The sequence below is a fragment of the Arthrobacter sp. ISL-48 genome (assembly GCF_018613805.1).
In the GTDB taxonomy this organism is placed as follows: Bacteria; Actinomycetota; Actinomycetes; order Actinomycetales; family Micrococcaceae; genus Arthrobacter.
Genome location: NZ_JAGGPL010000001.1, coordinates 1 through 56,905 on the forward strand (window position 1 = coordinate 1; position 56,905 = coordinate 56,905).

The 56,905-nt window shown below is 65.1% G+C and carries 52 protein-coding genes; 15 read left to right on the plus strand and 37 right to left on the minus strand.

The window, feature by feature from the left end:
* Positions 1-335: 335 nt before the first annotated feature.
* The 3 genes from tyrS to J7E83_RS00015 all read right to left on the minus strand — a co-directional run bounded on the left by tyrS (position 336) and on the right by J7E83_RS00015 (position 4,724).
* Positions 336-1,649, minus strand: coding sequence for a tyrosine--tRNA ligase (gene tyrS / locus J7E83_RS00005; protein WP_214958381.1), 1,314 nt, complete (start codon positions 1,647-1,649; stop codon positions 336-338).
* A 114-nt stretch (positions 1,650-1,763) separates the two neighbouring features.
* Entirely contained in the window at positions 1,764-3,992 is a 2,229-nt protein-coding gene (locus tag J7E83_RS00010) for an AAA family ATPase (RefSeq protein ID WP_214958382.1), read from the minus strand.
* 81 nt (positions 3,993-4,073) lie between these two features.
* A complete protein-coding gene (locus tag J7E83_RS00015; protein ID WP_214958383.1) occupies positions 4,074-4,724 on the minus strand; it encodes a DNA-3-methyladenine glycosylase in 651 nt (216 codons plus the stop codon).
* A 100-nt stretch (positions 4,725-4,824) separates the two neighbouring features.
* Between J7E83_RS00015 and J7E83_RS00020 the strand changes: the two genes are divergently transcribed.
* Both J7E83_RS00020 and J7E83_RS00025 read left to right on the plus strand, forming a co-directional pair.
* A complete protein-coding gene (locus J7E83_RS00020; RefSeq protein WP_214958384.1) occupies positions 4,825-6,321 on the plus strand; it encodes an AlkA N-terminal domain-containing protein in 1,497 nt (498 codons plus the stop codon).
* Positions 6,318-6,812 carry a methylated-DNA--[protein]-cysteine S-methyltransferase gene (locus J7E83_RS00025; RefSeq protein ID WP_214958385.1) on the plus strand — a complete coding sequence of 165 codons (495 nt, stop codon included), beginning with the start codon at positions 6,318-6,320 and terminating at the stop codon, positions 6,810-6,812. The genes J7E83_RS00020 and J7E83_RS00025 overlap by 4 nt, the downstream gene beginning before the upstream one ends.
* Positions 6,813-6,844: 32 nt before the next feature.
* Here J7E83_RS00025 and J7E83_RS00030 read toward each other — a convergent pair whose 3' ends face one another.
* The 9 genes from J7E83_RS00030 to argC all read right to left on the minus strand — a co-directional run bounded on the left by J7E83_RS00030 (position 6,845) and on the right by argC (position 16,595).
* Positions 6,845-7,615 (minus strand): maleylpyruvate isomerase family mycothiol-dependent enzyme, encoded by a 771-nt coding sequence (locus J7E83_RS00030; RefSeq protein WP_214958386.1) that lies wholly within the window; start codon positions 7,613-7,615, stop codon positions 6,845-6,847.
* Between the two features lie 187 nt (positions 7,616-7,802).
* A complete protein-coding gene (gene argH / locus J7E83_RS00035; protein ID WP_214958387.1) occupies positions 7,803-9,218 on the minus strand; it encodes an argininosuccinate lyase in 1,416 nt (471 codons plus the stop codon).
* Positions 9,219-10,424 carry an argininosuccinate synthase gene (locus J7E83_RS00040; protein ID WP_214958388.1) on the minus strand — a complete coding sequence of 402 codons (1,206 nt, stop codon included), beginning with the start codon at positions 10,422-10,424 and terminating at the stop codon, positions 9,219-9,221.
* Between the two features lie 109 nt (positions 10,425-10,533).
* Positions 10,534-11,067: an arginine repressor gene (locus J7E83_RS00045; protein WP_214958389.1), complete on the minus strand. Its 534-nt coding sequence runs from the start codon at positions 11,065-11,067 to the stop codon at positions 10,534-10,536.
* The gene (gene argF / locus J7E83_RS00050; protein WP_214958390.1) at positions 11,067-12,071 is read right to left on the minus strand and encodes an ornithine carbamoyltransferase; all 1,005 of its coding nucleotides are present in this window, start codon (positions 12,069-12,071) and stop codon (positions 11,067-11,069) included. Before argF ends, J7E83_RS00045 begins: the two co-directional genes overlap by 1 nt.
* On the minus strand, positions 12,068-13,363 hold the full coding sequence (locus J7E83_RS00055; RefSeq protein ID WP_214958391.1) for an acetylornithine transaminase: 1,296 nt from the start codon (positions 13,361-13,363) through the stop codon (positions 12,068-12,070). Before J7E83_RS00055 ends, argF begins: the two co-directional genes overlap by 4 nt.
* Positions 13,360-14,352 carry an acetylglutamate kinase gene (gene argB / locus J7E83_RS00060; protein ID WP_214958392.1) on the minus strand — a complete coding sequence of 331 codons (993 nt, stop codon included), beginning with the start codon at positions 14,350-14,352 and terminating at the stop codon, positions 13,360-13,362. The genes J7E83_RS00055 and argB overlap by 4 nt, the downstream gene beginning before the upstream one ends.
* Positions 14,353-14,388: 36 nt before the next feature.
* Positions 14,389-15,555, minus strand: a complete 1,167-nt coding sequence (argJ, locus tag J7E83_RS00065; RefSeq protein WP_214958393.1) for a bifunctional glutamate N-acetyltransferase/amino-acid acetyltransferase ArgJ — start codon at positions 15,553-15,555, stop codon at positions 14,389-14,391.
* Positions 15,552-16,595, minus strand: coding sequence for an N-acetyl-gamma-glutamyl-phosphate reductase (argC, locus tag J7E83_RS00070; protein ID WP_214958394.1), 1,044 nt, complete (start codon positions 16,593-16,595; stop codon positions 15,552-15,554). The genes argJ and argC overlap by 4 nt, the downstream gene beginning before the upstream one ends.
* Before the next feature lie 170 nt (positions 16,596-16,765).
* Here argC and J7E83_RS00075 point away from each other — a divergent pair, with 170 nt between their 5' ends.
* The 4 genes from J7E83_RS00075 (at position 16,766) to J7E83_RS00090 (ending at position 24,507) form a co-directional block, all read left to right on the plus strand.
* Positions 16,766-17,860 carry an acyl-CoA desaturase gene (locus J7E83_RS00075; RefSeq protein WP_214958395.1) on the plus strand — a complete coding sequence of 365 codons (1,095 nt, stop codon included), beginning with the start codon at positions 16,766-16,768 and terminating at the stop codon, positions 17,858-17,860.
* 84 nt (positions 17,861-17,944) lie between these two features.
* Positions 17,945-18,910, plus strand: a complete 966-nt coding sequence (locus J7E83_RS00080; protein WP_214958396.1) for a quinone oxidoreductase — start codon at positions 17,945-17,947, stop codon at positions 18,908-18,910.
* Positions 18,911-19,084: 174 nt separating this feature from the next.
* Entirely contained in the window at positions 19,085-23,035 is a 3,951-nt protein-coding gene (locus J7E83_RS00085; protein ID WP_214958397.1) for a Pls/PosA family non-ribosomal peptide synthetase, read from the plus strand.
* A gap of 92 nt (positions 23,036-23,127) precedes the next feature.
* Positions 23,128-24,507, plus strand: a complete 1,380-nt coding sequence (locus tag J7E83_RS00090; RefSeq protein WP_214958398.1) for a M1 family metallopeptidase — start codon at positions 23,128-23,130, stop codon at positions 24,505-24,507.
* A 9-nt stretch (positions 24,508-24,516) separates the two neighbouring features.
* Here the strand turns inward: J7E83_RS00090 and J7E83_RS00095 are convergent, their stop codons facing one another.
* The 3 genes from J7E83_RS00095 to pheS are packed head-to-tail and all read right to left on the minus strand — an operon-like array spanning position 24,517 to position 28,802.
* Positions 24,517-25,185: a 4'-phosphopantetheinyl transferase superfamily protein gene (locus J7E83_RS00095; RefSeq protein WP_214958399.1), complete on the minus strand. Its 669-nt coding sequence runs from the start codon at positions 25,183-25,185 to the stop codon at positions 24,517-24,519.
* Between the two features lie 9 nt (positions 25,186-25,194).
* Positions 25,195-27,738, minus strand: coding sequence for a phenylalanine--tRNA ligase subunit beta (gene pheT, locus J7E83_RS00100; protein WP_214958400.1), 2,544 nt, complete (start codon positions 27,736-27,738; stop codon positions 25,195-25,197).
* A 2-nt stretch (positions 27,739-27,740) separates the two neighbouring features.
* The gene (pheS, locus tag J7E83_RS00105; protein WP_214958401.1) at positions 27,741-28,802 is read right to left on the minus strand and encodes a phenylalanine--tRNA ligase subunit alpha; all 1,062 of its coding nucleotides are present in this window, start codon (positions 28,800-28,802) and stop codon (positions 27,741-27,743) included.
* Between the two features lie 211 nt (positions 28,803-29,013).
* Between pheS and J7E83_RS00110 the strand changes: the two genes are divergently transcribed.
* The 3 genes from J7E83_RS00110 (at position 29,014) to J7E83_RS00120 (ending at position 31,355) form a co-directional block, all read left to right on the plus strand.
* Complete coding sequence (locus tag J7E83_RS00110) at positions 29,014-29,496, plus strand: hypothetical protein (protein ID WP_251043256.1); 483 nt, start codon at positions 29,014-29,016, stop codon at positions 29,494-29,496.
* 2 nt (positions 29,497-29,498) lie between these two features.
* Positions 29,499-30,140: an SIMPL domain-containing protein gene (locus J7E83_RS00115; protein ID WP_214958402.1), complete on the plus strand. Its 642-nt coding sequence runs from the start codon at positions 29,499-29,501 to the stop codon at positions 30,138-30,140.
* A gap of 90 nt (positions 30,141-30,230) precedes the next feature.
* The gene (locus J7E83_RS00120) at positions 30,231-31,355 is read left to right on the plus strand and encodes an Rv2578c family radical SAM protein (protein ID WP_214958403.1); all 1,125 of its coding nucleotides are present in this window, start codon (positions 30,231-30,233) and stop codon (positions 31,353-31,355) included.
* Between the two features lie 28 nt (positions 31,356-31,383).
* Here J7E83_RS00120 and J7E83_RS00125 read toward each other — a convergent pair whose 3' ends face one another.
* Positions 31,384-31,863 (minus strand): (deoxy)nucleoside triphosphate pyrophosphohydrolase, encoded by a 480-nt coding sequence (locus J7E83_RS00125; protein ID WP_214958404.1) that lies wholly within the window; start codon positions 31,861-31,863, stop codon positions 31,384-31,386.
* A gap of 176 nt (positions 31,864-32,039) precedes the next feature.
* Between J7E83_RS00125 and J7E83_RS00130 the strand changes: the two genes are divergently transcribed.
* A complete protein-coding gene (locus J7E83_RS00130; RefSeq protein WP_214958405.1) occupies positions 32,040-33,248 on the plus strand; it encodes an MFS transporter in 1,209 nt (402 codons plus the stop codon).
* A 28-nt stretch (positions 33,249-33,276) separates the two neighbouring features.
* Here the strand turns inward: J7E83_RS00130 and J7E83_RS00135 are convergent, their stop codons facing one another.
* Positions 33,277-34,242: a cation diffusion facilitator family transporter gene (locus J7E83_RS00135; protein WP_214958406.1), complete on the minus strand. Its 966-nt coding sequence runs from the start codon at positions 34,240-34,242 to the stop codon at positions 33,277-33,279.
* Between the two features lie 201 nt (positions 34,243-34,443).
* Here J7E83_RS00135 and J7E83_RS00140 point away from each other — a divergent pair, with 201 nt between their 5' ends.
* The gene (locus tag J7E83_RS00140; RefSeq protein ID WP_214958407.1) at positions 34,444-34,722 is read left to right on the plus strand and encodes a GlsB/YeaQ/YmgE family stress response membrane protein; all 279 of its coding nucleotides are present in this window, start codon (positions 34,444-34,446) and stop codon (positions 34,720-34,722) included.
* Positions 34,723-34,897: 175 nt separating this feature from the next.
* Here J7E83_RS00140 and J7E83_RS00145 read toward each other — a convergent pair whose 3' ends face one another.
* The 4 genes from J7E83_RS00145 to infC form a co-directional block, all read right to left on the minus strand.
* Positions 34,898-35,809, minus strand: a complete 912-nt coding sequence (locus J7E83_RS00145) for an RNA methyltransferase (RefSeq protein WP_214958408.1) — start codon at positions 35,807-35,809, stop codon at positions 34,898-34,900.
* 66 nt (positions 35,810-35,875) lie between these two features.
* Positions 35,876-36,328, minus strand: a complete 453-nt coding sequence (rplT, locus tag J7E83_RS00150) for a 50S ribosomal protein L20 (RefSeq protein ID WP_214958409.1) — start codon at positions 36,326-36,328, stop codon at positions 35,876-35,878.
* Positions 36,329-36,446: 118 nt separating this feature from the next.
* The gene (rpmI, locus tag J7E83_RS00155; protein ID WP_009358635.1) at positions 36,447-36,641 is read right to left on the minus strand and encodes a 50S ribosomal protein L35; all 195 of its coding nucleotides are present in this window, start codon (positions 36,639-36,641) and stop codon (positions 36,447-36,449) included.
* A gap of 117 nt (positions 36,642-36,758) precedes the next feature.
* On the minus strand, positions 36,759-37,817 hold the full coding sequence (gene infC, locus J7E83_RS00160; protein WP_311379542.1) for a translation initiation factor IF-3: 1,059 nt from the start codon (positions 37,815-37,817) through the stop codon (positions 36,759-36,761).
* 385 nt (positions 37,818-38,202) lie between these two features.
* Here infC and J7E83_RS00165 point away from each other — a divergent pair, with 385 nt between their 5' ends.
* Complete coding sequence (locus J7E83_RS00165; RefSeq protein ID WP_214958410.1) at positions 38,203-38,589, plus strand: DUF1844 domain-containing protein; 387 nt, start codon at positions 38,203-38,205, stop codon at positions 38,587-38,589.
* Positions 38,590-38,631: 42 nt separating this feature from the next.
* On the opposite strand, the gene J7E83_RS00170 is transcribed toward J7E83_RS00165, so the two are convergent.
* From J7E83_RS00170 to J7E83_RS00205, 8 genes are all read right to left on the minus strand, one after another.
* Positions 38,632-39,939, minus strand: coding sequence for an MFS transporter (locus J7E83_RS00170; protein WP_214958411.1), 1,308 nt, complete (start codon positions 39,937-39,939; stop codon positions 38,632-38,634).
* 56 nt (positions 39,940-39,995) lie between these two features.
* A complete protein-coding gene (locus J7E83_RS00175) occupies positions 39,996-40,892 on the minus strand; it encodes an SseB family protein (RefSeq protein ID WP_214958412.1) in 897 nt (298 codons plus the stop codon).
* 9 nt (positions 40,893-40,901) lie between these two features.
* A complete protein-coding gene (gene priA / locus J7E83_RS00180; RefSeq protein WP_214958413.1) occupies positions 40,902-41,648 on the minus strand; it encodes a bifunctional 1-(5-phosphoribosyl)-5-((5-phosphoribosylamino)methylideneamino)imidazole-4-carboxamide isomerase/phosphoribosylanthranilate isomerase PriA in 747 nt (248 codons plus the stop codon).
* A gap of 54 nt (positions 41,649-41,702) precedes the next feature.
* Complete coding sequence (locus J7E83_RS00185) at positions 41,703-41,843, minus strand: hypothetical protein (RefSeq protein WP_214958816.1); 141 nt, start codon at positions 41,841-41,843, stop codon at positions 41,703-41,705.
* 18 nt (positions 41,844-41,861) lie between these two features.
* Positions 41,862-42,596: an imidazole glycerol phosphate synthase subunit HisH gene (gene hisH / locus J7E83_RS00190; RefSeq protein ID WP_214958414.1), complete on the minus strand. Its 735-nt coding sequence runs from the start codon at positions 42,594-42,596 to the stop codon at positions 41,862-41,864.
* Positions 42,593-43,219 (minus strand): imidazoleglycerol-phosphate dehydratase HisB, encoded by a 627-nt coding sequence (gene hisB, locus J7E83_RS00195; protein ID WP_214958415.1) that lies wholly within the window; start codon positions 43,217-43,219, stop codon positions 42,593-42,595. Before hisB ends, hisH begins: the two co-directional genes overlap by 4 nt.
* Positions 43,220-43,279: 60 nt before the next feature.
* On the minus strand, positions 43,280-44,398 hold the full coding sequence (locus J7E83_RS00200; RefSeq protein WP_214958416.1) for a histidinol-phosphate transaminase: 1,119 nt from the start codon (positions 44,396-44,398) through the stop codon (positions 43,280-43,282).
* 172 nt (positions 44,399-44,570) lie between these two features.
* Positions 44,571-44,987 carry a LysM peptidoglycan-binding domain-containing protein gene (locus J7E83_RS00205; protein WP_214958417.1) on the minus strand — a complete coding sequence of 139 codons (417 nt, stop codon included), beginning with the start codon at positions 44,985-44,987 and terminating at the stop codon, positions 44,571-44,573.
* A gap of 334 nt (positions 44,988-45,321) precedes the next feature.
* Here J7E83_RS00205 and lexA point away from each other — a divergent pair, with 334 nt between their 5' ends.
* Entirely contained in the window at positions 45,322-46,071 is a 750-nt protein-coding gene (gene lexA, locus J7E83_RS00210) for a transcriptional repressor LexA (protein ID WP_214958418.1), read from the plus strand.
* A gap of 26 nt (positions 46,072-46,097) precedes the next feature.
* Here lexA and J7E83_RS00215 read toward each other — a convergent pair whose 3' ends face one another.
* Entirely contained in the window at positions 46,098-48,155 is a 2,058-nt protein-coding gene (locus J7E83_RS00215; protein ID WP_214958419.1) for an ATP-dependent DNA helicase, read from the minus strand.
* Entirely contained in the window at positions 48,148-49,716 is a 1,569-nt protein-coding gene (gene hflX / locus J7E83_RS00220) for a GTPase HflX (protein ID WP_214958420.1), read from the minus strand. The genes J7E83_RS00215 and hflX overlap by 8 nt, the downstream gene beginning before the upstream one ends.
* 434 nt (positions 49,717-50,150) lie before the next feature.
* Between hflX and J7E83_RS00225 the strand changes: the two genes are divergently transcribed.
* Positions 50,151-50,765, plus strand: a complete 615-nt coding sequence (locus J7E83_RS00225) for a class I SAM-dependent methyltransferase (RefSeq protein ID WP_214958421.1) — start codon at positions 50,151-50,153, stop codon at positions 50,763-50,765.
* On the opposite strand, the gene dapF is transcribed toward J7E83_RS00225, so the two are convergent.
* The 6 genes from dapF to J7E83_RS00255 all read right to left on the minus strand — a co-directional run bounded on the left by dapF (position 50,746) and on the right by J7E83_RS00255 (position 56,261).
* Positions 50,746-51,690, minus strand: coding sequence for a diaminopimelate epimerase (gene dapF / locus J7E83_RS00230; RefSeq protein ID WP_214958422.1), 945 nt, complete (start codon positions 51,688-51,690; stop codon positions 50,746-50,748). The genes J7E83_RS00225 and dapF overlap by 20 nt on opposite strands.
* Positions 51,691-51,699: 9 nt before the next feature.
* Positions 51,700-52,596: a tRNA (adenosine(37)-N6)-dimethylallyltransferase MiaA gene (gene miaA / locus J7E83_RS00235; protein ID WP_214958423.1), complete on the minus strand. Its 897-nt coding sequence runs from the start codon at positions 52,594-52,596 to the stop codon at positions 51,700-51,702.
* 3 nt (positions 52,597-52,599) lie between these two features.
* Complete coding sequence (gene miaB / locus J7E83_RS00240) at positions 52,600-54,156, minus strand: tRNA (N6-isopentenyl adenosine(37)-C2)-methylthiotransferase MiaB (protein ID WP_214958424.1); 1,557 nt, start codon at positions 54,154-54,156, stop codon at positions 52,600-52,602.
* A 43-nt stretch (positions 54,157-54,199) separates the two neighbouring features.
* Complete coding sequence (locus tag J7E83_RS00245; protein ID WP_311379563.1) at positions 54,200-54,670, minus strand: regulatory protein RecX; 471 nt, start codon at positions 54,668-54,670, stop codon at positions 54,200-54,202.
* Between the two features lie 121 nt (positions 54,671-54,791).
* Complete coding sequence (recA, locus tag J7E83_RS00250) at positions 54,792-55,847, minus strand: recombinase RecA (RefSeq protein WP_214958426.1); 1,056 nt, start codon at positions 55,845-55,847, stop codon at positions 54,792-54,794.
* 189 nt (positions 55,848-56,036) lie between these two features.
* Complete coding sequence (locus J7E83_RS00255; protein ID WP_214958427.1) at positions 56,037-56,261, minus strand: DUF3046 domain-containing protein; 225 nt, start codon at positions 56,259-56,261, stop codon at positions 56,037-56,039.
* Positions 56,262-56,302: 41 nt separating this feature from the next.
* Here J7E83_RS00255 and J7E83_RS00260 point away from each other — a divergent pair, with 41 nt between their 5' ends.
* Positions 56,303-56,830, plus strand: a complete 528-nt coding sequence (locus tag J7E83_RS00260) for a MarR family winged helix-turn-helix transcriptional regulator (protein ID WP_214958428.1) — start codon at positions 56,303-56,305, stop codon at positions 56,828-56,830.
* The last annotated feature ends 75 nt before the right edge of the window (positions 56,831-56,905 follow it).

The following is a 56,905-nucleotide window of genomic DNA, read 5'->3' on the forward strand; positions in this document are numbered from 1 at the left end:
AGTTCTCAAACAACAGACACATTCGAATAATTCTCGAAACAATTCATTTCAATGAATTCTTTTGTTTCGTATTTCTTCGCTGCGATGTTTCTAGCTTATTTCATTCATATTCACTTTGCAAATCCGGGTTATTTTCCCGATATTCACTCTGTGGAACGATTCCGCCCATCAAAAAGTGAAGCAGTTCTTCAATTCCGTGCTGTGCACATGAAGAATTGCTTCTCAAGTGAGGGGGTTTGTCGCCACTCAGCGGCGGCGACTCAGAAAACATTACACGCTCCCCCTCGGCCGTGCAAATCGGCCGAGGAAGAGCGTGTAATCAGGTCTTAGGACCGCTACGGGACCAGGACTTCGACAGTTGCAAGGTTCTTTTTGCCCCGCCGCAGAAGCAGGTACTGGCCGTGCAGCAGCTCGGATTCGGAGATAACCGCTTCGGGGTCGGACACCTTTTCGTTGTTCACATAGGCTCCGCCTTCGCCGACGGTGCGCCGGGCGGCCGACTTGCTCTCCGAGAGGCCTGAGGCGACGAGCAAGTCAATAATCCCGAGGCCATCCACCTGGACGGTAGCTGATGGGAGCTCCGAGGTGGCCGCTTCAAGAGTCTGCTTGTCCAGGGCCGACAGGTCGCCGTATCCGAAGAGCGCTGCCGACGCGGCGATGACCTTCTCCGTTGCCTCCACACCATGGACGAGCGAGGTCACTTCGAAAGCGAGCTTCCGTTGCCCTTCCCGTACGAACGGACGCTCTGCCACAGCTGCACCAAATGCTTCGATCTCGGCGCGGCTCAGGAACGTAAAGACCTTGAGCCGGTCCACGACGTCGGCATCCGCGGTGTTGAGCCAGTACTGGTAGAAGGCGTAAGGGCTGCACATGCCGGCATCAAGCCAGACCGCGTTGCCTTCACTCTTGCCGAACTTGGTGCCATCAGAGTTGGTGATCAACGGTGTTCCCAGGGCATGGACGCTCTTACCCTCGACCTTGCGGATCAGCTCGGTGCCGCTCGTGAGATTGCCCCACTGGTCTGATCCGCCGGTCTGCAGGACACACCCGTAGTCGCGGAAAAGCTGGAGGTAGTCCAGGCCCTGCAGGATCTGGTAGCTGAACTCCGTGTAGCTGATGCCTTCCTCGGAGTTGAGCCGGGAGGCAACAGCATCCTTACGGAGCATGGTTCCTACCCGGTAGTGCTTTCCGATGTCACGGAGGAAATCGATGGCACTCAACGGTGCAGTCCAGTCGAGGTTGTTGACCAGCTGTGCGGCGTTGGCACCCTCGAAGCTCAGGAACCGTCGGACCTGCGCCTGCAGGTAACCCACCCACTCGGTCACAGTGTCCTTGGTGTTCAGGGTGCGCTCGGCCGTTGGTCGCGGGTCACCGATCAAGCCGGTGGAACCGCCTACCAAGCCCAGTGGCTTGTGCCCGGCAAGCTGCAGCCGCCGCATGAGCAGCAACTGAACGAGATTCCCCAAGTGCAGGCTGGGCGCCGTGGGGTCGAAGCCGCAGTAATAGGTGACCGGGTCGCCGGCGAGGAGCTTTTCCAGTTCCGCTTCGTCAGTGGAGACGTGGACCAGACCGCGCCATTTCAGCTCCTGCCAGACGTTGGCAAAGGAGGGGTCGTTCTGCTGGGATTCGAGATCGTTGAGTTCTGACACGACTTCTAAGTTAGCAGGATTGCCGGGACCCGGCGCCGAACTGTCGGCGTCGGGCACCGGATGGAGTGCAAGGCCAGGACGACGGCCCCGGCAAAGGGTCGCCCGCCCACCGGCTCAGCGTTCGATACCGGCCGGTACGCCCTCCGCCGCAATCAGCCGAAGCCGCTGCGTGGGACGGGTCATGGCGACGTACAGGTCCCCCACCCGGCCGTGCTCGTGGTTGAGCATCATGGACGGTTCCAGCACCACGACGCCGTCGAACTCCAGGCCCTTGGCTTCGCGGGGACTGATGACCACGATGTCTTGTTCATAGCTTCCGGCGCCGTTGCCAATTCGCCTGCCGTAGATGGCGCGCAGGGCTGCTGTGGCTTCGGGCAGCAGATAACCGTCGGCGATGACCGCAAGGAGGCCGCCGTCGAGCGCCTCCAGCTCCTCAGGCAGAACCTCAACCAGGCGGCTGACCACCTTGCCTGCATCAACCCTGTCGATAAAGGGCGACCAGCGCCCTTCCCTGACGGCCTTCGGCGCGGAAACCACCAGGCCGGCCGCATTCGCCATCCGTGCCGCAGCTTCGGCGATCTGGGAAGGCGTGCGGTAATTGACCGTCAGCTCCTCAAGCTGCCAGCGGTCGCCAAACATCGGGCCAAGTGCTCCTTGCCAGGAGTTGGCGCCGGCAACGGAGCTGGTCTGGGCGATGTCGCCCACGATGGTAAAGGACTTCAGCGGGCAGCGACGGACCAAAAGGCGCCACTGCATGGGTGAGAGCTCCTGAGCCTCATCCACCACGATGTGGCCGAAAGCCCAGGCCCTGTCGCTGGTGGCGCGCTCCGCGGCCGTCAGCCTCGCCTCGCGCTCCTGGTTCTGGTCCACCAGCTCCTCGGCGGACACCAGCACGTCCACGCCCGCCGTCTCCATGTTCACCAGCGTCTGCTTGGCGTTGGCGAGGTCGCGGGCGCGATCGTGTTCCTGCTGCGCGAGTCCACGGCCTGCAGCCGGGTCCAGCTCGCCAAGCAGTTCGGCCGCTTCGTCAAGCAGCGGCACATCAGACTCCGTCCAGGGCGCATCGGCGGGGCGAAGCAGCAAGGCACGTTCGGCGGCGGTCAAGTGCGGCGTGCAGGCTTCGAGCACGGCGGGCTTGCTCAGGAGTTCGGTGATCAGCTTCTCCGGAGTCATGGGCATCCAGCACAGGTTGAGCGCGATCCGCACGTCCCGGGCAGTGCGGACGTCCTCGGCCAGGTAGGAGCGGTCTGCGTTGTTTCCGATGCTGCCGGCTTCCACAAGGTCCGTCATCTGCTCCGTCAGTTCGCGCAGCAGGATCTTGACGAAGGTCAGGCGTGCCTCGTTGTGCGGCTTGCCCGTGGAACGGGCACGCTCGCGGGCCCGGCGGACCTGGCGAGGTGTCAGTACCAGCCTGCGGCCGTCAACTTCCAGGAAGCGGTCCTCGGCGGGAATCCGCTGCCGGTTTGCCACCGCGTTGGCCACCACCCCGGCCATGTCCAGCCTTCCCTTGATGGCTGCGACGTCAGCCTCGGGCTCGGCCACAGCGTTGATACCGGGCATGAGCCGTCCAAGGCTCGCCATCACCACTCCGGTTTCGCCGAGCGAGGGCAGGACACGCTCGATGTACTTCATGAACGACGACGACGGCCCCACCAGCAGTACCCCTGCGGTCTTGAGCCGGTCCCGGTGGGTATAAAGCAGGTAAGCGGCACGGTGGAGCGCTACGGCGGTTTTGCCCGTGCCTGGGCCGCCCTGAACCACTACGGCGCCGGAGATGGAGGACCGGATGATGCGGTCCTGTTCGGACTGGATGGTGCCGACGATGTCCGACATCCGGCCGGTCCGCTTGGAGTCCAATGCGGCGAGCAGTGCACCCTCGCCCTGCAGCGATGCGTTGTCCGCCAGCATCCCGGCATCCAGGACATCGTCCTCGATGGCCTTGACCTCTCGTCCCTGGAGAATCAGGTGCCGCCGGCGCCGCACGCCCTGCCGGTCGAACGCCGTTGCCTGGTAGAAGTGGCCGGCTTCAGGCGCGCGCCAGTCCACCATGAGCCGCTGCAGGTCCTCGGTGGTCAGGCCTATGCGGCCGATGTATTGGGCCTCGCCGGAATCAAGATCAAGCCGTCCGAAGACCAAACGGTCATCCACGGCATCAAGCTGCGCCAGGCGGTCCTCATAAAGCGCAGCAAAGGCATCGCGCTCGGAAACATTCTGCATGGTGCCCACGGCACCGGCCCGGCGGACCTGCGCCAACTGCTTGCGCTTTTCCTCGCGGAGCTCTTCAAGCCGCGCATACAGACCGGCAACATAGTCCCGTTCGTGGGCCAAATCGGCGTCGAGCATTTAAACGTTCCCCTATCGCAAAAGACAGACCGTCCATTCTACAACCATTTCGGTTAACGCACGTTGCTGTTGCCGCACCTGTTACCTCGTCCTTCGAGGTTTTGCTGCCTTGTACCGGGAAACGGTGGGATCTCCCGTGATCCAGAAACGCCATGCATACTGGTCCGACCCGCCGGCGCCGGAGACGCCGACCCGGGGCCCCGAGCTGATCCCCCCGGTCTGCTCCGGTGGCAGCATCAGGCTGAAGGGACCCGCAAGGGCGTCCCTGCCGCTGTCGGCAGTAGTCAGTCCTAACGCCTTGGCCAGCCGCGCCGGGCCGCTGGCCAGGTCCGTGTCGGCCTTCGACGTGGCCCGCCGGCGCCGGGCGAACTCGTGCCCAGCCGTCACTTCTCCAGCCCGCAGCAGGACCGCGGACGCTACGCCGTCGGGTCCGCAGACGATATTGGCGCAATGATGCATCCCGTAAGTGAAGTACACGTAAAGATGTCCGGCGGGTCCGAACATTGGCGCATTCCTGGCCGTGGGCCCACGGAACGTGTGCGAGCCCGGATCCGGGTGCAGCGAGTCTTCCGGCCCCAGATAGGCCTCGACCTCTGTGAGCCGGACGGATACGACACCGTCCCGGGACTCATGGGTCAGGACCGATCCCAGCAGCAGCGGCGCCACCTCGCGGGCGTCGCCGGACAGGATCTCCCGGAGCCTGGCCTCCCCCGGCAGCACGTTGGTGTTCATGTGCCGACTCTATCCAAGCTGCCCAGCAGTGTTCGGAAGCCGCCACGACCATGTCCGATTTCCGCTAGCAGGCACCTTCCCCGGCTGGCAGGATAGGGGGATGGACTTCTGGCAGCGCTACCGTGCAATCGACGCACGAGACACCCGCTTCGACGGGCAGTTCTACACCGCTGTCCGGACAACCGGCATCTACTGCCGCCCTTCTTGCCCGGCCAGGACCCCCAAAGCCGCCAACGTCACCTTCTACGAAACCTCCGCCGCCGCGCACGACGCCGGCTACCGGGCGTGCAAACGCTGCCTCCCCGAAGCGGTGCCCGGTACGCCTGCCTGGAACATCCGCCAGGACCTTGCCGGCCGGGCAATGCGCCTGATCAACGACGGCGTGGTCAACCGGGACGGTGTGGAGGGCCTCGCGGCACGGCTCGGGTATTCCGCCCGCCAGCTCAACCGCATCCTGAGCCATGAACTTGGCGCCGGTCCCCTGTCTCTTGCCCGCGCCAGCCGGGCCCAGACAGCCCGCACGCTGCTGGTGTCCACCTCCATGAAGCTGGCCGATATCGCCTTCGCCGCCGGATTCAGCAGTGTCCGGCAATTCAACGAGACCGTGGTGGAAGTCTTCGCACTGACCCCCACCGCGCTGCGTGCCACGGCGAAGCACCATAAACCTGCCACAGCCACAGCATTGACGCTGAGCCTGCCGTACCGCGAGCCGTTCGACCCTGGCATCTTTTCCTTCCTTGCTGTGAGGGCCATTCCCGGCATAGAGGCCGGAACGCCGGGGTCGTATGCCCGCACCCTCCGGCTCCCGCACGGTGACGCCCGCTTCAGCATCGACTACGACGCCGGCACCACGGGACGGCCCCTGACTCTCACCATCGGCGCGGTGGACCTGCGAGACCTGCCCGCACTGCTGAGCCGGGTGCGGCGCCTTTTTGACCTCGACGCCGATCCTGTGGCGATCGACAACGCACTGGCAGTGGATACCCGATTGGCTCCTTCTGTGGCCGCGACCCCAGGGATCAGGATGCCCGGCGCCCTCGATCCGCAGGAGTTGCTGGTGAGGGCCATGATCGGGCAACAGATCACGGTAGCGGCCGCACGGACGGCGTTGACGCAGCTCTCGGCCGCGGGAAGCGCCGCCCTGCTGCCAGGCGACGGCCTGGACAGGCTGTTTCCGACCGCGGCCGAAATTGCGGAAACCGGATATCTACTGCTCCGCGGCCCCCAGCGGAGAATTGACGCCCTCCGCTCCGTTGCCTCTGCCCTTGCAGCCGGAACGCTCGATTTTGGCTATGGCGATGACCTGCCAGGGCTGACGGCCAAACTGCTCCCGCTCCCGGGCGTAGGGCCCTGGACGGTGGGGTACGTGGCGATGCGTGTCCTCGGCGCCCCGGATGTTTTCCTCGCCAATGATGCCGCCGTGCGGAACGGAATCCGGGCGCTCGGCCTACCTCCGGATCGGGGAAGCGAAGCTACCGGACCCGACTTCCATGAAGTCAGTCCCTGGCGGTCCTACGCAACCATGCACCTTTGGCGCGCCGCCGCGCTGAGGGCCACCCGTTCTGAGAAAACTGTTCAAGAGAAAGTGATGCGATGAAAGCCCAGCTGTTACTGATGTCCACCCCGGATGGCCCGTTCACCATCCTTGCCCAGGACGGAGTAGTCCTGGCATCCGGCTGGACTGCCGATCCCTCAGAGTTGACCGGCCAGATCCACCCGGGGCTGCGGCCAGGTGAAGTTGAAGCGGTTACCGACCTTGGTCCCATTTCCCGGGCAGTGGAAGCCTTCTACGCAGGAGATCCCGGGCCTGCGATGAACGTTCCCGTGAGGCAGAAGTCCGGCCCGTTCCGCGCCCATGCCTGGGATATGCTGCGGACAGTCCAGCCCGGGTTCCCTGTCACCTACACCGAGTACGCCGACCTGTCGGGCAATCCGAAGGCAGTCAGGGCCGCCGCCAGTGCCTGTGCGTTCAACGCCGCCGCCCTGTTTGTGCCCTGCCACCGAGTCATCCGCACTGACGGCACACTGGGCGGCTTCCGCTGGGGAGTAGCCATCAAGGAGAGCCTGCTGGCCAGGGAGGCCGGCTGAGCCCTGGCTGGCTCGGCTCTTTCGAGGCTCCGCTATTTCGCAGAGGGGACCCCGGAGGGCCACGGCAGCAGCTCCGGGAGGTCCACATCGTCGGCAGCTGCTGAGGCCCGCAGGCTTCCGAGGGACGGTTCGCGGCCAGCCAGCCACGCCGCAATGTCCGTGATCATGCCGCTGACCACTATCGAACGGCCGCCGCTTCCTATGCTGACGGGAGGGAGGCCAAGAGGCTGCAGCACCAGCTTGTGGGCGCCGGGCACCCTTGCTGACAGGAAGTCGAACAGGTGCTCACAAAACTGCCTGTTCCAGGTCTCAGGTCCATGCCCGGCGCCCAGGTCTGAGGTATGGATCACGAGTTCGCGCCAGAGGGCCAGGCCGCCGTCGAGCACTACTCCCCCTCGGTAAGAGATGGGAGTCTGCCAGGTGGCACCTGCCCCTGATTCCGAGCCGGCGGTTACGGGGGCCTTCACGGAATCAAACGCCTTCAACACCCGGTCAAGGGCTGCCTGAAGGTCTCCCCGGTGCGTAGCAGCGTCATGGCCCGCCGCTGCGTCGATCGCCTTGTTGCGCCCTTCCTGGCCGCCGTCGTACAGCTCAACGGCCTCACCGCGGCCCGCGTACTCCAGCTGCCTGGCCATGGCGTTGCAAATCCCGGTGATGTGCGCCAGGACGTGACCGCGGCTCCAGCCGGGCAGGGCAGACGGTGCGGTGATATCCGCGTCGGTGAGCTTCACGGCGGTGGAAGCCGCGACGTCGGCGGCTTTGTGCAGTTCGGCCAGCAGGGAGTCCGGTGTAGGAGCTGTCATGGCGCTCATCCTAACGGAGTTGTCTCTCGGGGCGAGGCGTCGTCAAGGGCAGTCGGTAGGGTTTGGCGGCAAACGCCCAACGCTCTCTCACATATTGCACGAATATGGCCAACGCTCTCTCACATTCTTGAGGAAAGTGAGAGAGCGTTGGCCAAAATGATGCAAGAACTGAGAGAGCGTGCGGTTGTCAGCCGGCGTACTCCCGCACGCCCGCGAGCTCGCTTTCGAGGGCCAGCAGTTGGCGGTCGACGGCGGCCGGAGCGGTGCCGCCTTGGGAGTTGCGGCTGTTGAGCGAACCCTGAGTGCTGAGGACCGAGCGGACCTCCGGCGTCAGGTGCTCCGAGATGGCGGCAAATTCGCTGTCGGTCAGGTCCCAGAGTTCGACGCCGCGGCTTTCGGCCTGCTTGACCGCGGCACCGGAAAGCTCATGGGCCTCGCGGAACGGAACGCCCTGACGGACGAGCCATTCGGCGATATCCGTCGCCAGCGCGAACCCCTGGGGAGCCAGCGACTCCATCCGCTCGGTGTTGAACTTCAGGGTGGCGATCATGCCGGAAACGGCCGGGAGCAGCAGCTCCAGGGTGTCGGCGGCGTCGAAGACCGGTTCCTTGTCCTCCTGCAGGTCGCGGTTGTACGCGAGCGGCAGGCCCTTGAGCGTGGCCAGGAGCCCCGTGAGGTTTCCGATCAGGCGCCCTGCCTTTCCGCGTGCCAGTTCCGCCACGTCCGGGTTCTTCTTCTGGGGCATGATGGACGATCCTGTGGAGTAGGAATCGTGCAGGGTCACAAAGGAGAACTCCTTGGTGGCCCACAGGATGATCTCTTCGGAGACCCTGGACAGGTCCACCCCGATCATGGCCGTAACCCAGGCGAATTCGGCGAAGACATCGCGTGAGGCTGTGCCGTCGATCGAGTTGTGGGTTGCCGAGAAGAAGCCGAGGTCCGCCGCGACCGCCTCCGGGTCCAACCCCAGCGAAGAGCCTGCCAGTGCACCGGACCCGTAGGGCGAAACACCGGCGCGCTTGTCCCAGTCCTGGAGCCGCTGCACATCGCGCAGCAGCGGCCAGGCGTGGGCCAGGAGGTGGTGGCTCAGCAGGACCGGCTGGGCGTGCTGCAGGTGGGTCCGGCCGGGCATGGCCACGCCCTGGTGCGCCTTGGCCTGCTCCACGAGGGAATCGATGGTGGCCAGTACGCCGCGGGCAATGATCCGGGCGTGGTCGCGCAGGAACATGCGTCCGAGGGTTGCTATCTGGTCGTTGCGCGAGCGTCCAGCCCGGAGCTTGCCGCCCAACTGGGTCCCGGCGCGCTCGATGAGGCCGCGCTCCAGCGAACCGTGCACGTCCTCGTCGGACTCTGCGGCGGTGTAGGTGCCGGAGGCAACGTCCTGGTCCAGCTGCGCCAGGGCCGCGAGCATGCCCTCCAGCTCGCCGTCATCGAGCAGCCCGGCCTTGTGCAACACCCGGGCATGCGCCACGGAACCGGCGATGTCGTAGCGGGCCAGGCGCCAGTCGAAGTGCGTGGACTTGCTGAGGGCGGCGAGGGCATCTGCCGGGCCGCCGGCAAAGCGGGCGCCCCAGAGAGCCCCTTCGTTGGTTGCCGATACCACTTACTGACCTGCGACCCGGATGTCGCGGCCGGCGGCGACCTTGGCGGACATGCCCCACAGCTCGATGAAGCCCTTGGCCTGCGACTGGTCGAAGGTATCGCCGGTGTCGTAGGTGGCGAGGTCGAAGTCGTACAGCGAGGTGTCGGAACGGCGTCCGTTCACGATCGCCTGACCGCCGTGCAGCACCATGCGGATGTCGCCGGAGACGTACTTCTGGGTGTCCTCGATAAAGGCATCCAGGGAACGCTTGAGCGGAGAGAACCACTGGCCGTCGTAGACCAGTTCGGCCCAGCGCTGGCCGACGGTGGCCTTGAAGCGGGCCTGCTCGCGCTCGATGGTGATGTCCTCGAGGTGCTTGTGGGCGGTGATCAGTGCCATGGCGCCGGGGGCCTCGTAGATTTCGCGGGACTTGATGCCCACGAGCCGGTCTTCGACGACGTCAATCCGGCCCACGCCCTGGGCACCGGCACGGCGGTTGAGTTCCTTGATGGCCTGCAGCGGGGTGACCTTGACGCCGTCGATTGCTACCGGTACGCCGGCTTCGAAGGAGATGGTGACCTCGTCCGGTGCCGGCGGGAACTCCGGGGTGGCGGTGTAGTCGTAGATGTCCTTGGTGGGGCCGTTCCAGATGTCCTCGAGGTAGCCGGTTTCGACGGCGCGTCCCCAGACGTTCTGGTCGATCGAGTACGGGTTCTTCTTGGTGGTCTCGATCGGCAGTCCCTTTTCCTCGGCGAAGGCGATGGCCTTGTCACGGGTCAGGGCGAGGTCGCGGACCGGCGCGATGCACTTCAGGTCCGGGCCCAGGGTCTGGATGCCCACTTCAAAGCGGACCTGGTCGTTGCCCTTGCCGGTGCAGCCGTGGGCCACGGTGGTGGCGCCGAATTCGCGGGCTGCCTTGACCAGGTGCTTGACGATGACGGGGCGGGAGATGGCGGAAACCAGCGGGTAGTGCCCCTGGTAGAGGGCGTTGGCCTTCAGCGTGGGGACGCAGTACTCGTTGGCGAACTCATCGCTGGCATCAGCCACGTAGGCTTCAACGGCGCCGCAGCCAAGGGCGCGCTGGCGGATTGTCTCCAGCGACTCGCCGCCCTGCCCGACGTCGACGGCCACGGCGATGACCTCGGCGCCGGTTGCTTCACCGATCCACCCGATGGCTACGGAAGTATCCAGGCCACCGGAGTAGGCCAGAACAATACGCTCAGTCACGGAAATGCTCCTCTTGTTTTGGTTGGTACTTGTTTGTCTGGAAAATCCTTGACGAAAATTCCCACGGGAAACTCTTCTATAGAAAGCCTGTCACACACCGGCCGGACTTTTATTGGCCGCCGGCTTCTTCTGCCAACTGCAGGAACCGGGCGGCGAGGTCCTGCCCGCCCTGCGGATCGCGGGAGACCAGCAGCACGGTGTCGTCCCCGGCGATGGTACCCAGGATGGAGGGCATCACCGAGTGGTCGATGGCCAGCGCCAGGAAGTTGGCCGCTCCTGGCGGCGTCCGGAGCACAGCAATGTTGGCCGAGGCCTCCGCCGTGACCAGGAGTTCGCTGCACAGCCGGGCAAGCCTGGCGTCCAGGATTTCCTGGCTCACGCCGCTCTTGGCCGCACGTTCGCCGCCTTCACCCGGAACAGCGTAGACGAGGACGCCTTCCTTGCCGCGCACGCGGACGGCACCGAGTTCCACGAGGTCCCGCGATAGCGTCGCCTGGGTGACCAAGACGCCGTCGTCCGCCAGCAGAGCCGCAAGCTCCGCCTGGGAACGCACCGATTCCCCGGTCAGGATGGCGGTGATCCGCGCCTGGCGGGCTGTTTTGGTGGCCGGGGCTGACCCCGGCGACGCCGGCGAAACGGACACTAGAACGTGCTCTCCCCGGTGCCTTCGACGGGAGAAAGCCCGTCCACGAATGCCAGGCCGGAGCGGTGCATGAGCCAGGCCATGAGCGCCTTCTGGGCATGCAGCCGGTTCTCGGCCTCGTCCCAGACGATCGACTGCGGGCCGTCGATGACGCCGGCCGAAATCTCATAGCCCCGGTACGCGGGCAGGCAGTGAAGCACGACGGCGTCGTCCGCCGCGTGTGCCATTGCCGCCTCGTCGACGGAGTAGTCCCTGAAAAGCTGCATCCGGGCCTCCTTCTCCGATTCCTGGCCCATGGAAACCCAGGTGTCGGTGGCCACGACGTCGGCACCTTTGAGCGCCTCGGCCGCGTCCGTGGTGACCAGCACCGAGCCGCCGGTCAGGGCAGCGCGTTCCTCGGCGGCGGACACGATCTCGGCGGCCGGCAGGTAGCCTTCCGGGCCGGCGATGCGGACGTGCATTCCCGCGGTCACGCCCGCCAGGAGGTACGAGTTGGCCATGTTGTTGGCAGCATCTCCAAGGTAGGTCATGGTCAGGCCCTTGAGCTCGCCCTTGTGCTCCTTCACCGTCAGGAGGTCGGCGAGCAACTGGCACGGGTGGTAATCGTCGCACAGGGCGTTGATGACCGGTACCTTGGAGTTTTCCGCCATGGCCACCAGCCCCGAATGCGCTCCGGTACGCCACACAATGGTGGAGACCATGCGCTCCAGGACCTTCGCCGTGTCTTCGGCCGATTCCTTGTGGCCGATCTGGGCCTCGCCGGGGTTGATGATGAGGGCATTGCCACCCATGTCCGCCACGCCCGTAGCGAACGAAACCCGGGTGCGGGTGGACGTCTTGTCGAAGATCACGGCTACGGTCTTGCGGCCGTTCCCTTCAGCGGCGTACGGCTGGACGCTGTAAGGTGCGGCCTTCATGCGGACGGCGAGCTCCAGGACCTCGGCCTGCTCTGCGGGGCTGAGGTCTGTGTCCTTGAGGAAATGCCGGGTAGTTGCAGATGTCACTGGGCGTCCTTGGCTGTTTGGAGGATGGCCGGGAAGGCCGCGAGGAAGGTGTTGGCCTGGTCTTTGGTGAGGACCAGGGGCGGGGCGAGCCGGATCGTGCGCGGCCCGGGGCTGTTGACGATGAACCCCGCCTCAAGGCCGGCGGTTACTACGGCGGGAGCGACGTCGGCGTCCAGATCGAAGCCGATCAGCAGGCCCTCTCCCCGCACTTCCGTCACGCCTTCAATGCGGGCCAGGCCGGCGCGGAAATGTTCCCCCACAATTTCGACGTTTTCGAGCACGCGCTGGCTTTCGAGGGCGTGCAGCGTGGCCAGGGCGGCCGCCGTTGCAACCGGATTACCGCCGAAGGTGGTGCCGTGCTGGCCTGCACTCAGCAGCGACGACGTCTGCCCGCCGAAGGTGACCAGCGCGCCGATAGGGAATCCGCCGCCGAGGCCCTTGGCCAGGGTCACGGCGTCGGGAACGATCCCCGCGTCCTCACTGGCAAGCCATTTGCCGGTACGGCCGATTCCGGTCTGGACCTCATCGAGGATCAGCAGCGCACCCGCCTTGGTGGTCGCCTCACGCGCGGCCCTGAGATAACCCGCGGGCAACGGCCGGACCCCGGCTTCGCCCTGGATCGGCTCGAGGAACACTGCCGCCGTCGTGTCGTCGATCGCAGCCAGGAGGGCGTCGACGTCTCCGAACGGGACGTGCACAACACCGCCGGGCAGCGGTTCGAATGGCGCCCGGTAGGCTTCCTTGGCAGTCAATGCGAGGGCACCCATGGTCCTGCCATGGAAGGCGCCCTCCAACGCGACGATCTTCGTCCGCTGTTTCGCGTCGGCTTCGGACGCCCCGGAGTTTCGCCGGGCGAGCTTGAAGGCGGCCTCAACGGCCTCGGTCCCGGAGTTGGTGAAAAAGACCTTGGAGCCGGCCGGAGCGTTGCTCAGTGCCAGCAGTTTTTCGGCAAGGGCAATCTGCGTGGGGCTGGTAAAGAAATTGGAGACGTGCCCCAGCGTTGCCAGCTGGCTGGAAATCACCGAGGTCACGAACGGGTGGGCGTGGCCCAGTGCGTTGACGGCGATGCCGCCGAGCAAGTCCAGGTACTCCTTGCCGTCGGCGTCCCAGACCAGGCAGCCGGCCCCGCGCACCAGCACACGTTGCGGCGTGCCGAAGACGCCCATCAGGGAGGTGGAGTAGCGGGCCAGCCAGTCGGCACCGCTGGTGTGGCCTTTGCCTTCGACCAGGTCTCGGACGGGTGTTTTTTCAAGGGTTCCGGCGGCGTGGGTACCTGTGTGCGGCTGGTTCATAGGGTTACGTCCTCGTCTGTTTCCTTGGCTGCGTCCTCGTCCGGGACCACCTGAGTGCCGATGCCCGCCGTGGTGAATGTTTCCAGGAGCATGGAGTGCGGGAGCCGGCCGTCCACGATGTGCGCCTGTTCAACTCCACCGTCAATTGCCTTCAGGCACGCCTGCATCTTGGGGATCATGCCCGATTCCAGCGATGGGAGCAGTTGACGCAGTTCCGAGGCCGTGAGTGAAGAAATCAGGGAGGACCGGTCCGGCCAGTTGGCGTAAAGGCCCTCGACGTCGGTGAGGATCACCAATTTGGACGCACCCAATGCCTCGGCCAGAGCGGCAGCGGCTGTATCCGCGTTGACGTTGAGCACCTGGCCGGTGGTCTGGACACGCTGCCCTGGCTGGGCACCCTGGCCGGCCCCCCCGTCGTCCTCTATTTCCGGTGCCACGGTGGAGATGACGGGGATCCGGCCCGCGGCGAGGATATCCAGGATCCCTTCCGGGTTCACGCCCACTACTTCGCCCACGAGCCCCAGGTCCACTTCCTCGCCGTCGATCACGGTGCCGGTCCGGACGGCGCGCAAGAGCCCGCCGTCTTCACCGGACATGCCGACGGCGTAGGGTCCATGGGAGTTGATCAGGCCCACGAGCTCGCGTCCCACCTGGCCGGTGAGGACCATGCGGACCACGTCCATGGCTTCTGGCGTTGTAACCCGGAGGCCGCCCTTGAACTCGGACTCGATGCCAAGCCGGGCCAGCATGGAGTTTATTTGGGGACCGCCGCCGTGGACCACCACGGGATGGATCCCGACGTGGTGCAGGAAGACGACATCCTCAGCGAACGCACGGCGCAGCTCGTCGTTGACCATGGCGTTGCCGCCGTACTTGATCACCATGGTGGTGCCGGCGAAGCGCTGGATCCACGGCAGCGCCTCGATGAGCGTGCCTGCCTTGCTTTGGGCGTCGGTCATGGACGTGGTCTCACGGGTCTGCGTGTTCATGGGCTGCAGTATCTCCAGGGGTGGTGGCCGGTGGATCTAGCTCGAGTAGGCGCTGTTTTCGTGCACGTAGTCGTGCGTGAGGTCGTTGGTCCAGATGGTGGCCTCCGCAGCACCTGCCTGGAGGTCGATCTCCACCAGGACCTCGCGCGGCTCCAGGTTTACCAGGTTGCGGTCATCGCCGATGCTGCCATTGCGGCAGATCTGAATGCCATTCATGGCCACGTTGAGCTGGTCCGGCTCAAACGCGGCGTCCGTGGTGCCGACGGCCGACAGGACGCGGCCCCAATTGGGGTCCTTGCCGAAGATGGCAGCCTTGAAAAGATTGGACCGGGCGACCGAGCGGCTCACGGTTTCAGCATCCCGCTCAGTGGCAGCGTTAAACGTGCGGATGGCGATGTCATGGCTGGCGCCCTCCGCGTCGCCAATCAGTTTGCGGGCCAGCTCCGCGCATACCTGGGTGAGGCCGGCGGCGAACGCCTCGGTGGACGGTATGGCGCCGGATGCGCCGGATGCCAACAGCACCACGGTGTCGTTGGTGGACATGCATCCGTCGGAGTCAGCCCGGTCAAAGGTGACCCGGGTGGCGTCCCGGAGGACGACGTCGAGCATTTCGGCTTCGATATTGGCATCCGTGGTGAGTACCACCAGCATGGTGGCCAGTCCGGGAGCCAGCATGCCGGCGCCCTTCGCGATGCCACCGATGGTGAATTCCTGGCCGTCGCCATCGGTGCCGATGAACAAGGCGGCCTTGGGCACGGAATCGGTGGTCATGATGGCGGCAGCGGCCTCCGGACCACCGTCCGTGCTGAGCGCCGCGGACGCCGCCTCAATGCCGGGGATAATCTTGTCCATGGGCAGCTGCTCGCCGATCAGCCCGGTGGAGCAGACGAAGACGTCAACCGCGGAAATATCCAGTAGGGCTGCCACTTTCTCGGCCGTACTGTGGGTGTTCTGGAATCCTTCAGGGCCGGTGCAAGCGTTGGCTCCCCCGGAGTTCAGCACGACGGCATCCACGCGGCCGTCCGAGACCACCCGCCGGGACCAGTGGACCGGCGCCGCGGCCACCCGGTTGCTGGTGAAGACGGCGGCCGCGGCCTTGGACGGTCCGTCATTGACCACCAGGGCCAAGTCCGGTTTGCCGGACGCCTTCAGGCCCGCGGTGATGCCGGCAGCCCGGAATCCAAGGGGGGCGGTAACAGTCACGGGGCAACTCCCTGAAGGTTGAGGCCGGCGGTTTCCGCGAGGCCGAGCGCGATGTTCATCGACTGGACGGCTCCGCCGGCAGTTCCCTTGGTGAGGTTGTCAATGACGCACGTGACAATCACGCGGCCGGTGTGCTCGTCGAAGGCCAGCTGCATGGCTGCATGGTTGGACCCCTGGACCGCCTTGGTCGCGGGCCATTGGCCTTCGGGCAGAAGGTGCACGAACGGCTCGTCGTCGTAGGCATCGGCCCAGGCCTGGCGGAGCGCGGCGGCTGTGGTGCTGCGTCCTGCCTGCGGCCTTACCTTCGCGGTCGCAGTGGTGAGGATGCCGCGGCTCATAGGAGCGAGCGTGGGGGTGAAGGAAACGGTGACATTTTCCCCGGCGGCTTTGGACAGTCCCTGCTCGATCTCGGGCGTGTGGCGATGGCTGCCGCCAACCCCGTAGGGACTCATCGAGCCCATGACCTCGGACCCGATCAGGTTCACTTTCGCTGCCTTGCCCGCACCTGACATTCCCGAGGCGGAGACGATCACGACGTCGTCGGGCTGGAGGAGGTTGGCTGCGAATCCGGGAGCCAGCGCCAGGAGGGCCGACGTCGGGTAGCAGCCGGGCACGGCAATGCGGCTGGCGCCCTTGAGGGCGTCACGCTGCCCCGGCAGCTCCGGCAGGCCGTAAGGCCAGCTCCCGGCGTGGGCCGAGCCGTAGAATTTTTCCCATGCCGCCGGATCCTCCAGCCGATGGTCAGCTCCCGCGTCGATCACGACGGTGCCCTCGGGGAGCTGCGCTGCGATCTCGGCGGAGGCCCCATGCGGGAGGGCGAGAAACACCACATCGTGGCCCGCAAGGTTCTCCACCGTAGTGTCCTCAAGGATCCGGTCTGCCAGCCCATGCAGGTGGGGCTGCAGCTCGCCCAGGCGGGATCCGGCATTGCTGTGCGCTGTGATTGCACCGATGGTCACGTCCGGGTGCCCCGCCAGGAGACGCAGCACTTCTCCTCCGGCGTAGCCACTCGCCCCGGAAACGGCAACAGAAATAGTCATGCATTGAATCATACAGCAAAGATATTCATCCCGCCCGATATTTATGCACAAATCTCGAATCTGGATTAGTGCCGATGGCACTGCCGTATGCTGGATAGAGGGTGATCCTGACCGTGCAGTCCGAGTGTCGGCTGCAGCGTTGCCCGTAACTGTTACGAGGCCCCGGCTACATGACCACCACTCTCCTTGCTGGCGAACGCCCTCAATCGCGTATCCGCCAGCCCAACGCCGTCGTCCTCAGCTATTCAGAACTGCTGAAGAGCGTCAAGGCCGCCGGCCTCCTCGAGCGCCGCGTCGGTTTCTACGTCACTTTATTCGCCAGCCTGGTGCTTCTGATGGCCGCCACCTGGTTCGGTTTCGCCCTGATCGGTGACAGCTGGTTCCAGCTCCTGATCGCCGCCGCCCTGGGCGTGCTGTGCACCCAGCTGAGCTTCCTGGCCCACGAGGCCGGGCACCGCCAGATCTTCGCGTCCCGCCGCGCCAACGACTGGTCCGCGAGGCTGCTGGCCACCTCAGTGGCCGGCATCAGCTACTCGTGGTGGGAACAGAAGCACGGCGCCCACCACAATCACCCCAACGTGATTTCCAAGGATCCGGACATCACCGCAAGCCCCATCGCCTTCCACAGCGAAGCGGCGGCCGCCCGTCAGGGGCGGCTCTCCTCCGTTCTGACCCGCAAACAGGGCTGGTTCTTCTTCCCGCTCCTCCTGGGCGTAGGCCTGGGACTCCAGATCGATTCGGTCAGATTCATCATCCGCCGGGCGAAGGTCACCCACCGCTGGGTCGAGATCCCCATCCTCGCTGTCCGCCTGAGCCTGCTGCCCGTCCTCGCCTTCACCTTCCTGCCGCCGGGTATGGCCGTGGCCTTCATCGCCGTGCAGCTCGCCGTTTTTGGTTTCTACATGGGTGCCTCGTTCGCCCCGAACCACAAGGGCATGCCTGTCCTTCCGGCGGACAGCCGCGTGGACTTCTTCAGCCGCCAGGTCCTGACGTCCCGGAACATCTCGGGCGGCCTTTTCATGGACTTCCTGCTCGGCGGCCTGAACCGCCAGGCGGAGCACCACCTCTTCCCGGACATGGCACGGCCCCAGCTGGACAAGGCCGCCACGATCGTTCGGGAATACTGCCGCAAGCACCAGGTCCCCTACACGGAAACGACGCTGCTGCAGTCATACGGCATCATCGTCCGCTACCTCAATGACGTTGGGCTTGCCGCCGGACGCCACTTCGAGTGCCCAATGGCCACGGTTACCCGCCGCTACTGAGCAAAGCTGGCGTTCAGCCGGGGTGTCCTTAGGATGGTTTGAGGATCCGGGTCAGGAAATCCCGCCCGGAGGAGGAGAGCATCCATGACGCATGCAATCGTCGCCCGGCAACAAGGCGGCCCCGAAGTACTGGAGTACGCCGAGGTTGAGCCTCCCGTTCCCGGCCCTGGCCAACTGCTCATCAAAGTGGCTGCCGCCGGCGTCAACTTCATTGACACGTACCAGCGCGGCGGCACGTACAAGGTTGAGTTCCCGTTCACGCCGGGCTCCGAGGCAGCGGGAACGGTCGAGCAGCTTGGCTCCGGAGTCGAGGACTTCACGGTGGGCAGCCGGGTGGCCACTGCCGAAGGCTCAAAATGCTACGCGGGTTACACCGTCGTGGACGCCGTGAAGGCCCTCCCCGTGCCGGACGGCGTGGACGAGCTGACGGCGGCGGCCCTCTCCCTTCAGGGCATGACAGCCCACTACCTGATCAATTCCTCGTTTCGGGTGGAGCCTGGCCACACGGCCCTGGTGCACGCAGGAGCCGGCGGCGTCGGGCTGCTCCTAATCCAGCTCCTGAAGGCCCGCGGCGCGCGCGTCATCACCACGGTCTCTACGGGCAATAAGGAGCAGCTGGCCCGGGAAGCCGGGGCCGACCACGTGCTGCGCTACGGCGGCTTCCCCCATCATGTCCGTGAGCTGACGGATGGAAAGGGCGTGGACGTGGTGTACGACGGCGTCGGCCGGGACACGTTCGACGGGTCCCTTTCCAGCCTGCGCACCCGGGGTTCCCTGGTGCTTTTCGGCGCGGCGTCCGGTCCCGCCCCAGCTTTCGACCCGCAACGGCTCAACGCCGGCGGGTCACTGACGCTGACCCGTCCTTCGCTGGGACACTTCCTCCTGAATCAACAGGAACGCCGCTGGCGCTCCACCGAGATCTTCAACGCCGCGGCTGACGGAAGCCTCAAGGTCCGGATCGGGGCCACCTATCCCCTGGCCGAGGCCCGGCAGGCCCACGAGGACCTTGAAGGCCGGCGCACCACGGGCAAGGTCCTGCTGGTCCCCTAGATCTCGTTGCCCGCTTGGCGGGATCCCTGTCGTACCGATCCGTCCCAGGGCTTCCGCCTCCCAGGGTTTCCGCCTCCCAGGGTTTCCGCTTCAAGAGAGGCGGGGCGAACGCTTGGTAGATGGCCGGCAGACCATCGACACTTTCTGTTCATCTTGGCCAGAGAGAATGCGCCGGTGACCGAGCAACAACTCAGAACCTTTAGCCCAGACGCTGACGCCATCTATCGGCCCCAGCTGTCCGGAGCCCCGGCTACGCCGCCAGCGAGAACACTGACCGATATCCTCCACGCAACTGCCGACCTCTATCCGGATGCATCAGCGCTGGACGACGGACGTGAGTCCCTGAGTTACGCACAACTGGTGGCGGCTGTGCGGACCGCCGGCCGGGAACTGCATGATGCCGGGCTCGGAGCCGGTGACAAGATCGGCGTGCGAATTCCTTCAGGGACCAACCAGCTGTACATCTCCATCCTGGCGATACTGCACATCGGGGCCGCCTACGTCCCTGTGGACGCAGACGACCCCGAAGAGCGGGCACGCCTGGTCTTTGGGGAAGCCGGGGTGGCCGCCGTCCTGAGCGCGATGGGTATCACTCTGGCCGGCGACCGGCCCGCGCCGTTCCCCGCTCCCAGGACCGCAACACCTGCAGACGACGCCTGGGTGATATTCACCTCGGGTTCCACCGGCACCCCCAAGGGCGTCGCCGTCACGCACCGGTCTTCGGCTGCCTTTGTCGATGCGGAAGCACGCGTCTTCCTGACGGCCGAGCCCATCGGCCCTCAGGACAGGGTGCTTGCCGGTCTCTCCGTAGCCTTTGATGCCTCCTGCGAGGAGATGTGGCTGGCATGGCGGCACGGGGCCTGCCTCGTCCCGGCGCCCCGCGCCTCGGTGCGGACCGGAATGGACCTCGGCCCGTGGCTCATCAGCCACGGAATCACGGTGGTGTCCACCGTTCCCACACTCGCCGCTCTCTGGCCGGCAGAGGCGTTGGAGAACGTCCGGCTGCTGATCTTCGGCGGCGAGGCGTGCCCGCCGGAGCTTGCTGAGCGCCTTGCTGTGGAGGGACGCGAAGTGTGGAACACCTATGGCCCCACCGAGGCCACGGTGGTGGCCTGCGCCGCCGCGCTTGGTGGGCCCGGGCCGGTCCGGATCGGTCTGCCGCTGGATGGCTGGGACCTTGCTGTGCTCGATTCCCGCGGCGTTCCTGTGCCCGAAGGCTGCGTGGGTGAACTCATCATCGGCGGAGTCGGGCTGGCACGCTATCTCGACCCCGCCAAGGACGCGGAAAAGTACGCCCCGATGCCTTCACTTGGCTGGGACCGTGCCTACAGGTCAGGGGACCTGGTCCGTTTTGAACCTGAGGGGCTGGTCTTTGTGGGCCGCGCCGACGAACAGGTTAAGCTGGGCGGCCGCCGGATCGAGCTCGGGGAAATCGACGCGGCACTGCAGGCTCTGCCTGGTGTCGCCGGCGCCGCAGCCGCCGTGCAAACTACTGCAGCCGGTAACCAGATCCTTGTGGGATACATAGCATCTGCCGGGGATGCTGAACCGGACCTCGCGGCTGCCCGACAACTGCTTGCCGCGAACCTTCCGGCCGCACTCATCCCCCTGCTGACCATCATCGATTCCTTACCGACCAAAACCAGCGGCAAGGTGGACAGGCATGCCCTCCCCTGGCCGCTCCCTGGCGCCGGAGCAGCGGATGCCGACAATGCTCCGCTGAACCTTCCCGACGACGCCCGCTGGATCGTCGAGCAATGGAGTGCTGTTCTCGGCAGTCCAGCAGCCAGCCTCGATGCGGACTTCTTCGCCCACGGCGGTGGATCGCTCGCCGCGGCCCAGCTCGTCTCCGTCCTCCGGCTCCGCTACCCGACCGTCACCGTCGCGGACATCTATGCAACTCCGCGGGTCGGCGCCTTGATCGATACGGCCCGCCAGTCGTTGCCCGACGGCGCGCCGGCCGGGCCGGTAAAGGAACGCGCCGTCCGCCCGACGGCCGGCAAGTCCCAGGTCTTCCAGACGCTCATGGGCGTGCCGCTGAACATCCTTGTAGGCATGCGCTGGCTCACCTACCTTATGGCGGGCAACAACCTCCTTGCCGGGCTGGCTGGGTTCACGGCCGCCCCGACGGTGTCGTGGTGGTGGGTCGCGGCATCGTGGCTGGTGTTCGTGAGCCCGCCCGGCCGCATGGGCCTCTCCGTTGCCGCAGCCCGGATCCTGCTGCGAAAGGTTGGCCCCGGAACGTACCCACGGTCGGGGAAGGTCCACCTGCGGCTATGGCTTGCAGAGCAAATCCAGGACCTGTCCGGTGCGGTGAGCCTCGCCAGCGCTCCGTGGGTGCCCTACTACGCCAGGGCGCTCGGAGCAAAGATCGGCAGCGACGTGCACCTGCATTCGCTGCCGCCTGTGACGGGCATGCTCTCCCTTGGCAGCGGTGCAAACATCGAGCCCGAAGTAGACCTCTCCGGCTGGTGGATCGACGGAGACAACGTCCGCATCGGCGCTATCCACGTGGGTGCGGGTGCGACCGTGGGCGCACGGAGCACCCTTATGCCCGGCGCCAGCATCGGAGCGGGAGGCCAGGTTGAACCGGGCTCCGCAGTCCTGGGCAAGGTCAAGGCCGGGCAAGTGGTGGCGGGGTCCCCGGCCCAGCGCCGAGGCAAGGCCAAGCGCGGCTGGCCTGATGCGCCCGTCAGCAGCACCCTGGCGGGCCGGCTCTGGTTTGCAACATTTGCGGCCGCCTCGGCGGTACTGGCCATGATCCCCTACCTGTCCGCAGCGGCCGGCTGCCTGGTCGTATTCCTGTTCATCAGGGGCAGCAGCTCCCTCTCAGAAGCCTGGCCGCAGGTACTGGTATCGATCCCCTTGTCTGCCCTGGCCTGGTTTGCCGTCAACCTGTTGCTGGTGCTGGGAGCCACCCGTCTGCTCGGTGTAGGCCTGAAAGAAGGGTACTACCGGGCGCGCAGCCGGATCGGCTGGCAGGTCTGGGCAACCGAGCGGATCCTGGACTTGGCGCGCGACCTCCTCTTCCCCATCTATGCAAGCCTCTTCACGCCCGTGTGGCTGCGCCTGCTCGGAGCTCGAATAGGCAAGAATGTCGAAGCCGCCACCGTGCTGCTGCTGCCGAAGATGACGACGGTCGGGGAGGGTGCGTTCCTGGCAGACGACACCATGGTGGCCTCCTACGAACTTGGCGGCGGGTGGATGAGGATCGCGCCGGCCAAGATCGGCAAGCGCTCATTCCTCGGGAACTCAGGCATGACGGGTGCAGGCCGGAACGTGCCCAAGAACTCGCTGGTGGCAGTTCTGTCCGCAACGCCGTCCAAGGCCAAGTCCGGTACTTCATGGCTCGGCAGCCCGCCGGTACGGCTGCGGCGCACGGCCATTGCCTCGGACAGCTCCCTGACGTTCCAGCCATCGCCCCGGCTCAGGCTCGCCCGGGCGCTCTGGGAAGCCTGCCGGTTCGTGCCGGTGGTGCTGACGGTTTCCCTGGCGGCAGGCGTGCTGCTGGCCTTCGACTGGCTGGCCGCTACCTTCAACTACGGCATGGCCGCTGCGCTCGGCGGCATCGTGATCCTGGTGGCAGGAGCCGTGGCTGCCGCCAGCGCAGTGGTAGCAAAGTGGCTGCTGGTGGGCAGGATCAGGGCCGGCGAACACCCACTGTGGAGCTCTTTCATCTGGCGCAACGAGGTGGTGGATACGTTCATCGAGATGGTCAGCGCGCCTTGGTTTGCCCGCTCCGCCACCGGAACTCCGGCACTGGTGTGGTGGCTCCGCGGGCTGGGTGCCAAAATCGGTTCCGGAACATGGTGCGAAAGTTACTGGCTGCCGGAAGCAGACCTGGTGACCCTCGGCGCGAATTCCACCGTCAACCGCGGGTGCGTGGTCCAGACGCACCTGTTCCACGACCGCATCATGAGTATCGGCCCTGTTACGCTCGAGGACGGGGCGACCCTGGGGCCACACGGCGTCATCCTCCCCCAGGCGAGGATCGGCCGTGGCGGAACCGTCGGGCCGGCTTCGCTGGTGATGCGTGGGGAAACAGTGCCGTCAGGGACGTACTGGATGGGCAACCCCGTGAGCCCGTGGGCTGGGCCGGACGCTCCCGTGTCACGCCTGAAATAGAGCCGCGCCACCGCAAAAGAGCACAGCAATAGAGCACAGAGCAACGAGAAAACCGCTTGTCCGAAACCGTTTGTGATTGAGGCCCCACCAGCATGAGTTCTTCAGAATCGACCAGCTCGGGAAGCGTCTTGGGAACAGCTGAAGCTGGCCGGACTTCCGATCCGTACGTGGCCGACCACGGTACGGACGCCTACAGCGTGTCCCGCTACGAACTTGACCTGGACTATCGGCTGTCCAGCAACAAGCTGGCGGGCCATGCGGTCCTGCATGCTGTGGCCGCCCGCCCGGCGTCCGCGATAGTTCTTGACCTGGCAGGGCTACGGGCCGGCAAGGTCTACCTCGATGGCCGTCGCGTCCGGCGCTTCACCCAGCGCGCGGAACAACTTGTGGTCCACCTCGAGACTGCACTCGTCGCGGGCGACGCCTTCGTCCTGGACATCCGCTACGAGGGCAACCCCTCACCCCGCCGTGGCCTGTGGGGCGAAGTGGGCTGGGAAGAGCTGAGCGACGGCGTTTTGGTGGCAGGACAGCCAGACGGGGCGCCGTCCTGGTTCCCCTGCAACGACCATCCCCGGAACAAGGCGAGTTACCGGATATCGGTGACCACTGACCCGAACTACCGGGCCGTCTGCAACGGAAAGCTGGTGGGCCATACCAGTCGGTCCAGCAGGGAAACGTGGACGTACGAGCAGGAAGAGCCCATGGCCACGTACCTGGCCACCGTCCAGATCGGCCGGTACGACGCCCTGATCCTTGACGCCGGAACAGCCCCCAACAGTGTCCTGCAAAGGGTGGCTGTTCCGGCAGCGCTGACTGACGCCGCCCTTCAGGGGCTCCGCCTACAGCCGGAAATGATGAGGACGTTCATCAACTGTTTCGGACCCTATCCCTTCGCTGAATACAGCGTGGTGGTGGCCGATGACGAGCTGGAAATCCCGCTGGAAGCGCAGACTCTATCGATCTTTGGCCGCAACCATTTGGGCCTGGACTGGGAAGCGCAGCGGCTGATCGCCCATGAATTGTCACACCAGTGGTTCGGCAATTCCCTGACCCTGAATGCCTGGACCGACATCTGGCTGCATGAGGGCTTCGCCTGCTATGCCGAGTGGATCTGGTCAGAGGCCGCCGGCATCATGCCGCTGCAGGACCGGGCAGCGTCGGCATGGCGGGGGCTCTCCGGCGAAGCTCAGGACCTTCTGATTGGAGACCCGGGTCCTGCCCTCATGTTCGATGACCGGGTCTACAAGCGGGGCGCCCTGGCCCTTCATTCCCTCCGCATCCGTTGCGGGGACCTTGCCTTTTTTGCCCTGCTGCAGGAATGGACAAGGACCCGGCGCCACGGATCCGTATCCACCCCCGACTTCATACTCCTGGCTGACAGGGTCGCCGGCATCGATTCGGATGCCCTGCTCCACCCGTGGCTGTTTGAAGAAGCCCTTCCTGCGCTGCCTCTCAAGGGGCGTCGGGCCTAGCCGGCCGGCTCATCCCAGGGCGGCCGCTGCGGCGAATGCCGGGGGCAGGCCGGTGTCAGTGAAATCGAGGTCAGCGACTCCGGGCAAGTTCGCTACCTCAATCGTCCGTGGATCCGTCCTAAGGCCCTCGCCCGTCATCTTGAGCCACGCCTCTTTCCGGACCCACAGACGGGCGCGCTCAGTCAACAGCGCGGGGCCGGAGAGGGACGCGACGGCGAGCCGTTCATCCTTTCCCAGGGCCACGGCGTCGAACCCGTCAAAGCCCATCCGGTTCGGGTCCTCGGCATCCACCCCCAGCCGCATACCCTTGGCCGGCGACGTAAGTCCTGCAAGCAGAATCCAGTCCTGCGTCCGTGCCAGGCTTAGCAGCACCGGCAGCTGTTCGCCGTTGCGTGCATAACCCGGCCTGCCGTGGGACAGTCCCGGGCCGGCGCCGCAGCGCGCGCAGGAGTAGGAGGACTCCAGCTCATCAGGCAGCAGATCCAGCAGTTCCGCGACGAAGCGGCGCAGGGCTGCCCTGCCCGCAATGAAGCGTTCCCGTGAAGCTGGTTCCATGGCCGCGGCACGAGCCGCCTCCACGGACTCCAGCAGGAGGGCATCCGCGCGGTGGTCACCGGAACCCGGAAAGCCCTCCTGCCTGCCGGTCCGCACGGCCCGAAGGACGAGTCCGGGCTCCATGGTCAGGTACTACCGCTGGACCGCATCGAATCGCTCCGCTGCGAGGGCAACGGCGCTTTCGCGGGCTGCCGAAGCCTCGTCCGCGGTGAGCGTCCGGTCATTGGCGCGGAACCGGAGACCGAAGGCCAAAGATTTCTTGCCCTCCTCGATGCCCTTGCCGGCATAGACGTCGAACAGCGCAACGTCCTCCAGGAGTTCCCCTGCGCCTTCGCGGAGCGCCGAGAGGACGTCGTCCGCCGATACCTCCCGCGGCACCACGAGGGCCACGTCCTGGGTCGCCACCGGGAAGGTGGAGATGTGGCGGGCAACAATGACGTCGGCGGCCGCTTCGAACAGGGCGTCCGCGTTGATCTCCAGTGCAACGGAACGGGCCGGCATGTCGGAGGCCGCAAGTAGCTTGGGATGCAGTTCACCGGCGTAGCCCACCACTTCGCCGGTGCGCAGTGAAAGCTGCGCGGTGCGGCCGGGATGGTAGGCCTGGTGCTTGCCTTGGCTGGCCACGATTTCCACGCCCAGGACGTCACCGGCGAGCCGGGCGATGTCCAGCGCATCCGCCCAGTCCCACGCACGGGGAGTGTGGGCGGCCGCGGCCGGCGAATCATGGCCGGTCAGGACGGCGGCGAGGTGCAGCGGCTGGTCCGGGACGCCGTCGTACAGTGCATCGAGCACCTCATCGGAGGGCTTGACGCCGAGCGGCGGAATGGAAGCCGTTCCCACAGTGTCACCGGGCAGGAACACGAGGCCGGACTCGAACAGTGCGAGGTCGCGGAAGCCGCGGGAGTGGTTGCGCTTGGCCACTTCGATCAGTCCGGGGAGGATGGAGGTCCGCAGGAAGCCCTGTTCCTCGCTGATCGGGTTGGCAAGCTTGACGGCCGTCCGCTCCGCCCCCGCCTCGGCCGCGCCGAAGGTGTCGTTGGACGCCTTGGACACGAAGGGGTAGGCAAGAACCTCCGTCAGGCCCGCATCCGCCAGCGCCTGGATCAGCCGGCGCCGTTGCTGCTGTACGCGGGTCAGCCCCCGGCCCGGAGGTGCCACCGGCAGCGTGGCCGGTATCTGGTCATAGCCCACCAGCCGCGCGATCTCTTCGGAGAGGTCCTCTTTGGTGTCGAGGTCGTTCCGCCAGCTCGGGGCAGTAACTGTCCAGCCGCCGTCGTTCTTCTCCACGACCGCGCCTAGGTCCTCGAGGGATGTGACGATCTGTTCTTCAGTGAAGTCGATCCCGATCCGTTCGGCGGCAAAAGCCGCCGGCAGGTGGATGGCGACGGCGTCCGGTGCAGTCCCGACGTCGGTACCCGCCTCGTCTGCGGTGCCGCCAGCGAGCTCAACCAGCAGGTCGACGGCTCGCTGGGCGGCGATGTTCGCCACCTGCCAGTCGACGCCGCGCTCAAAGCGCTTGGACGCTTCGGACGGCAGCTTGTGGCGCCGCCGTGAGCGGGCAATCGAAACTTCCTCGAAGTGGGCGGCCTCGATCAGGACCGTGGCAGTAGAGTCCGAAACCTCGGTGGACGCGCCGCCCATGACACCGGCAACGCCGATGGGGCCGGAATCGTCCGTGATCAGCAGGTCCTCGATATCGAGGGCGCGCTCCTTGCCGTCAAGGGTGGTGAGCTTCTCCCCCGCCACGGCACGCCGGACCACGATGTCGCCGGAGAGCTTGTCCTGGTCGTAGAAATGCAGCGGCTGTCCCAGCTCAAGCATCACATAGTTGGAAATGTCTACCGGCAGGGAGATGGAACGGATGCCAGCGAGGCGCAGGCGGGAGGACAGCCATGCCGGTGTGGGCCGCGTCGCATCCACGTCCCGGACGGTGCGGGCCACGAAACGGTCGCACCCCGGCTTGCCGTAAATGGGGGCGTCGTCGTTGAGCTTGACGCCGTAGCCGTTCAGGAGCTCCGCCGGCGCCTGGACCGTGGAGGCCGGGTCCGTGAACGAGGTTGCGGTAGCGTGCGCGTACTCCCGGGCGACGCCACGGATGGAGAACGCGTAGCCGCGGTCCGGCGTGACATTGATTTCCGCAGCCTCGTCGTAGAGGCCTAGCAGTTCCATCGCGTCGGTGCCAATTTCCGGGTCCAGGCCGATCCGGGACAGGACCAGGATGCCGTCGTGGTCCTCGCCGATCCCGAGTTCCCTCACGGAGGCGATCATGCCGGCGGACAGGTGCCCGTAGGTCTTCCGTGCTGAGATCTTGAAGTCACCCGGAAGCACAGCCCCCGGAAGCGTGACAACCACTTTGTCGCCCTCAACGAAGTTATGCGCGCCACAGATGATGCCCTGGACCCCGGACGGATCAATGCCGTCCCCCGTGAGGGTCTGCTCCCGGCCCTCAGGCACAACGCGGACCTGGCACCAGTTGATGGTCTTGCCGTTGGACTGCGGCTCCTTGATGATGCTCAGTACCTGGCCCACGACGACGGGGCCTTGCAGCGCATCTGTGGGGCGGTGGACGGCTTCTTCTTCAAAGCCGACCTTGACCAGTTCGGCCATCACGTCTTCGGCCGTTGCTCCGGCCGGTACCTGCGCAAATTCACGCAGCCAGGAAAGTGGGATACGCACTGTTAGATCTCCATCCCGAAGTGCTCGCTGAAACGTACGTCGCCTTCGATCATGTCGCGCATGTCGCCTACCTCGTTGCGGAACATCAGTGTCCGTTCGATGCCCATGCCGAAGGCAAAACCTGAATAGATATCGGGGTCAATGCCCGCTGCGCGGAGCACGTTGGGGTTGACCATGCCGCAGCCGCCCCATTCGATCCAACGCGGTCCGCCCTTGGCACCCGGGTGCCAGATGTCCAGCTCGGCTGAGGGCTCGGTGAAGGGGAAATAGTTGGGGCGGAGCCGAATCTGGGCTTCATCACCGAACATCTGCCGGGCAAAGTGCTCAAGCGTGCCCCGAAGGTCAGCCATGCTCAGGCTCTTATCGATGGCAAGGCCCTCGAACTGGTGGAAAACAGGTGTGTGCGTCGCATCCAGCTCATCGGTACGGAAAACCTTGCCAGGACACAGCACGTAAATTGGCAGCTGCCGTTCCAGCATGGAGCGGACCTGCACCGGTGAGGTGTGCGTGCGCATCAACAGATGGGCTTCCGGCGGCTCCACGAAGAACGTGTCCTGCATTTCGCGGGCGGGGTGGTCGGGCTTGAAGTTCAGCGCATCGAAGTTGAACCACTCCGATTCGACCTCCGGTCCCTCGGCGATTTCCCAGCCCATGCCCACGAAGATGTCGGCGACGCGGTCCTGGAGCGTTGACAGGGGGTGGCGGGCACCAGCCCGACGACGGCGGGGGGCGGCGGTGACGTCCACGGTCTCTTCGACCAGGATCCGGGCGTCGTTCTCGGCCTCCAGCTCGGCGGTGCGGTCCGCGAGCGCCTTGTTGACGCGTCCCCGGGACGACCCCATGAGCTTCCCGGCAACGGCTTTCTGGTCCTTCGGCAGACCACCGATCTCGCGGTTGGCGAGGCTGAGCGGGGACTTCTCGCCGGTATGCGCAAGCCTCACCGCCTTGAGTTCGTCAAGGGAGACAGCGCCGGCAATCGCGGCGATGGCATGGTCTACGGCGGCAGTGATGGCGGCTTCATCCAGAGGGTTCGGGATGGCGGCGCCCGGCAAAGTTTCAGTCATCTACTGTTCTTAGCTACGAGTCGGGGCTGATGAATTACCTCAATGACCAGGGCAGCCGTGCGCGGTTTCCCGGCAGCGCTTCCGTCACTGGCAGGTCACTTTGTGGATCCATGCTGGATGCATGCACTCAGTGACCAGGTCAGGGCACACCGGGACAAGTCCGGGGGCCACTATCCCCAGTCTAATTGAACCCCCCGGCTACCATGGCCTCATGACACAGCGGCAGCGCCCGCGGGTAGAACAGCCGTTGACGCCGGGACAGCGGATACGACAGCTCGCCAATCTGGCTAACGGCACCACAGTCCTGGGCCTCGCTCTTGCCCGGGCGGCACGCACTGCCGTCAGCCGAGGCCCGGGCGGCCTGGTCATCGCCTCCGGCTACCGCTGGCGCATCCCTTTCGCCGGCGCCTTCACAGTAGGCAACGTCGTGATCTGCCGCGCCGGAAAAGCACAGCTGACATCCAATCCGACCCTGCTGGGCCACGAGGAAAAGCACTGCACGCAATATGCGTGGTGCCTGGGGTTCCCTTTCCTCCCGCTCTATTTCCTCGCTGCAGCCTGGTCGCAGCTGCGCACGGGCAACCCGGCGTCAGCGAACTTCTTTGAACGGCTGGCCGGCCTGGAGGCCGGCGGCTACGTTGACATCAGCAATCCAAGGCCGGATCCCCGCGGCGCCGGTGGAATCGAGGTTTGACCATGGCAGAGACGAACACCAGGACTATCACCGTGACGGGAACGGGAATGGCCGAGGCGCCGCCTGACCTGCTGACGATTTCCGTAGGCGTCGAATGCCGGCGGGACAGTGTGGGCGAGGCCTACGCTGACGCAGGCGCAGCGTCCGCCGCTGTGTCGGCTGCGCTCCGGCAGCACCGTGTATCGGATGCCGACATTCGGACGTCCGGGTTGAACGTCCGGCCCGAGCTCGTCTGGCGCGACGGGGAGGGCCAGCGTGTCTCCGGTTACGTGGCGTCGAGCGTGCTCACTGCGCGCCTCCGCGAGGTGGCCGCTGCGTCCGCGGTGATTGCGGCACTCGTTGGGGCTGGCGGTGATGCCGTGCGACTCAACGGCCTTGAGCTCGGCTTTTCCGATGAGGGATCGGTCAAGGCCCGCGCCCGGGAAGCGGCGTGGCAGGATGCCCTTGCCGCGGCGGAACAGTTTGCGGCCCTGGCGTCGGCCCGGCTTGGCGCAGTCGTATCCGTTGCCGAGCACGCCGATGCGCCGGGGCCTCTTCCGCTGACCCGGATCCAACGGGCCGCCGCCGTCGAATCCATCAACGTAGAAGTTGGCCACGCAAGTATTGGCGCCAGTGTGGTGGTGGTGTGGACACTGCAGGACTGACGACCTCCCGCACCGGGCCTGAACTTGGCCACGACCGGGCGCAGCGCGTCGGTCCTTGACATATGTTCGAACATATCTTCGAATAGAGTCATGAGATGGGATGCACAAGCACTGATGCCGCGGCCCGCCGATGAGGCAGCAAGCTCTTCACCAGCCCTGCTCCCCCTCGCCGGATTGGTTCGCTCCGTCACCACTCCCGAGTTCGCTGGCATCACTTTCCATGAGGTCACTGCCAAATCGGTGCTCAACAAGGTGGTTGCCGGTTCGCGGATGCCGTTCGAGTGGACGGTTAACCCATACCGCGGCTGCAGCCACGCCTGCGTATACTGCTTTGCGCGCAAGAGCCACACCTACCTGGACTTTGATGCCGGGCTGGACTTTGACAGCCAGGTGGTGGTCAAGGTCAATGCCGCGGAAGTGCTCAGGAAGGAACTGGCCAGGCCGTCATGGGAACACCACCAGGTAGCCCTGGGCACTAACACAGACCCGTACCAGCGGGCAGAGGGCCGCTACCAGCTGATGCCCGGCATCATTTCGGCGCTGGCCGACTCCGGCACGCCGCTGTCCATCCTGACCAAGGGAACGCTGCTGGCACGCGACATTCCCCTCTTGAAGCGGGCTGCGGCGCAGGTGCCGGTGGGCGTCGGGATATCCCTCGCCATGACGGACGAAGCTCTTTCGGAAGCCGTGGAGCCGGGTACTCCTGGCCCGAGGGCCAGGTTGAAACTGGTCTCGCGCCTCCGGGATGCCGGGCTGCCCTGCGGCGTCATGGCCATGCCCATCCTGCCCTGGCTGTCAGACAGCGACGACGCCCTCGAGGCCCTGTTCAGGTCCCTGGCCACTGCCGGGGCTACCGGCGTCACCGCCGGCGCCCTGTATCTGAAACCCGGCACCCGCGAATGGTTCATGCAGTGGATCGCCAGGCACCATCCCCAGCTCACCGGACGCTATAAGGAGCTCTACGGCTCCGGGTCCTACGCCTCCAAGGAGTACCGCAACTGGCTTAGCGGCAAGATCCGCTACTTCAAGCAGCGCCATGGTTTCTCCGGTTCCGCTGGCTTCAGCCACCGCGATCTGGAGGACGATCCGCGGGGCGAAGAAGCGCAATACCCTGCCGGCAGCCTCCCGGCAGGTGGGCCAGGGACCGCACAACAGTCGGCGGGGGTTACCCGGCCCGCCGCCAACGGCCCACGTGAGCAGCCCACCCTTTTCTAGGACTGGTTTACTCAGGAGCTGACGGCCCTCAGCGGCCGCTCTGCTGGAGTCCTGATGATCCGCCGGCAGCCGAACGCGTCCGCGCGCCGAGGGAATCCAACAGTGCCCGGACAATCGGGAAGTCGGCAGGAATCCAGGGAAGGCTGAGAGCTTCATCACCCTTCCCCAGGCCGATCCATCTCAGTTCGTCGTGATCCTCAAGCGGCACGGGTTCACCCTCACAGATTTCCGCCAGCCAGACCCGCATGGACGCGCGCTCATTCAGGGGCCAGCCGGCTGCGGTGGCGGCGCGCAGCTCAGACCCCAGCCGAACCCCTATCCCCAACTCCTCCCGCAGTTCCCGGTGGAGAGCTGCCTCCGCCCCCTCACCCTCTTCAACTTTTCCGCCAGGAAATTCCCAGAGCCCGGCAAACTGCTTGGGGGCGGTGCGCCGCGCCACCAGAAGCCGCCTGGGATCCGCCAAGGAGTCAACTACAGCTCCGCCGACTACGAGTATCTGTCCAGTCACCGCCCCATTGTATGGGGGACAATGGACAGGGCCCTTCCCTCTCCGCGTCCGGCCCCTCCCAAACCCTGTCCCGTCCTGCACCGGAACACCTCCCACCCGATGGGCTACTAAAATATGACTTATTACGTATTCCGGCCGCAGCAGCGGTTTCCAGCATCTTCCCGAAAAGCAGGCACATGAGCAGCGCCGTCCAGACCATGACCCCAACGACCCGAACCGCGAAAGTTGCGCCGGCCATCATTTCCCTGGCCATGGGCGGATTCGGCATCGGCGTCACCGAGTTCACCATGATGGGCCTCCTGAAAGAGGTGGAGCAGGGACTCAACATCACAACCCCCGAGGCTGGTCATCTGATTTCCGCCTATGCCCTCGGGGTCGTGGTGGGCGCGCCGTTGCTGGCCGCAGTCGGAGCCAAACTGCCCCGTAAGCACCTTGCCCTGGGGCTGATGATGTTCTTCAGCCTGGCCAACCTGACGTCGTTCATCGCCCCCGACTATGGCAGCATGCTCATATCCCGCTTCGCGGCAGGGCTCCCGCACGGAGCGTTCTTTGGTGTAGCAGCGGTTATCGCAGCGTCATTGGTCCCACCTACCCGGCGGGGCTGGGCTATCTCCATGGTCATGGCCGGCCTGACAGTTTCAAACGTGGTCGGTGTGCCGCTCGCCACATGGGTGGGCCAGGCCTTTGGCTGGCGCCTGCTTTTCGTCCTGGTGGGAGCAATAGGCCTGCTGACCCTGGGCCTGCTGTGGAAGTTTGTCCCGTTCCAGGAAGCCCATCCTGAGGCGAGCATCCGCCGGGAGCTCGGAGCCCTCAAACGGCTGCAGGTGTGGCTGGCCATCCTGATCGGCATCGTCGGCTTCGGCGGCTTTTTCGCCACCTACACCTATATTGCCCACACTATGACCTTTGTCGCGGGCATCCCGTCGTCCCTGCTTCCCGTCGTGGTCGCTTTGTATGGCCTGGGAATGGTGGCCGGCAACATCGTGGGCGGCAGGATCGCCGACAAGTCCGTGATGGGGACCATCTACCGTGTCCTTCCGGGCATCGCCGTCGCCTTGGTGGTCTACGCCGTAGCGGTCCACTGGCAATGGTCTGCGTTTGTCATGGTGTTCGTGGTCGGTGCGGCCGGTTGCATGCTCGTGCCCGCCTTGCAGACCCGCCTCTTGGACGCGTCACCGGACGCGCCGTCGCTGGCCTCATCGCTCAACCATGCGGCCCTCAATGTGGCTAACGCGTTGGGCGCCTTCCTGGGAGGCGTGGTGATCGCATGGGGCTGGGGTTATGTTGCACCGGCCCTGGTCGGCGCTGTTCTGGCCATCCTGGGCCTGGGCGTAGCTGCCGCCAGCGGCTTGAGCGTCAGCAATGGTCCGGCCGCTCCAACTTAGCGCCATGGGAGCCGCCGGGCGCCGAAGGTCAGGCCTGCGCATCCTGAGGCTTGGCGTCGGCCGCGTGGTCACGACTGAAGGCTTCGGTGCGCTGTAGATCGGGTTCCAGGTATATGACCCGGGCAATCGGAACGGCTCTCCGGATGCGTGACTCGGCACTGTCAATGGCGGCCGCGATGTCGCGGCCGGTATCGGAGGCGCCGATGGCGATCTTGGCCGCCACCAGAAGCTCCTCCGGCCCGAGGTGGAGAGTCTTCAGGTGGATGACGCGGGTCCCGTCGGCTTCGATGGCCTGGCTGATCTTGGCCACGTCGCCCCGGGTCGCCGACTCACCCAGCAGCAGGGATTTGGTTTCCACGGCCAGCACCACAGCGATGGCCACCAGCAACAGTCCAATCATGCCGGTACCCAGGGCATCCCAGATTCCATTGCCCGTGATGAGCGTCAGCCCGACCCCTACGAGGGCAAACGCCAGTCCGAGCAGGGCCCCGAGGTCCTCCAACAGAATGACCGGGAGTTCCGGCTGCTTGGCGGTGCGGACGAAACTCACCCAGCCCTGCTTTCCCCGGATATGGTTGGACTCCAGGATGGCCGTCCGGAACGAAAACGACTCCGCGACGATGGCCCCAATGAGCACGGCCAGGGGTACCCACCAGAAGTCACCTTCGATGCCATGCGGATGCTGCAATTTCCCCCAGGCCTCGTAGAGCGCGAAGAGGCCGCCGACGCTGAAGAGCACAATCGACACAATGAACGCATAGATGTAGCGTTCCCGGCCGTACCCGAACGGGTGCTCCGCACTTGCCTCCTTCCTGGCCCGCTTGCCACCTATCAGCAGGAGCAACTGGTTGCCGGAGTCCGCCACAGAGTGGATGGCCTCCGCCAGCATGGACGATGACAGGGTCAGGATAAACGCGACGAATTTGAGGACGGCGATGGTCAGGTTTGCAGCAAGAGCCGCGACGATCGCCTTGGTACCGCCATTTGCAGCCACGGAGGCTTCACCTCTTCAGGATTACGGATAAGTAAGGGAAAATGCAGAGCCGGCAACGGTTCCGCCCATGAATACCGTACCTGCCGCGACGTCCGACACGCACCTCTCACGGGCAGTAAGCATGCTGACAATAAGGGTGCTGTGTGTTAGCTTGATGACTAATCGGGACGAATGAATCCCGACGAATATGAAGGAGGAGACATGGGTTTTCTTGCTTGGATTATTCTCGGCCTCATCGTAGGGGCCATCGTTAAGGCCGTCATGCCCGGTAGGGTCGGAGGCGGCTGGGTCACCAGCCTCGTACTCGGCGTTGTTGGTGCGATCGTAGGCGGCTGGATTGGAAGCCTCCTGTTCGGCAAGGGCGACCTTGCCTTCTTTGATCTCGGCACCTGGATCCTTGCGATCATCGGCGGCCTGGTAGTTGCCGGCGTCTACGGCGCCATCACGGGACGCAGCGACAGGACCACACGCGCACCCTGATTGCCGATTTCACACCTGAAAGATTCATACAGAAAGGGCCCCGGAGATCACTCCGGGGCCCTTGCCTTTCACACCCTGCCGGTCCAGCCTTCGCAATCAAACTCTGCCCCGTCAAACTCTGCCAGCCCGCACTATCTCCTTAGCCAGCGACCCACGTACCTAGCAGACGCAGACCTCAGGCAGGCGCAGAGACACTGCCCTGCTGGGACCGTGCACTGGCGTATAAACAGACCGTGGCCGCCGTGCCGAGGTTGAGGCTTTCCGCGGTGCCGTAGACGGGTACCGCCACCCGCTGGTCTGCCAGCGCCAATTCAGCCTCCGAGAGACCCTGGGCCTCGTTTCCGAAGAGCCATGCGGTGGGGCGTTCAAGGGCGTAAGCCGATTCAGCAGTGGAGGCTGCCAGGCGGCGGGCGGCGTTTTCGTCCTGGAGGATGTCGAGGTTCAGGTCACCGTAGCCGTCGGCGGCCAGGAGGCCAATCCCCCGCGCCCTGCAGGCGGCTGCCACTTCGTGGATGTCGGCCCCGAGGACCACAGGCAGGTGGAAAAGGGAACCGGCGGTCGAGCGGACCGCCTTGGGATTGTAGATGTCCACGCTGGAGCCGGTCAGGACCACAGCGTCGGCGCCCGCTGCATCCGCGGCCCGGAGTACAGTGCCGGCGTTCCCGGGATCCCTGACCTGGCATAGGACGGCGATAAGGCGTGGCCCGCCGTCGAGCACTTCTTCAAGGCTGACGTCCACGAAGCTGCACACGGCGATGATGCCCTGAGGATTCACGGTGTCCGCCATGGCCGCGAGCACATCGTCCGTGGCCAGCCTGGCGTTGGTTCCCTCTGCCAACTCGTCGAATTCCGGGAAACGGTCAAGGCATGCTTCACTGGCGAAGACCTCGTGCACAATGCCCGGCGCCCCGGCAGCGATCCGCTGCTGGTGCAGCTTCAGGGCTTCGCGCACGGCCTGCGGGCCCTCTGCCAGGAACTGTTCCCGCTTTAAGCGGGCCGGGCGCCCGGCAAGTTTCGCCACGTCCTTGACCCGATCGGCTCGGGGGTTGGATAGTGGGAAGTCTTGCGGGCGCCCGGTTTCGTTCATATAAGAACTTTAGTGGCTGTTGCCGCCGGTCCTTGAACGGCTGCCAGTGCAGGCAGCGTCCGGTTGCTACTCGGCAGCTGCAGTCTTCGTTGCAGCCTTCGCCTTCGGGGCCTTGGCGGCCTTGGGCGCTGCTTCAGCCTGGGCGGCCGGAGCGGAGGTGTCTGCGGGCAGGGAATCCTTGGCGATGTTCACCAGGGCCGCGAAAGCGTTGGCGTCCGAGACGGCCAGCTCGGCCAGCATGCGGCGGTCAACCTCGACCTCAGCGGCCTTGAGGCCCTGGATCAGTCGGTTGTAGGTGAGACCGTTGGCGCGGGAGGCAGCATTGATGCGCTGGATCCACAGGCGGCGGAAGTCACCCTTCTTCTTCTTACGGTCACCGTAGCTGTACACAAACGAGTGCAGCAGCTGCTCTTTGGCCTTGCGGTACAGGCGTGAACGCTGTCCCCGGTAGCCCTTTGCGCGTTCGAGGATAACCCTGCGCTTCTTGTGGGCGTTTACCGCCCTCTTCACACGTGCCACGTGCGTACTCCTTCAGAATTCTGATCCCAAGCGTCTACTGCCGGAAACCCGGCCGGCCTGAGAAGGCTTTTTGGTAGTTGACTGCTGCCGGGTGGCAAGCAGTCAGAAAACTTGGAAATTAGATGCCGAGCATCTTCCGGATGACCTTGGCGTCGCCCTTGAAGACGATCTTGTCACCGGCAAGGCGACGGGTCAGCCTGGAGGACTTGTGCTCAAGGTAGTGGCGGCGGTTGGCCTGCTGGCGGCGCAGCTTGCCGCTGCCGGTCAGCTTGAAGCGCTTCTTAGCACCACTGTGGGTCTTCATCTTCGGCATGGAAACCGATCTCCTTACGTAGCCACAGACACTGTCTGCAGTTCTTTCGTGCAGCCGCCCCTGCGGGCGGCATGCTGGTTGCGTACTGCTGGAGGATAAACCTCCTGCAGCTTTGAACTAGGTGGTCTTCTTGCCTGCCGGCTTCGGGGCCGCCTTGGGCGCCGGCCTTGCAGCAGGCTTAGGGGCTGCAGGCCTGGCCACCGGCTTCGGCGGCGAGGGCACGGCGGCCGGCCTCGGAACAGCGGGAGCAGCCGGAGCAGGCGCTGCTGCTGCAGGCTTGGCAGCTTCCGGCGCCTTGACGGCAGGGGCAGCTGCCTTGGGAGCCTCGCGCTTGGGAGCGGCAGCCTTTGGAGCCGCCTGCCTGGGTGCTTCCTTGGGTGCAGTTTCCTTCGGAGCAGTATCCTTGGGTGCTTCCTTCGGAGCAGCTTCCACCGCCGGAACTTCAGCGGCCGATTCAGCTACCGTGGCTTCGGTCGCTGCGGCTTCGACTGCTGCAGGCGCCTGGGTTTCGGTTGCATCGGTTTCCGCTGCCTCGGTCTCCGGCTCTGTGGAGATAGCGAAACCTTCCGGAAGAAGATCAGCCAGGGACTGGGTCAACGGTGCCTGGTCGCTGCCGGAAACATCAATGCGCCCGGATGCCTTGGCTTCGTTCTCGGCCTTCGCTTCAGCGCGCTGAGTGGCGCGCCGCGCTTCGGCCTTGGCTTCGGCTTTGTTCTTCAGCGGCCCCACGACCATCACCATGTTGCGGCCATCGATGCGGGGGCTGGACTCAACTACCCCTACGTCGGAGACGTCGTCCGCAAAACGCTGGAGCAGGCGGATGCCCATCTCCGGACGCTGCTGCTCGCGGCCGCGGAACTGGATCATCGCCTTCACCTTGTCACCGGCGCCGAGGAAGCGGAGGGCATGCCCGCGCTTGGTCTCGTAGTCGTGGGTGTCGATCTTCAAGCGGAAGCGGATTTCCTTGAGAACCGTGTTGGTCTGGTTCTTCCGGGCTTCACGTGCCTTGACGGCGGCCTCGTACTTGTACTTGCCGAAGTCCATCAGCTTGCACACCGGAGGCTTCGCCTGCGGTGCAACTTCAACGAGATCAAGATCGGACTCGGCAGCCAAACGCAGGGCATCCTCAATACGGACGATTCCTACCTGTTCACCTGCAGGGCCGACCAGCCGCACCTCGGGGACGCGGATACGCTCATTGATTCTTGGCTCGCTAATGTTAAAGCTCCTGTGTTCGTTGTGGGTATTCCACCGACAAAATAGAGAAGGCCCCCAATTGCCGGAGCAATCGAAGGCCTCGAAGATCGGATGTACGGCCTCCAAAGGAGACTGCACGCATATTCCCCGGCCTACGCCTGGGGTGATGCCCGACCGGTACCCGGCAACCTTGCTTCCCAGGAATCACTTCCTGCGGGAAATCGGCTGACGCGGGTGGGAGAGAACTCCGCTTGCAAACTGCATGCCATTCTACAGAGAAAATCCCTCACAACGCAGCTTGGCGCCGGTGGGATCTTACACAGCAAATAACGACATTCAGTCGGTCTGTGACAAGCTTACCAGTATGAGCACCCCAGAGAGTAATTCACATGTTTTCGCGCCCGCGGATTCCCACGGTGACGTGACCCAGCACATCCGGGACATCTCCGAAGTGCCGGCCATTGAGGTCATCACGACGGCGGCCGTCCACCTCATGAGCGCAGCAGCAGTGAAGCTCGGGCTGGCCGCCGAAGACAATGCCGAGGAGCTTAAGGACCTGGATGAGGCCCGCAAGCTCATCACCGCCCTCGCAGGGCTGGTGACTGCTGCGGCACCCGAGATCGGTTCCCAGCATGCCGGACCCTTGCGCGATGGCCTGCGGTCGCTGCAGCTCGCCTTCCGCGAAGAATCCATCATCCCGGACGCACCAGGCAAGGGCCCCGGCGAGAAGTACACAGGTGCCGTCAACTGAGCGCACACAGGGTATAAAGATTCCCAGCGGGTTAAGCCAGGTTTAGGCCGCGGCGCGGCGGCGCCGGCGCTGCTGGAGCAGCAGCCCCACGAGGCACAGCGCAACGCCTGCCGCGCCCACTGACACGAACCCGCCCGACGGCCCCATGCCGTCGATGAAGACGCCCGCCAGGGGCGCACCGAAAGCCACGCCTCCTGTCAGCGCCGAGCCGTACCAGCCCATCGCCTCGCCGCGCCGGTCCTCGTCCACCAACTCAGCCACCTTTTCGGACGCCGCTGAGAGCACCGGCGCGCAAAGCAAGCCCGGAAGGATGGACACGAGGGCCAGCGTCCAGGTGTCATGGGCGAACCCCATCGGAATGGTCAGGGCCGCCATCCCCAGCAACAGGACAATCGGTGAAACGGGGCGGTGCATCGCGCCGTAGACCAGGCCGCCTACCACTGATGCCGCGCACCAGAACAGGAAGACGAGTCCGATCTCCCCCTGGTGTCCGCCCTTCTCAAGGGCTGCGACGATGCCGACATCGGTGCCGCTTAGGACCATTCCTGCACCGGCTGCAACTGCGAACACGGCGGCCACCGTGGCGGTGAACCACGTAAAGTTGTGCGCCACCTTGCCCCGGAGCCCTGCACGGGCATCCGCTGTGGACCGGTGGGCCCCCGCGGGGGCGAGCTCTGCAGCGGCTTCCTGGAGGTGGGCCGGTGCGGCGGAGACCACTGCGACTTCGGCCGCGTACTGCTGGTCGGCTTCGCATTCTTCTGTCCGGAGTGGGCTACGGGTAGCCGGATTGAACCACATCAGGAACAGTCCAGCCAGGGAAGTGGACACTCCGACAACGGTGAGTCCCAGGACGGTGTAGCCGCTAGTGGCCACAATCGCTCCGGCTGCGGGGCCGATCATGAACACCACTTCGGTAGTGATGGCGTCCAAAGCGAAAGCCGTGCGCCGCTGGTCGCCGTCGGCAAGGACCCCGAGGGATTGGCGCACCACACTGAAGATCGGCAGGGTGAGCAGCCCGCCAACGAACACCAACGGCAGCAGCCATTCGTAGGACACGTGCGGAACTACGGACCAGATGACCGTTTCTGAGACGACCGACGGGATCAGGGCCTTGCGCAGGCCTACGGTGTCCACGCGTCGGCCCCGCCAGGGAGCTCCCACCGCAATGCCTATGGTCATCACCGCTGCCGCAGCTCCCGCCGCGGCATAACCCTGGCCGAGGGTGAGGACGATGTGCAGGGTCAGCAGCACACCTGCCGCCGAATGGGGTATGCGGGCGATCATGCCGACCAGAAGCAGCCGCCTGATGGGCTGGACGGCCAGCAGCTCCCGGTAAAGAGCGAAGTTCACGAAAGAATCCTTTGGTCTGCCGGCGGCAGCCAGGGGATCTCCCCGCTCACCGCCCGCTACTGTGCTGCGCGCCTCAACTTGATTTCGATAGAGTCAACCCGCTCACCAAACAATACATTCCGGGACCACGCCTGTTGGAGCCCCGATAGCAGCTCCTGGACCGCGGCGGCGTCGAGCCCGTCCTCAAGGTAGAGCACCACCTGCAGTTCGGGTCCTGCTCCTCCACCCGGGAGCACCACTTCCCTTCCTGCGACGGCCGGTACGCCCGAACCCGGCAGGAGGGCGATCCGCCGTACAGCCGGGAATGCGGCCGCGGCAGAGCTAATTTCGGTGGCCAGCGCTTCATCGGCGTAGGAGGGAACCCATTCCCGCTGTTGCGCCAATGCCCACACCGCAGGACGCCGGACTACCCAGGTCCGGTCAGTGCCCGGATCAAGCACCATGAGTTCAGCGCCTTCGGCCACTGCGGACAGGGCGGCCCTCGCCGCATACACGGCCACGGGCCGTGCTTCAGGGTGCCAGTCCGCCAGAGCCGCCGCTGACGTGAAGGCCGGCATCGCGGTCCGGCCGTCGGCGGCCTTGAGCGTTACGAGTGCCATGTCCGCCTGTTTGTCCGATGACAAGCCCTCAACGCCCTCCGCTTCTTCGGCGAGCTGCGCAATGATCGGGATGAAAACCCGGGCGGTCGCCAGCGAAGCCACCACCGCTGCCTCATCGCCGCTGCCGTTCAGGAGCGCCCTGACGGCGGCGAGGTAGCCGGCATCGGCCGTACCGTCGTCGTCCTCGAAGTTGTGGATCTTGCCGTCGTCCCCGGCCAGGCTCCGGCCAGCCCAGGGCTGGCCGGCCGAGTCGGTGGCGCCTCCGGCACCGGCCAGGGCCGCGGCAATGTGTCCGGGAAGGTGGCGCGGGACCGGTCCGTTTGCAGCGGTGCTCGCGTTATCCCTGGAATCCACTGATACTGCCTAGCGTCGGCCGGCGACGTCGAGGGCTTCCGGGAGGGTGAACGCACCGGCATACAGGGCCTTGCCGACGATTGCGCCCTCCACGCCGAGCGGAACCAGGGAACGAAGGACCTTCAGGTCGTCAAGGCTTGAGATCCCGCCGGAAGCCACCACGGGCTTGCCTGTTTTCTCCACCATTTGGCGCAGCAGCTCGACGTTGGGGCCTTGGAGCGTGCCGTCCTTGGTGACGTCGGTGACGACGTAACGGGAGCACCCGGCCTCTTCCAGCTGTCCCAGGACATCCCAGAGGTCGCCGCCTTCCTTGGTCCAGCCGCGCCCGGCCAGCGTCGTGCCGCGGACGTCGAGGCCGACGGCGATCTTGTCACCGAAGCGTTCGATGGCGCGCCGGGTCCACTCAGGGTTTTCCAGCGCCGCGGTGCCAAGGTTGACGCGTGCAACGCCGAGGTTTAGGGCCGCCTCCAGCGAATCGTCGTCCCGGAGTCCGCCGGAGAGCTCCACCTTGATGTCCAGCCGGCCCACCACTTCGCGCAGCAGTTCAGCGTTCGACCCGCGGCCGAAAGCCGCATCCAGATCCACCAGATGCACCCATTCTGCGCCCTGCTGCTGCCAGTTCAGGGCCGCCTCCAGCGGAGTACCGTAACTCGTCTCGCTGCCTGCCTCGCCTTGGACCAGGCGAACTGCCTGGCCATTGACGACGTCGACGGCGGGCAGCAGTTCAAGAACCGGCAGATCGTGTGCGGTGGTCATCTCAAATCCTCAGTGTGGGTGAAGGCAGTGGGTTTCGGGCTGGCTGGCACGTGGCTAGTTGCCTGGGAACGTCAGGAGGTAGGCGGCCAGCAGCGACATGCCGGCGAGGACGTAGAACCCGATTTGGGTCCAGAGCGGATTGTGCTGCTGCCTGAAGGACAGGGCACCGCCCACGAGGAGGCCGGCGAGTCCCATCAGGACAATTGACCACATCTAGGCGGAACCGTCAGTTGCCGGGGTTTTGCGGAGTGTGTTCACCCAGTTGCGCAGGAGCCGGGCGCCGGCGTCCCCGGACTTCTCCGGGTGGAATTGGGTTGCGCAGAGGGGCCCATTCTCCACTGCGGCAATGAAGGGCGCTCCATGCTCGGACCAGGTGACCAGCGGCGGAGCCATTCGCGGCTGCACCACATCGAAGGTCCAATCCTGGACGCCGTAGGAGTGCACAAAGTAGAAGCGCTCATCCTCGACGCCTGCGAAAAGCTTTGAACCTTCCGGTACCTTGACGGTGTTCCAGCCCATGTGCGGTACGACCTCAGCCGGGAGGAGCTCGACTTTGCCGGGCCACTCCCCCATGCCTTCGGCTTCCGTCCCGTGCTCGACACCGGCTTCGAACAACACCTGGAGTCCGACGCAAATAGCCAGCACGGGCCGGCCGCCGGCTACCCGCCTGCCGATGAGCCGGATGCCATCTACGGCCTTCAGCTCGCGCATCACGGTTTCGAAGGCGCCGACGCCGGGCACTACGAGTCCGTCCGCGTTGAGAACGTCCGCCGGCTTGGCGCTGAGGATGACCTCGGCTCCGGCGCGTTCCAGGGCACGCACGGCAGAGCGGACGTTACCGGAGCCGTAGTCCAGGACTGTGACGGTGGGCTTGCCCTCGGGCGACGCCGGCTTCTTCAAGGCGGCAGGATCGATCACGGCACCCTCCCGCACGATGGGGCCGTTCACAGCGCACCCTTGGTGGAGGGAATTCCCTCGACGCGCGGATCGGGCTCAACAGCCGCGCGGAGGGCACGAGCGAACGCCTTGAACTGTGCTTCCACAATGTGGTGCGGATCCCGGCCCGCGATGACGTTCATGTGCAGGCAGATGCCCGCGTGGAGGGTGATCGCCTCAAAGACGTGGCGCGTCAACGAGCCGGTGAAGTGGCCGCCGATCAGGTGGTACTCCTGCCCGGCGGGCTCACCTCCGTGCACCAGGTAGGGGCGGCCTGAAACATCCACGACGGCGTGCGCCAGTGCTTCATCCAGTGGCACCGTGGCTTCTCCGAAGCGGCGGATCCCGGCCTTGTTGCCCAACGCTGTGCGAAGGACCTCGCCGAAGGTGATGGCCACGTCCTCCACCGTGTGGTGGACGTCTATGTGCGTATCGCCGGTGGCCTTGACCGTCATGTCGATGAGCGAGTGCTTGCACAGTGCGGTCAGCATGTGGTCGTAGAACGGGACCGACGTATCGATGTCCGAGACCCCGGTGCCGTCGAGGTTAATCTCCACGAGCACCGACGATTCACTGGTGGCACGCTCCAGGCGTGCGCTCCGGGCATCGGCGGCATTCGATCCGGTGGAAGTCATGGTCATATGTCCTTTAGGAGAAGGAGTTAGGCAGGCGCGGACAGCGCCGCTCATTCAAGTTTAGGCGGGGAGCCTGTCCTGGCCGGCCAGGATGCCTTCAAGCGACGTCAGAAATGCTGTGGTTTCCGCCTCAGTTCCAGCGGTGACCCTCAGGTGGCCAGGAATACCAACATCCCGGATCAGCACACCGGCATCCAGCAGTTCCTGCCAGACGTCGTGGGGGCGGTCCAGGCCACCGAAGAAGACATAGTTCGAGTCAGAGGCGGCAGGCTTGAGACCCATCCTGGTCAGTTCCGAGACAATCCGGTCCCGCTGCTTCTTAATGTCCTCGACGTCAGCCATCAGCGCCTCGCGGTGCTGGAGGGCGGCGAGGGCGGTTGCCTGGGTGATGGCCGAGAGGTGGTAGGGCAGGCGCACCAGCCGAAGGGCGTCCGTCACTTCGGGCGCCGCAGCCATGTAGCCGATGCGCGCACCGGCCAATGCAAAAGCCTTGCTCATGGTCCGCGAGACGATGAGGCGCTCCCTTCCCGGCAGCAGCGTCAGGGCACTTGGCGTGCCGTCGTGGGCGAACTCGTGGTACGCCTCATCCACGATCACGATGGTCTGGGTGGCCTCACCTGCCGCGTAGACGGCTTCGACGACGTCGAGGGTGAGGCCTGTGCCTGTGGGGTTGTTCGGCGAGCACAGAAAGACGATGTTCGGCTGCAGTTCTTTGACCTGCAGCGCAGCCGACTCGGCGCTTAGGCCATAGCCCTCAGCACGCCTGCCCACGATGTACTCGGTATCGGTTCCGCTCGCAAGCAGCGGGTACATGGAATACGTCGGCGGGAAGCCCAGGGCCTTGCGCCCCGGCCCTCCAAAAGCCTGGAGGATGTGCTGGAGCACTTCATTGGAGCCGTTGGCCGCCCAGATGTTTGTAGCATCGAGGCCATGGCCGAGGTATTCGGCCAGCGCCTCCCGGAGGGTGGTGAACTCACGGTCCGGGTATCGGTTCAGACCAGCAGCCGCTTCCGTCACTGCCGCGCTGATTGCCGCCCGCACGTCCGCCGGAACGCCATGGGTGTTTTCGTTGACGTTGAGCAGAATGGGCACATCCAACTGCGGAGCACCATACGGGGTCAGGCCGCGGAGGTTGGTCCGGAGGGGAAGTCTGTTCAGACGCTCTAGCTGGTCATTCACCTGAACAGTTTAGTGCCCGGACACATGCCCGGAAAATGTGACGGCGTGCGGCCCCTTGGGAGAGGGTTTTGGCCGGGTCCGTTGGGAGAGCCGGGAGCTGGAGAGTGGCAACTGGCGAGCGACTGCTGGGACGACGGCTACCCCAAACACGGTGTGCTGCTTAGGGAGATTGCTATTTTGCGGGAACAAACAGCTGCTGGCCCGGCACGACAACACCGGAGCTGAGGTTGTTGAGCTGGACGATGTCAGCTATCACGTCGCGGGCGTCCCTTTCTGGCGCCACCGTGCCGGCGATCGCCCAGAGCGACTCGCCGGACTGGACCGTGACCGAGACCGTTGGGGTCAGGGCGAGGTCCGCCGCGGTGTCGGCTGCCTTGGCTGGGGCAGTGAGGAAGCCTGCCAAGGAGAGCAGCAGGGCGGCCACAAGCATCAAGGGGATGCCGATGAGGACAATCTTCCCCCTCCTCGTGAGCCGCAAAGGCGGAAGGGACTCCTTGCGCGCCCGGGATCCTGAGTCCGGCAGCGACGTGAGGTGCTGTACGGAGACGAATTGCGGACGGGAATCCTGCGAAGCAGATATAGCTGACATGAAATGAGCCCTCCTGGACCATACTGTGCTGCTCGGTGTGTCCCATGCCTGCCTGGCAGTCGGCCCTTACCGCTTCGGATATTCGAAGCAATCCAGACGATCCAAGTCATTAGTAGAACACATGTTCGAACTTTGCTTTCTCAGTTTTAGCACTTATCAACGAACATTGTCGAGACTCGCTAGAACAAATGTTTGAAAAAGCCATGCAGCTGCCCTACGTTTGGAACAAGGAACAACCACCTCTGTAGTTGATCAGCAGGGTCTGACAATTCAGGCCGGACGTCCCCGGCATAGCCGCCGGAATGGCCCGGGCAACGGAAAGGCATTGGCGAACATGGCAGCACCAGCCGCCGAGGGCAGGGCGACCCAGCGGGGCCGGCAGCCCCAGCGGGCCCCCAAAGGGCTCACCGCACGCCAGAAGAAGATCCTCGAGACTATCCAGCGTTCGGTCAACGACAACGGGTACCCGCCTTCCATGCGGGAGATCGGTGACACCGTGGGCCTTGCCAGCCTTTCCAGCGTGACGCACCAGCTATCCCAGCTTGAAAAACTTGGATACCTTCGCCGGGACCCCAAGCGTCCGCGTGCAATGGAGGTTCTGATGCCACTCACGCTCGACGGCGGAGCGGTCAAAGGTTCCGGCCAAGCGAAGCCTGCGGTCCTGCACGGCGCCATTGGAGGGGCAATTGCGGAGCTGCCCTCTGCCATGGACACAGCAATGGTCCCGCTTGTGGGCCGGATAGCGGCCGGTGGTCCCATCTTCGCCGACCAAGTAGTCGAAGATGTGATGCCGCTGCCCCGCCAGTTGGTGGGACAGGGCGAACTGTTCATGCTGCGCGTGGCCGGGGACTCCATGGTGGACGCCGCGATCTGCGACGGCGACTGGGTCGTGGTCCGCAGGCAGGCCGATGCAGTCAACGGTGATATCGTTGCCGCCCTGCTGGACGACGAAGCCACCGTCAAGACTTTCCGCCAGCGCGACGGACACACGTGGCTGCTTCCGCAGAACACCCAGTACGAGCCGATCCTTGGAGACCACGCCACCATCATGGGCAAGGTCGTCTCGGTACTGCGCTCGCTATAGGGTATGCCCCTCTAAAACCCTCCGGCTCAAGAGCTCTCCTTAGCCAACCTTTCCAGGGCGGCGAACGCGATCTTGCGGTCCGTGGTGGGCCAGAATGGCGGCAGCGCCGCCCGGAGAAACCCAGCGTAACGCTCCGTGGCGAGCCGTGAATCAAGCACAGCCACAACGCCCTTGTCTCCCGTGGAACGGATCAGCCTGCCTGCCCCCTGGGCGAGGCGGATGGCCGCGTGGGTGGCAGACACGGTCATGAATCCATTGCCGCCCGCCTGGGCCACTGCACGGGACCGTGCGGTCATCAGCGGATCATCCGGACGCGGAAACGGAATGCGGTCGATCACCACCAGCCGGCACGATCCGCCGGGGACATCCACGCCCTGCCACAGGGACATGGTCCCGAAGAGGCACGTGTCCGGCTCGTCGGCGAACTGCTTGACCAGCGCCGTCATGGTGGAGTCCCCTTGGCAGAGGATGCTCATGCCGAGCCGTGGCCGCATCGCCTCAGCGGCCTCTTCGGCCGCGCGTCGTGAGGAGAAGAGGCACAGTGCGCCGCCGCCGGAGGCCCGAATCAGCGCCTCAAGTTCGTCCAGGGCCTCAGGTGAGGCGCCGCGGCCGGGCTTGGGCAGGTGCCCGGCAACGTAGAGGATCCCCTGCTTCGGGTAGTCGAAAGGAGACCCGACGTCGACGCCGGTCCAGCGGGGGGCGCCGTCTCCAACCAGACCCAGCCCGCCGGCCGCCGGTTCAAAGGCGGAACCGATGGCGAGGGTGGCCGACGTCAGCACCACTGTGTGGCCCGCAAACAAGCCTTCGCGGAGCCTGCCTGCGACGCTTAGCGGGGCAATGTTGATGAGGACGGGAGAGGTCTCGTCGGGCTGCGAGTAGCCCTGCTGGGGATCAAAGGTGCTGGCACGGGAGAACCATACAACCTCCCGGTTTTCCTTGGCTGCAACGAGCCTTTCGCACAGTTCAAGAATCAGCAGGAGCCTGGAACGGGCCAGCTGCCGCCCGCCGTCGGCGGTTGTATTGCTGTCCCCCTTGGAGTCCGAGAGGGCGGCCCGGCAGGCCTCGCGGAGCTGGTCGACGCAGTCCAGCTGTTCATCGTTCAGGCCGTTGGGGAGCAGCCCGTTTGGCACCCCTGCGAGGGCCACCTCAAGGTTGGCGGCCGCCGCGTTCAAGGCGTCGACGGTGATGGCTGTGTGCTTCCGCGCACCCGCAGCTGCGGCGTGGACCATGGCCACGGATAGCTGCCCGGACACGGCGCCGGTTACGCGGTCCTGGAGTTCGTGTGCTTCATCCACCACCACGACGTCGTATTCGGGAAGGACTGCCAGTCCTTCGAAGGCGCTGACGGCGAGCATGGCGTGGTTGGTGACCACGACGTCGGCCTCGGCAGCGTCGTGGCGCGCGAGTTCGCTGAAGCATTCAGCCGCGAGCGGGCATTTCTGGGCCCCCAGGCACTCCATGGAGGTTACGGAAACCTGCCGCCAGGCGCGGTCTGTGACGCCGGGCAGCAGCTCGTCGCGGTCACCGGTGGCGGTCTTTTCCGCCCACTCGCGCAGGCGCACCACTTCCTTGCCAAGCTGCGACGATGGCCCGCCCAGGGCGGCGGCGAAATGCGGCACGCTCGTGTCCTCGCCGAGGGAGAACAGTTGGCCCTCTGCGGGCTCCTCCGAGGGGAAGCCGCCTTCGAGCTTATGCCGGCACACATAGTTGGAGCGGCCCTTGACCAGGGCAACTTTGACCGGGCGGTCCAGGGCAGGAGTGATGGTCTTCAGGAGTCGCGGAAGATCGCGGCCCACGATCTGGGTTTGCAGCGCGAGGGTTGCTGTGGAGACCAACGTGGGCTTGTCGCTGACAAGCGAGTGTGCAATGAGCGGAATGAGGTACGCGAGGGACTTCCCGGTACCGGTTCCGGCTTGCACCAGGAGGTGGTCCCCCGTTTCGATGGCCCTGGCTACCTGCCGCGCCATTTCGTGCTGGCCACTGCGGCTTTGGCCTCCCATGCCGGCCACGGCGCGGTCGAGCAGTTCAATCACGAACTGCTCGCCGGCCGTATCCGAGATCTCCCCGGCCGCCAACTCAGTCATTACTGATGAATGATTCCAGTTCAGCCGCGAGGCCCTCGCGGACCATCACTACCGCACGCGTTCCGTCCTCGCCGTGATCCAGGCTCAGGATCTCGGCGTCTGTTTCGTGGAGCTTGCTGATCAGGTCACCCCGGTTGTAGGGGATGAGCAGCTCCAGCTTGACGCTCGGCCGCGGAATCGATTCGCTGATTGCCTTGAGCAGCTCCGCGATGCCCTCGCCTGTCCGGGCCGAGACCACCACATGGCGGGGTTCGCGCTGCTTAAGTCGCTCCACGACAAACGGATCCGCCGCGTCCGCCTTGTTGAGCACGATGATCTCTGGCACCTTGCGCGCGTCCACTTCGCTGAAGACCTTGCGGACGGCAGCGATCTGGCCTTCCGGATCCGGGTGCGAGGCGTCCACGACGTGCAGGATCAGGTCTGAGTCCGCCACTTCCTCAAGGGTGGAACGGAACGCCTCCACCAGCTGGGTCGGCAGCGAGCGGACAAAGCCCACCGTGTCCGCGAGGGTGTAGCCCAGCCCGTCGGCGGTCTCGGCTTTACGGACGGTGGGGTCCAGGGTGGCGAAGAGGGCGTTCTCCACGAGCACCCCGGCATCGGTCAGCCGGTTCAGCAGCGATGATTTACCCGCGTTGGTGTACCCGGCGATGGCGACGGACGGCACTGAATTACGACGCCGGTTGGCACGCTTGGTTTCCCGCGCCGGCTTCATGGCGGCTATTTCGCGCCGCAGCTTGGCCATGCGGGTCCTGATCCGGCGGCGGTCCAGTTCGATCTTCGTCTCACCGGGACCACGCGAGCCCATGCCCGCCCCGGCGCCGCCCACCTGGCCACCGGCCTGGCGGGACATCGATTCACCCCAGCCACGCAGGCGCGGCAGAAGGTATTCAAGCTGTGCCAGTTCCACCTGGGCCTTGCCCTCGCGGCTCTTGGCGTGTTGGGCGAAGATATCGAGGATCAGCGCCGTGCGGTCAATAACCTTGACTTTCACGATGTCCTCAAGGCCACGCCGCTGGGACGGTGCCAGTTCGGCGTCCACCACTACGGTGTCAGCGCCCGTGGCCATCACGACATCCTTGAGCTCAAGGGCTTTGCCTGAACCCAGGAAAGTACCCGGATCCGGCTTCGCACGGCGCTGCACCATGCCGTCCAGGACCTCGGAGCCGGCAGTTTCGGCCAGGGCAGCAAGCTCGCGAAGGGAGTTCTCGGCGTCGGCCAGCGTACCCTCGGTCCAGAGCCCGGCGAGCACCACGCGTTCAAGGCGCAGTTGGCGGTATTCGACCTCGGTGACGTCTTCGAGTTCGGTGGACAGGCCAGCCACACGGCGGAGCGCCCGGCGTTCTTCGAGATCCTGTTGGTCACCGTCGTAACTGGTGTGCTCCTCGTCCAGGCGGGAGATCGCCTGGGCCTTGCCGAACACGCCCTTGCCGTTGCCGTCAGCAGTGCCGACATTCCTGGCCGGTACGTCCTTGGAGAGAATCCGGTCGATGACAGCTTGGATTTCCTCAGGACTCATATCCTGGGCTGCTGGATCGGAACCGGTGTTGGGCTGGCTGGTCATGGTCTCCTTTGAAGATTCGGCATTTCCAGAATAGTGCCGATTAGTGCTGAGTGGTGAAGTATTCGCGCTGGGCTGACGGCTTGCGGTCATCCTGGCCTCCTGGCCTTCTGCTCGTGCCAGGCAAAGCCGTGGCGCGCAGCATGGAACCACGCAAGAGAGTTGCGTGGAGTAGTGGAAAAGGCGCCGGTAACGTCAACAAAGGACCAGCAGGACGCTGATCTTTCGAGTTTTGCCCGGCAGTCAGACAGGCGCCGAGGACCTGGCTGGTTGCGCAATTGCGGAAGGTTAACACCTGCATCGCTGCGGGACGGGGGCCGCGGGACGGGCTTAGACCCGTGCCGGCTACTCGAAGATCAAGAACATGCCTTTTAGAATAGCAGACCCCGTCCGCGTGGTTTCCCATACGCCCCTGCGGCCAACTAATCTGGCCAGTTATGGAGTCCGCACACTATTTCAGCGCATCGCCCGCCGGGCCGTTCACCCGCAAGCCACTCACGGTGGAACTGGCCGGGGAGACGCGCACGCTGCAGACGTCTTCAGGGATTTTCAGCCCCGACGGCATCGACAAGGGAACAGCTGTCCTGCTGGCCGAGGTGCCGGCTCCTTCGCCCACAGGTAACCTGCTGGACGTCGGCTGCGGTTGGGGGCCCCTGGCGCTCACCATGGGCCTCCGCGCGCCACATGCCCGTGTCTACGCGGTGGACGTCAACGAACGCTGCATCACGCTGACGAACGAAAACGCCGCCCAGCTCGGCCTGGACAACGTGACGGCCGCCATGCCCGACGACGTGGATCCTGATGTGCGCTTTGACACCATCTGGTCAAATCCCCCCATCCGGATTGGCAAGGACGAACTCCATTCCCTGCTGAAGCTGTGGCTGCCCCGCTTGGCGCCAGGCGGTTCCGCCTGGCTGGTGGTGCAGAAGAACCTGGGCTCCGATTCCCTGCAGCGCTGGCTTTCCGCGGAGCTGGATGCTTCATTCACCGTCAGCCGCGAAGCCACCTCCAAGTCCTTTCGGATCCTGCGGGTCAGGAAAGCGTCCCGCTAGCGACAATCACCGCCGGCCCGCTCAGCTCAACATGCTCGTCGCCGCCTGCTCCGGCAAAGAATTTCACGCCGACGACGCCGCCTGGCACCTTAACCTGCCACGCGTCGGGCGCCTCAGCACCTGCCCAATGCCTGATGGCGACGGCAGCGGCGCAGGCACCGGTGCCGCACGACTGGGTTTCGCCTACGCCCCTTTCGTGGACGCGCATGGTCACCATGCCAACCCCATCATGCACCAGGGGTTCGGCGGGGACTACGAACTCAACATTGGTTCCGTTGGCAGGCTCCGGATCCACCTGCGGAGCCATAAAGAGCCGCATCCCCTCAAGCTGGGAAAGTTCCGCCAAAGCAACCACCGTGTGGGGATTGCCCATGCTGACCGAGAGGGCAGGACGCGGTACTTCGAGGCCGTCTGCGCTCACGAGTGAATCCATTGCTTTGGCGCTGGCATCACCGGGGAAGATGAATTTCCAGGGGCCCATGTCCACGGCGTAGTTGTCGCCGGTCCGGACTACCGTCTTGATGCCGCCGCGGGTGCCAATGGTGAGCGCACCGCCGTCTGGCAGGTCAATCAAGCCCTCGGCACGAAGGAAGTGGACAAATACCCGGACTCCGTTGCCGCACATCTCTGACAGCGAACCATCAGCATTGCGGTAGTCCATGAACCACTCCGCTTCCGGGGCATCGGCCAGCAGCTCCCGGCCTTCGGGAAGGAACCGCGATGGCACGGCACGGATCAGGCCGTCGCCGCCTATGCCACGGTGCCTGTCGCACAGGCCCGCCGCCTGTTCGGCCTCGATGGCGTGGACACCCTCAGGATCAGCGATCAGTACAAAGTCGTTGCCGGTGCCGTGTCCCTTGGAGAAGCGGAGTCCGCCCAATGTACGGAATGCCGGTTGGGTGGTCTCTGAAAGGGTTGCGTCCATGATTAAAGGTTACCGGCACAGTGCCGCGGCCTGCGGCACGAGCTGCGGATCCTGCCAATCCAGCCAGGCGATTCGCGGATCGGCGCGGAACCAGGTGAGCTGGCGCCTGGCAAACTGCCGGGTGGCCACGATGGTTTCCTCTGCAGCGTCCGCGACTGTCGTGCCGCCGTCGAGGACCTTCAGGAACTGGGCGTAGCCCAGCGCCCGAGGAGCCGTTCTGCCGTGGCGGAGACCGACCGAATCCAGGTGCCTCACCTCTTCGAGCAGCCCGCTGTCCACCATGCCGTGCACGCGCCGGGCGAGCCGCTCACGAAGCACTTCCCTGTCCACGGCCAGCCCAACCTGGACGGCGGGCTGGAAGTACTCGCGCTGCGGCATGAATGAGCTGAAGGGCCGGCCCGTCAGTTGGTGCACTTCGAGCGCCCTGATGATGCGGCGCGCATCGGACAGACGCCCCGCGGAGACCGGGTCCACTTCACGGAGCCGGGCATGGAGACCCTCGGCGCCCGTCTCCTCGAGCTCTGTCTCCAACAGCCTCCGGAGCTGAGGATCTGTGCCCGGGAATTCGAGGACGTCCAGTACGGCCCGCACATAGAGCCCGGACCCTCCTGCCAGGATGGCGCGCCGGCCCCTGGCGTGGATGTCCGCGATGAGTTCCCTTGCCTGCTGCTGGAAGTCGGAGACGCTTGCTTCCTGGGTCACATCCAGGGTATCGAGGAGGTGATGAGGCACTCCCCTGCGTTCAGGCACCGTTATCTTGGCGGTCCCGATGTCCATGCCGCGGTAGAACTGCATGGCGTCTGCGTTGATGACTTCGCCGTCCAGCTCAAGGGCAAGGTCCACTGCAAGGTCGGACTTGCCCGACCCCGTTGGACCGACGACGGCAATGACCGGTGGTCTGGCCACGGGTCAGTGGCTGCGGACCGGGAGCGCGGGCATGCCCAGCGATACCCCTGTCCGGCCGGCACCGCTGCCGGCGCCCGCCGGTCCCCCAGCCGGCGCGCCGCAGGAATCGGCCTGTGACCTGTCCCAGGCGTCCCCGGCACGGGAGCGCCGCAGGCTGTAGTCCGGCAGTGTCGGATCGGCCACGAGGTGGAAGGCTGCGGCTTCCGTGATGGTGACGGTCACGAGGTCCCCGGGCCGCGGTGCCTGGGCTCCCTCGGGAACGGAGAAGTGAACCAGGCGCTGATCCCGTGAGCGTCCGGACAGGCGGTGGGTTTCTTCGGACTTGCGCCCCGACTGGGCTGTGACCATGACCTCGACTCGGCGTCCCAATTGCTTGGCGTTTTCCTCGGCGGCAATCCTGTCCTGCAGTGCGGTCAGCCGTTCGAAGCGTTCCTGGACAACCGCCTTGGGCAACTGGTCCGGGAGGTCGGCGGCGGGGGTGCCCGGCCTCTTGGAATACTGGAAGGTGAAGGCGGTGGCGAACCGGGATTTTTGCACAACGTCCAGGGTGGCCTGGAAGTCCTCCTCTGACTCGCCGGGGAAGCCCACAATGATATCCGTGGAAATGGCGGCGTGCGGGATCTTTTCCCGGACCTTGTCCAGGATTCCCAGGAACTTGGTGGACCGGTAAGACCGCTTCATGTCCTTGAGGACTTTGTCCGAGCCCGACTGCAGCGGCATATGAAGCTGGGGCATCACGTTAGGGGTCTCGGCCATGGCGTCGATGACATCGTCAGTGAAGGCCGCGGGATGGGGGCTCGTGAATCGCACCCTTTCGAGGCCTTCTATCCCGCCGCACGCGCGCAGCAATTTGGAGAAAGCCTGCCTGTCACCAAACTCCACCCCATACGAGTTCACGTTCTGACCCAGCAGCGTCACTTCGATGGCACCGTCGTCCACCAGGGCCTGGATTTCGGCGAGGATCTCACCGGGCCGGCGGTCCTTTTCCTTGCCGCGCAGCGCAGGAACGATGCAGAACGTGCAGGTGTTGTTGCAGCCAACCGAGATGGACACCCAGCCCGAATAGACCGAGTCCCGCTTGGTGGGCAGGGTGGAGGGAAAGACATCGAGGGATTCGAGGATCTCCAGCTGTGCTTCGTTGTTGTGACGGGCCCTGTCCAGCAGCGCCGGGAGTGCCCCCACGTTGTGCGTGCCAAAGACGGCGTCCACCCACGGCGCCTTCTTGAGGATGGTTTCGCGGTCCTTCTGGGCCAGGCAACCACCCACCGCAATTTGCATGCCCGGGTTGGCGGCTTTGACCGGAGCCAGCATGCCCAGGTTGCCGTACAGCTTGTTGTCCGCATTCTCCCGCACTGCGCAGGTATTGAAGACAACGACGTCCGCGTTCTCACCGTCCGCGGCCACATAGCCGGCAGCCTCCAGCATGCCCGCCATCCGCTCCGAATCGTGCACGTTCATCTGGCAGCCAAAGGTGCGCACCTGATAGGTGCGGGGCCGCTGAACTGTCTGGTCGGCAGAAGGGGCAGTACCGGATGCGGGGGAAGGAATGGTCAAACTCACCTGTTAAGGGTAACGGGTCGGCGGCGAACGCGGATCGGCGGGTTTACACGTCGTGCGGGGCTCCGCGATGAGAATCCAGCACCTCGCCCACGATCCGGAAAGCCTGGGACGGCTGATAACCCTTGCGCGCAAGCATCGAAACCAGGCGGCGGGTGATCTTGTCCCGTTCGGCACCGTCGGAGAGGTCCGTCCCCGGGCGCAGCTTCCGCTCGACCAGCTGGCGGGCAGCCGCTTCTTCATCGGCGTCCGAGAGCTGCTCGAGCGCGGCGGCTGCCGTCTCAGGGTCGATCCCCTTCTCCGCAAGCTCGCGCCGCAGGGAGCCCTTGGCCAGTTTCCGTGACTGCGAACGGCTGCGCACCCACATGTCGGCGAACTCGGCGTCGTCAATGAGGCGGACCTCCTGGAACCTGTCCAGCACGGCTTCGGCCACGTCCTCCGGGATGTTCCGTTCCGCCAGCTTGCGGGACAGCTGGAGCCGGCTCTTCGCCGAATTGGTCAGCTGCCGAAGCACGATGGCCCGGGCAACCGAGGCGGGGTCCGGCTCGGCGTCCTCCGAAACCGAAGAGTCCGGATCAGGTCCATCCTCGTCGAACCCTGGGCGTCCCCGGCCCCGGCGCCTAAACCCTGCTTCGCCCTTAGAAACCGTCAACGGCCTTCAGCTTCGGAGTGTCGCTCGACTCGGCAGCGGCAGGCTTAACCCCCACGCCGAGCTTTTCCTTGATCAGTCGCTCCAGTTCTGCCGCGAGTTCAGGGTTGTCGCGCAGGAACCTGCGTGAGTTCTCCATACCCTGGCCCAACTGGTCGCCGTCATAGGTGAACCACGAGCCCGACTTCTTGATGATGCCGTGTTCGACACCCATGTCGATGATGCCGCCCTCGCGGGAAATCCCCTGGCCGTAGATGATGTCGAACTCGGCGATCTTGAAGGGCGGTGCCATCTTGTTCTTGACGATCTTGGCCTTGGTCCGGTTGCCCACCGAGTCTGCACCTTCCTTGAGGGTCTGTATCCGGCGGACGTCGATGCGGATGGAGGCGTAGAACTTCAGCGCCTTACCACCGGTAGTGGTTTCCGGCGAGCCGAAGAAGACGCCGATCTTCTCGCGGAGCTGGTTGATGAAGATGGCGGTGGTCTTGGTCTGGCTCAAGCGGCCCGTGATCTTACGCAGGGCCTGGCTCATGAGGCGGGCCTGCAGGCCCACGTGGCTGTCACCCATGTCACCTTCGATTTCCGCACGCGGAACCAGGGCAGCCACGGAGTCGATGACAATGACATCAAGGGAACCGGAACCGATCAGCATGTCCATGATTTCCAGCGCCTGCTCGCCGGTGTCCGGCTGCGACACCAGGAGGGCGTCCGTGTCCACCCCCAGCTTGGCGGCGTACTCAGGATCCAGGGCGTGCTCGGCGTCGATAAATGCCGCAATGCCTCCCTGCCGCTGGGCGTTGGCGACAGCATGGAGGGCCACGGTGGTCTTACCTGAGGATTCCGGTCCATAGATCTCCACGACGCGGCCCCGTGGGAGGCCGCCGATCCCGAGGGCTACGTCCAGGGCAATTGATCCGGTGGGTATGACCTCGATGGGGGCGCGTACTTCATCACCCAGCCGCATGACCGAGCCCTTGCCGAACTGCTTGTCAATCTGGGCCAGCGCTGCTTCCAGCGCTTTTGCACGATCCGGGGCTGCCGCCATGGTTCACACCTCTAATGTTTCTCGCTTTGGAGTGGCCTCAGCGGCCGTTATTGGTCATCTCTGACGCTAATGGCACCCTCTGACATTCACGCCGGATGACATCGGCTATGTGGATAAACCACTAGGAAAATCATAGCTTTACCCGAACAGGTATTCGAACAATCGGGCGGCGTGTCAGGACAAAAGGCGTCAGTCGCGATTCGGCTTGAGGTCACGGCCCAGGCGGCGCTCGGAGGGTACGTCCTGTACGTCGCAGACCGCCAGCCACACATTCCGGGGGCTGACTCCGGCGGCCAAGGCCTGGTCCGCAGTGCGTCCGCCGACTCCTGCCAGAACCAGCGTGCTGCTCAAGACCCGGGAATACCCTGCTCCGAATTCGTCATCCATCAGACGCCAATAGTCACTGATTCGCACCAATAGAGTCTCTCATGGTCCCGGACCCTAGAATTGTTGCCATGAGCAACTCCCCTGACGTCCCCGCTGCTACAGGTCCTGCCGGCGATACCGTTGATGCAGCGCTGAAGACCGTGGAGCATCAGATCAGCGTCTTCTGGCGGCGCGCCCGGTCCGTCTCCCACCAACTGTCGCGCCAGGTCCACCCCGACATGGAACCCGCGGCGTATGGCCTGCTGACGGTGATCCGGCGGGAGGGGACTATCAGGCTCACCGACCTCGCGCTGAGCCTCGGCGTCGGCAAGCCGTCTGTGAGCCGGCAGATCGCATTCCTGGAAAGCATCGGGCTGGTGTCCAAGGAAGCCGATCCGCTGGACGGCCGGGCACAGTCGATCCGCCTCACGGAAAAAGGGGAGGAGAAGATGCACCAGGTCCAGGATGCCCGCCGCCAAGTCTTCCGCGAGCGTCTGGGCGAATGGCCGCTCGAGGAGCTGCAGACTCTGGCCCAGTACATGGCCAAGCTCAACGCCATCTACGAACGCGACGGCTTTCCCAAGGACGGACCGGCGCAGGCCGGCACTTCCAAGTAGCAGGCACACGAAAGCCTCCGGCCGGGGCCGGAGGCTTCCTTGTGGTGACTTTTGGGTCGGGCGCTGGCGGCGACG

Excerpts from the sequence above, each read along its gene's own strand:
- J7E83_RS00185 (WP_214958816.1), bottom strand. The coding sequence starts at position 41,843 with ATGGGACTCGCCGGCCTCCTCGTGGGCGGTGCCCTGTCCTTCAGGCAG.
- J7E83_RS00115 (WP_214958402.1), top strand. The coding sequence starts at position 29,499 with ATGGCAGAGACGAACACCAGGACTATCACCGTGACGGGAACGGGAATG.
- J7E83_RS00090 (WP_214958398.1), top strand. The coding sequence starts at position 23,128 with ATGAGTTCTTCAGAATCGACCAGCTCGGGAAGCGTCTTGGGAACAGCT.
- lexA (WP_214958418.1), top strand. The coding sequence starts at position 45,322 with ATGGCAGCACCAGCCGCCGAGGGCAGGGCGACCCAGCGGGGCCGGCAG.
- hflX (WP_214958420.1), bottom strand. The coding sequence starts at position 49,716 with ATGACCAGCCAGCCCAACACCGGTTCCGATCCAGCAGCCCAGGATATG.
- J7E83_RS00055 (WP_214958391.1), bottom strand. The coding sequence starts at position 13,363 with ATGAACCAGCCGCACACAGGTACCCACGCCGCCGGAACCCTTGAAAAA.
- J7E83_RS00025 (WP_214958385.1), top strand. The coding sequence starts at position 6,318 with ATGAAAGCCCAGCTGTTACTGATGTCCACCCCGGATGGCCCGTTCACC.
- J7E83_RS00095 (WP_214958399.1), bottom strand. The coding sequence starts at position 25,185 with ATGGAGCCCGGACTCGTCCTTCGGGCCGTGCGGACCGGCAGGCAGGAG.
- J7E83_RS00075 (WP_214958395.1), top strand. The coding sequence starts at position 16,766 with ATGACCACCACTCTCCTTGCTGGCGAACGCCCTCAATCGCGTATCCGC.
- pheS (WP_214958401.1), bottom strand. The coding sequence starts at position 28,802 with ATGACTGAAACTTTGCCGGGCGCCGCCATCCCGAACCCTCTGGATGAA.
- J7E83_RS00215 (WP_214958419.1), bottom strand. The coding sequence starts at position 48,155 with ATGACTGAGTTGGCGGCCGGGGAGATCTCGGATACGGCCGGCGAGCAG.
- J7E83_RS00120 (WP_214958403.1), top strand. The coding sequence starts at position 30,231 with ATGAGATGGGATGCACAAGCACTGATGCCGCGGCCCGCCGATGAGGCA.
- J7E83_RS00080 (WP_214958396.1), top strand. The coding sequence starts at position 17,945 with ATGACGCATGCAATCGTCGCCCGGCAACAAGGCGGCCCCGAAGTACTG.
- J7E83_RS00130 (WP_214958405.1), top strand. The coding sequence starts at position 32,040 with ATGAGCAGCGCCGTCCAGACCATGACCCCAACGACCCGAACCGCGAAA.
- argB (WP_214958392.1), bottom strand. The coding sequence starts at position 14,352 with ATGAACACGCAGACCCGTGAGACCACGTCCATGACCGACGCCCAAAGC.
- J7E83_RS00145 (WP_214958408.1), bottom strand. The coding sequence starts at position 35,809 with ATGAACGAAACCGGGCGCCCGCAAGACTTCCCACTATCCAACCCCCGA.
- rpmI (WP_009358635.1), bottom strand. The coding sequence starts at position 36,641 with ATGCCGAAGATGAAGACCCACAGTGGTGCTAAGAAGCGCTTCAAGCTG.
- J7E83_RS00020 (WP_214958384.1), top strand. The coding sequence starts at position 4,825 with ATGGACTTCTGGCAGCGCTACCGTGCAATCGACGCACGAGACACCCGC.
- J7E83_RS00030 (WP_214958386.1), bottom strand. The coding sequence starts at position 7,615 with ATGACAGCTCCTACACCGGACTCCCTGCTGGCCGAACTGCACAAAGCC.
- J7E83_RS00110 (WP_251043256.1), top strand. The coding sequence starts at position 29,014 with ATGACACAGCGGCAGCGCCCGCGGGTAGAACAGCCGTTGACGCCGGGA.
- J7E83_RS00010 (WP_214958382.1), bottom strand. The coding sequence starts at position 3,992 with ATGCTCGACGCCGATTTGGCCCACGAACGGGACTATGTTGCCGGTCTG.
- priA (WP_214958413.1), bottom strand. The coding sequence starts at position 41,648 with ATGACCACCGCACACGATCTGCCGGTTCTTGAACTGCTGCCCGCCGTC.
- dapF (WP_214958422.1), bottom strand. The coding sequence starts at position 51,690 with ATGGACGCAACCCTTTCAGAGACCACCCAACCGGCATTCCGTACATTG.
- J7E83_RS00165 (WP_214958410.1), top strand. The coding sequence starts at position 38,203 with ATGAGCACCCCAGAGAGTAATTCACATGTTTTCGCGCCCGCGGATTCC.
- recA (WP_214958426.1), bottom strand. The coding sequence starts at position 55,847 with ATGGCGGCAGCCCCGGATCGTGCAAAAGCGCTGGAAGCAGCGCTGGCC.
- J7E83_RS00015 (WP_214958383.1), bottom strand. The coding sequence starts at position 4,724 with ATGAACACCAACGTGCTGCCGGGGGAGGCCAGGCTCCGGGAGATCCTG.
- hisB (WP_214958415.1), bottom strand. The coding sequence starts at position 43,219 with ATGACTTCCACCGGATCGAATGCCGCCGATGCCCGGAGCGCACGCCTG.
- argC (WP_214958394.1), bottom strand. The coding sequence starts at position 16,595 with ATGACTATTTCTGTTGCCGTTTCCGGGGCGAGTGGCTACGCCGGAGGA.
- J7E83_RS00225 (WP_214958421.1), top strand. The coding sequence starts at position 50,151 with ATGGAGTCCGCACACTATTTCAGCGCATCGCCCGCCGGGCCGTTCACC.
- J7E83_RS00260 (WP_214958428.1), top strand. The coding sequence starts at position 56,303 with ATGAGCAACTCCCCTGACGTCCCCGCTGCTACAGGTCCTGCCGGCGAT.
- J7E83_RS00140 (WP_214958407.1), top strand. The coding sequence starts at position 34,444 with ATGGGTTTTCTTGCTTGGATTATTCTCGGCCTCATCGTAGGGGCCATC.
- J7E83_RS00205 (WP_214958417.1), bottom strand. The coding sequence starts at position 44,987 with ATGTCAGCTATATCTGCTTCGCAGGATTCCCGTCCGCAATTCGTCTCC.